The sequence below is a fragment of the Psychrobacter sp. Rd 27.2 genome, from assembly GCF_001921755.1.
In the GTDB taxonomy this organism is placed as follows: Bacteria; Pseudomonadota; Gammaproteobacteria; order Pseudomonadales; family Moraxellaceae; genus Psychrobacter; species Psychrobacter celer.
The window spans coordinates 1-57,671 of record NZ_MRYB01000015.1; the positions used below are offsets into that span (position 1 = coordinate 1).

Below are 57,671 nucleotides of genomic sequence, written 5' to 3' on the forward strand. Positions count from 1 at the left end.
TGAAACATCGTTGCGCCAATGGTAGTGTGGCTCCGGCCATGTGAGAGTAGGTCATCGTCAGCTCCCTATTCCTAAAAGCCCCCGACACTTATGTGTTGGGGGCTTTTTTTATGGGTATATTTCTGGAAAATATTAGTATATCCTTTCTTAGTTTGATAACTGAGGAACAATAGTGAAGGCTAAATTAGCAGGTATTCAATACATAGGCGACAGTGGTATTACGCAAGAATGTAAAAAAGCAGTTATAAACCTAATCCATGCTGGCGAAAAAATACATGAAGTAAAAGTACTCACCTTTGAAGAGCCTTATTCAAAAGCTCATGCCTTATTGCTAACCCTTGAGTATGATATTCAGACAGTCATTAAAGGTGGTTTTGCTTCAGGTTACAACGGAGAAGGGCCAAAAGGATATGCATTCGTGTTAAATTTACTGCGGAACTATACAGATAATATTAATGAATACATTATTTCAAAATCAATTTTTGAACGTATATGTAATTCAAGTTTAAGTGTAAAAGATTTGGAATATATCAATAGTATAAAGCCAGTGCGTCCTGCTAGATGGCATGATTCTGCTTACCTTTACAAGGAACGTGAACTTAATATTTTTAGTGAGTTCCCTCTTACTATTCCTATGGCTTTACTTGATAAACGTCTTATTAAGCTAGCACTGGAGTTTGAAACAAATCCAGATAACGCAATAATGAGCGGATACCGGAAAATTGAAGATATCGTCAGAGAGCGTACTGGTTTAAGTAACGAAAGTAGCACTAAGCTGTTTGCAAAAGCCTTTCAAGGTGATAATTCGGTTTTGTATTGGGAGAACTTAGAGTCAGGCGAATCTAAAGGAAGAGCTTCTCTATTTGCCAATGTTTTCATGGCTTATCGCAATAATCGTGCACATCAAGAACCTAAACATAATCTAAGCGACGAAATTCGAGAATTCATGCTAATAAACCAGTTATTCATTTTAGAAAGTAAAGCGGTTGTAAGAAAATCTTAAATTTAAAAGGAAGTATTTAATTGAAGAATAAAATTCAGACAATGACATCTAGTAAACTGATTAGCGTATTATTTAAAATTTTTATATCAGCTATAGTTGTAATGGCTGCTGTCTTCATACTGTACTTTTCAAATTTTAATGGAAAATTCACATCGCAACCTGAGTATTGGGGAACATTCGGTGATTTTGTTGGCGGAACTTTGAACCCAATATTAAGTTTTTTTGCTTTAATGGCACTTCTCATTACAATTATTCTTCAAAATCGTGAATTAGAAGCTACTAGAGATGAAATAGCTCAATCTAGATTAGCTGCACAAGAACAAGTTGTGCATTTTAAGAATGAAAGTAAAAAAGCTGATGTATATAAAACGATTCAAGTTTTAGAAATTAGATTAGAAAGACTTTACAAAGAACCATTATATTTTATTTCTGATGGAAAGCTTCGAAAAAGAGAACTCTATTTCTTACTGACTTTTGCTACAGATGATGCGTTAACACAAATTATTAAACCAGAAGAGCGTCCACCTGAAGATTATGAAACTGAACTAGTAAACACTAAATCGACGCTCATGGATTTGCACTTAACGATAGTGAAGCTATCTATGCAGCTAACAATGCTTACAGAGTATCGAAATAATAATGCAATTTTATTTTTCTATGAACCAACAATTAATCATTTAGCTTCTAAATTAGACAAAATTGGTTACCTACCTCCAGATGATAAAAAGTCACTTAAGATTAATGCAGATATAAGAAGTAGGAATTTGAATGCTCAAAATCAAACCCTAAATGCTGACGTTCAACTATGAGTTTTAGACTATGCTTATCAATGCCCATACTTAACTATACCCGTCATTCGGTAAGACTCGGCAAACAGCTAAAGCAGCAACTTTCCCAAAAAAAAGCCCATATTAGCGAACTAATACGGGCTTTAACGTGTAATAAAATATTCAACAAATTAGGCTATCAACTAAGCACCTTCACCAAATTTACCACTTTGGAAGTCAGTGACTGCTTGCATGATCTCTTGCTGACTGTTCATGACAAACGGACCGTATTGCACAATCGGCTCACGTAGTGGGCGTCCAGTGATTAAGATCACTTTGGTGTCTTCATTACTATCAGCGGTAATGGTAACACCATCCGTATTGTCATCATTTTTTAAGATAGCCATAGTCTTAGTCGGCACGGTTTCGCCTTCAATATCTACCGTGCCGCGATATACAAAAGCAAAGGCATTGTGATCAGCCGGAATGGCTTGGCTAAAGCTCGTGCCTGCTGGCATATGGATATCTAAATACGTCGGCTCAGTGATGTCGCGGGTGACTGCACCTTCTACGCCGTGTGATGTACCTGCAATTACCGTGACGTCTACGCCATCTTCTGTGGTGTATTTAGGCAAGTCCTCACTTTGGAAGTCTTTATACCAAGGATCATTCATTTTATCTTTGGCAGGTAGATTGAGCCACAGCTGAAAACCTTCCATCGCACCGTCTTCTTGTTCCGGTAGTTCCGAATGGATCACGCCGCTAGCTGCCGTCATCCACTGCACGCCGCCATTTTGTAATAACCCTTCGTTGCCGGCGCTATCACGATGGCGCATACGACCCGTGATCATATAAGTAATAGTCTCAAAACCGCGATGCGGATGGTTTGGGAACCCAGCGACATAATCATCTGGATTGTCACTTTTAAAGTTATCAAGCATCAGATAAGGGTCGAGGCGCTGTTGCAGCTGCTGCGTCAGTACGCGAGTCAATTTAACGCCAGCACCGTCTTGAGTATCGACCCCAGCGTGTAGCTGCTCGATTTGACGTGAGTGGGTGACGGTGTCTTTTACGCTATTTATTAGGCTGTTATCCATTGTACTCTCCTACATTTTTAATGACTACTCGCATATATTTGAGGATATGGATATAAAATTCAATAGCTACTATGTAGTTCATCTATAATAGTTTGAGTCGTTATTAAACGCATATTAACTATTTTTCATTGATTAAAACAGCTCTCCTGTCTCAGCCACTTCGTTAAAATCAAAGCCTAGCTGCTCGTTTTTGCGCTGGCGCATCTGCTCGATACGCTGTCTGCGCCCATTGACCAGTCGTAGTACTTCACGGCGCTGTTCTGTTGTCATATCATGCCATAGCTGACGCTCTGTACGACTACGCAGACAGCCAAAGCAATAGCCTTTTTTATTGCTTTGACAGACACCAATACAGGGATTGGCAATCTCGAACAGTTCAAACTGCTGATTCATGGCAGCTCCATTGCTATTGTCATTAGTCCTTTTACTTATATCGTCGTATAGTCAGATACTGTTATTATGGTGCAAATACTGAATAATAGTGTGCCGTTTTAGTGTTATTGTTTTGCTCGCGGTAGTGCTATGCTGGATTTTTATTATCGAGATACAACCATCTTAACAAAACCAATAAGTGAGATGATACGTGAATATTATTTATATCCATGGCTTAGACAGTGATGCCAATTCTATAAAAGGCTCGCTATTAGAGGAGTATTGTCGCCAGTATGATCCTGATATCAAGGTGTTATGCCCCGATCTAAATAAGACGCCAGATCAAGTGTTTGACCAGATGCTGTCGTTAATCGATAGTGTGGCGAGCAAAAACCCTCATGATCAAGATACGGTCTTGGTCGGTAGCTCATTAGGCGGGTATTTTGCTACGTTGCTCAGTAACCATACCGGCTGTCCGGCGCTTTTATTAAACCCTAGTATACAGCCGCATCAGACACTGCAGCGATTTAAGTATAACGCTGAGACTAAGGACGACGGTGCGAAGGACGAGGATGCGAAGGACGAGGCGTCCGAGGTGCTATACACCACTTTGGGTGGTTGGCGCATCACGAATGCTGATTTAGAGTGGTTTGCGTGCCATCAGCTATCGAGCCTTAACTATCCTAAAAAAGTAGTCGCGCTAATCAAAGAGGGTGATGAGTTGCTCAATAGCAGTCTTTCTGCCAACTTCTATAGGGAGCAAGGAGCGACGGTCAATATGCAAAAAGGCGGCGATCATCGCTTTAGTGATTTTAAAACACAATTGCCCAAAGTCATCGAGGTCATACAGCAATTGGTCAAAGGTCGCTTGGTTTAAAGAGACGACATTATCTGACGTGAGCGACTGAGTATTGACCTTAATGGCGTTATTTTTCGTTATAATGGTTGTATAGAATTCATCGTATATAAACAGTTAAGGATGCATTTGTGAGTCAATATAATGCGCAATCGTTAGAAGTTTTAGAAGGGCTGGAGCCGGTACGCCGTCGCCCCGGGATGTATACTGACACCACCCGTCCCAACCATTTGGCCCAAGAAGTCATCGATAACTCCGTCGATGAAGCGCTGGCAGGGTATGCCAAAACCATCAAAGTACAGCTGCATAGCGACGGCTCGCTATCGGTCGAAGATGATGGCCGCGGTATGCCAACCGATATCCATCCTGAGTTTGGTCAGTCAGGTATTGAGCTGATTTTGACGCGTCTACACGCAGGCGGTAAGTTTTCGACCTCCAATTATGAGGTATCGGGCGGGTTGCACGGTGTCGGTATCTCTGTGGTCAATGCGCTATCAACACGCGTTGAGGTCACAGTATGGCGCGATAGTACGCAGTTTGCGATGGCGTTTGAAAATGGCGCAGCGGTGACGCCGTTGACTAAATCTGTCAGCTCCAATAAACGCAAACGCGGTACTCGGGTGCAGTTTTGGGCCGATGGCAGTTTTTTTGATACGTCAAAATTCAATGTCAAACAGCTCAAGCATAACCTAAAAGCCAAGGCGGTATTGGCCGCTGGTCTGACGATTGAGTTTGTCGATGATATCAATGACGAAAAAGTCGTTTGGCAGTTTACCGATGGGGTGGTTGAGTACCTCAGTGAGCAGCTAGATGGACTTGAGACCCTGCCATCTGAGCCATTTTATTATAATCATGAGGCAAAAGACGGTGAGCGCGCGGGTATTACCTTTGCTTTATCGTGGCTGCCTGAGGGTGGTACGCCGATTCAAGAAAGCTATGTCAACTTGATTCCAACTGCGCAAGGCGGCACGCATGTCAATGGCCTACGTACTGGTATCTTAGAGGCACTGCGTGAGTTTTGCGATATTCATAATCTATTGCCTCGCAATGTGAAGCTGACGGCAGAAGATGTGTGGGATGGGGTCAACTATATCCTATCGCTCAAGTTTTCTGAGCCGCAGTTTTCTGGTCAAACCAAAGAGCGTCTCTCGAGCCGTGAAGCTGCCGGTGCGGTGCAGACCCTCGCAAAAGATGCCTTTAGCCTATGGCTCAATCAGCATGCCGATATGGGTACTCAAATCGCCGAGCTGGCTATTAATAAAGCTGGTCGACGGCTCAAGTCTGCCAAAAAGGTCGCCCGTAAAAAAATCTCCCAAGGGCCTGCATTACCGGGTAAGCTTGCCGATTGTCGCGGCGATCTGCGTGATGGGGCTGAGCTGTTTTTGGTTGAAGGCGACTCTGCGGGCGGCAGTGCCAAGCAAGCACGCGATCGACATTATCAAGCGATATTACCGCTGCGTGGTAAGATTCTGAACACGTGGGAAGTCTCATCAGATACGGTGCTGTCGAGCCAAGAGATTCATGACATCGCCATCGCTATCGGTGTCGATCCTGCCTCAGATGATCTCTCTGAGCTGCGTTATGACAAGATATGTATCCTCGCCGATGCCGACTCTGATGGCCTACATATTGCCACGCTTATCTGTGCGCTGTTTGTCAAACATTTCCCAGCACTGGTGGATGCCGGCCATTTATTTGTCGCGATGCCGCCGCTGTATCGTGTCGATGTCGGTCGCGAGGTGCATTATGCGTTAGATGAGTCTGAGCTTGAGCATATTTTAGCGGGCGTACCTGGGAATAAAAAAGCGCAAATCACTCGCTTTAAGGGACTCGGTGAGATGAGCGCTGAGCAGCTACGTGAGACCACCATGAACCGCGATACACGGCGTCTGGTGCAGCTGGATATGGATGACATGATACTGACCAATGGCGTGATGGATATGCTGCTGGCCAAAAAACGCGCCGCCGATCGCAAGTCGTGGTTAGAGAGTAAAGGTAATTTAGCAGACATACCGTGATGTTTGTCATTGATCGCTCGCCCATGGGCAAGTGTCTGCCGAGCGCCTATGCAATAAAAGTATAAAAGATAATCTCGCCCGATAAGCTTAATGTTATGATATGGCTATCTTTAATTATATGGTGCCGTCATGACATCAACGTTATTTAATCGTGCTAAATCGGGCCGCTCTGAGTCTGCACGAGTCAAAGCATTACCAAAACTTAGCAAAAAACATCTGGGTGATTTGGTACCAAGACGGGGCAATAAGTTTGCGCCTGTCCTTGCTTCAGCCTTACTCAAAGCAGCTGGCTGGCGTACAGTCGGTGAGGTGCCCAATATCCCGCAAGCGGTGGTGTTGGCATTGCCGCATACTTCAAATGTCGATGGTATTTATGCCATTCCAAGCCTATTTGCGCTGGATCTTAAGATCAGCATTTTGGGCAAACATACTTTGTTTAAAGTACCTGTCTTTGCCCAGTTGTTAAATTGGATAGGTGTGATTCCGATTGATCGGGGCAACAAAGGCTCGGTACTACAAGCGAGTATCGATAAGTTTAAAACTGGTCAGCCACTGTTTTTGGGTTTGGCACCAGAGGGCACGCGCCAGTACACCAAAGGCTGGAAGTCGGGATTTTATTACTTGGCAATGGGTGCGGGCGTGCCTATATTGCCAGTGGCGATGGATTATAAAACCAAAGAGATACGTTTTATGTCGCCCATTTATCCGAGTGGCGATATCGACGCTGATTTGCCAAAAATCTATGCGCAGTATAAAGGGGTGGTGCCCAGACATCCTGAGCGCTTGTCGCAGCCTCTGCAAGACATCAATCGCGCGACAGATTAAGCGCTATGGGTTTTATGCGCCGCGCAGGCTTTGAGGTTTTATATATAACCAGCCCTTGACATCTGATGATATCAAGGGCTGTTTTTTATGACAAAGGCAAGAAGCGCTGGTTATTAGTGAGCGAGGTAACGGTAATTATGAGGTCTGATGGTGTTTGATTGATGGCTGGATCAAAACTGCGGCTGGCCGTTTGAGGCACTGACGCCGCCATCGACGGGTAAGTTGACCCCCGTGATCATCGCCGCGTCGTGACTGGCTAAAAAAGTAATGGCGGCAGCAATATCGTTTGGTGTCGCTAAGCGGCCGAGTGGACAGCGCGCCAAAAACTTATCGGTTTTATTGTCGTTGTTTTGAATGGCGCTGCTCATGTCAGTTTTGGTAACGCTGGGATTGACCGCATTGACTCGCACGCCATCTGGCCCATGGTCTAAGGCTAGCGTGCGGGTGAGGTTGGTCACTCCGGCTTTAGCAGCGTTATAAGCGGCCATGTTCCAGTCGCCGCCGACCCCTGAGAGCGAGGAGACATTGACGATGTTGCCCTTGGTCGCAATCAGATGCGGCATGGCGGCTTGCGAGACATAAAACGTACCATTTAGATTGACATCGATGGCAGCTCGCCAGTCTTCGGCTGACAAGTCAGTGATTTTCCCTTGCATGGCTTTGCCAGCGTTATTGACCAAAATATCAATCTGTTCAAACTTATCGACGGCGCGTTTGATCATCTCTTGTACTTGGCTTTGTATGCTGATATCACAAGTGATGGTCAGATAGTTATCGGTATGAATCCACGTACGGTCTTGTGGAAACTCTTTTGCAGTCTCTTCTAAGGTTTCAGCGGTACGACCGACCAAGACGACATTGGCACCTTCTTGGGCAAAACGTATAGCAGTCGCCCGGCCAATACCTGAGCCTGCGCCTGTGACGATGACGGTTTTTTCTTTAAAGCGTTTCATGGTATTCAATCCTCGTTATTATATGACAATCATGGGCGGTGTGAGCCGAGTATCCTTGAGGTGTCAGATGTGACAGATGCTGAGGGGATAAAAGACCATCAGCTGTATCGAGTCGCGTCTGGCTCGTCTCGTCAAATCCCTAAACTATATAAAGACGCACGTAAGCGCTGCTGTGCTGATATCATCATAACAACTCATTGCGCTGAAAGCGACTGTGTCTCATGACGCTTATGTCGTTTAATTTTTCATAATATTTGGGGTGTGTTGAACACGCCATAATCATAAAAGGTTGAAACGGTGGCTGATTTGACTGACCTAACCGAGGATCTGGCTTGCTACCTGCAGGGCACAGCGGCAGGCGTAAGCGTTGGCGATATGCAGGCAGTGACGCGTCAATACAACGCCTACTATGACGCTCGGCAATCCTGCTATCAGTTGCCGCTTGGGCGGTTGCAATGGTTGGATCTGACACTGTATCTACCAAGGCATAGTAGCGCGAAGACTATTAAGTCGGCGCGAACGGCGACGCTAAAGGCGGTGCTGGCATGGTATAAGACTTCTTGCGTCGCGGATAGCAAGGACAATCAACATAAGCATGATCGAAGCGATAACGGTCAAAGCGATAATCAAAGCGATAATCAAAATCATGACAAGAAAAGCCGCCGCGATGTATTGGTCTTTGATATCGTCTTTTTCGATGAGACAGAGATGAGCGCTGATATACCGACACTCTCACCGCAACAGCGCTTAGCAAATCGCCTGACGCATCATTTTGATACTGCTTATTTTATGGAAGATTTGGTCATCGATATGAGTGGTGAACCGCGGCCGCTACAAATCTTCAGTCATGTTGACTGGCAGAAGCTGTCGTCAACGCTACAGACGCCTTGTGAGCTATGGCGGTTTTTGCGCTATTATTTACAGCAGCTCCAGCAGTCACTTAGCGATCAGCACGCACATTTTGAAAGGGTGGCAGATTTGGTCACTCAGTTTTTGTACAGCCCGTCTGTATTTACTCATGCCATCACCATTGATAATGCTCTTATAAAAGCGGGCGTGCAAGATGCGCCCAATGCGGCGTTGATCGCCATGACGCTGGCGCACAAAAATCAAAGTGCGACAGCGCAGATGTATCAGCAGCACATGGCACAAGCTGCCACACTATGGTCACAGCTAAGCGGCCAGATGATAGCGATGTGCCGTGATGAGCGACTGAGCAATAGCGCCCAAATGTCCTCAGAGGTTGATTTTTTATATTGGCAGCAGCAGCTACTCGACGAGTCATTGTTTTCTCGTCATGAGCTGGTACGCACTCTATACCGACATCCAAAGCAACCAGACAGCCTAAAAAGCGCCGGTTACGTGGTACATCAGCACTCGTATGAGAGTCTGGGTCGGCATTATGTGCTGATATTTTATGGTCAAAATCAGGAAGGGCAGCATAGCAAACAAGCCATTCAGCCAAACTTGGCAAAAATTGCTCAAGATGTGGCCACGCGCTTACCGATAGCAGCGCTGCATCATGTCATTATTTTGGGGGTGGAATTCATCAATGGAAGGCAAGAAACCTTTATCGATATTGATTTATGGATCCAACCCGTTGCGACCATGACCCAGCGTGAGCGCCAACTCACCAAGCAGATACAACAGCTGCAACAGCAAAAAATGCCAGTGGCAGGCACTTCTGCGGATAACGACCATCCAGCAGAAGCCCTGCCGCAAGTTCGTTTGAATCTCACCATTCCGGCGCGTAAAAGTAATAAATAGCACTATTGATAGCGACTGATAGGTATAAAACACACATTTATGCCCACAAAAAAAGACAGCCTAAGCTGTCTTTTTTGGTTTAAGCGAGCATAAAACTGATGAATTTATCTCAAGAACACATACTTCGAGAGCAAATTACTTATTATTGATATCGTCGTTTAGACCGCTACCTGGTAGCAAGTTGTTATTGTCGATATCTGCATCAGTGATACTACCATCGGTAACATCGTTATCGATATCAGCGGTGTCGATAGCATCGGTATCGACGCGAGTGGTATCGACGACATCAGTGTGAGTATCAGTAGTCTTCGTTGCCGCTGATGGGGTATTTTCGCGGACAGCATCAGCAAACTTCTCACGAGTCGATGCACTCGGCTGTAGCATAGACTTGGCTTTGGCTTCATCTTGCTCTTCATCCATTTTGTCTTGCATCTTACGTAAGAAGCGGGCGGCTGCTTCTTGACCACCAAGACCGAACGAGAGAGCAAAGGCCACGGCAACTGCGCCTAGTGTCAGACCAAAGGCTAGGTTGACGATAGAGTCAGCAATGCCCATCGCTTTTAGACCCATAGCAAGTACAAGACCCATGATTAAGACGCGCACGATGTTTGCTAAGAACTGTGAGCCTTGCTCAGAGCGCTCCACCACACCAGCGATGATGTTGGCAAGCCAAAAGCCGATGAACAGAATAATCGCGCCCAAGATAATGTTGGCACCAAAGGCGATAAACATCGCGATGATGGCTGAGATTGGCTCAAAGCCTAATAAATCAGCGGCAGCGATAGCGGCAAATAACATGGCAAAAAAGACAATGGCATAACCGACAAGATCAGAGACTTTCTTATCACCCATGGTTTCTTGTAGGCCAACCTTGGCAGGTATCTGATTGATCTCTGTGTTTTCAATCAAACCTTTGATGATATTGGCAACCATACGCACCACATAAAACGTCACCACTAAGATAGCCGCTGCCATAAAGATGTTTGGCAACGCTTCCATGATTTTGTTTAGCATATTGGTCGCTGGGCGCGAAATTACTTCGATTTTTAAAGCGTTTAATGCCGCGATAATCGTCGGGATAATCACCACTAAAAATGCCAAAGACCCTGCAATATTCGGCAGGCTGTTTTTTTCGCTCAAGCCTGCTTTTGAGGCCAGCTCTTGTATATTAAAGGTAGACACAAGATTGGTGACGATACCGCGCACCACTTTTGCAATGATGTAGCCGACGACAAACACCACGCCAGCAATGATGATGTTAGGGATAAAGCTAAAGATTTTATCAACCATGTTAGTCAATGGCGCAAACAAACCATCAAGCTCTAATTGACCGAGTACCATGGTCAATACCACCAATAAGATGAACCAATAAACCATATCGGCTATCGTGCTGCTCATGGGTTTTACGCCTGCTTGTGCACTTAGGCGTTCATCCATCGAAGTTTTAGCAAGGGCGGCGTTGATAGCAGTACGCGCCACAGTGGCGACGACCCAACCGATCACCCCAACGGCGATAGCGCCGATCAAGTTAGGGATAAAGGCCAGTACTTGATTGACCATATTGGCAAACGGTGTCGAAATGGAGTTCAGATTCAATTGGTTCAACGCTCCAGAAATGGCGATGATAAAGATAAACCAAAATACGATTTTAGAGATGATGCCTTCTAAATCGTAGGTTTTGCCGGTTGAAGAATTCATGCGTTGGTTGAGATTCACTTTAGACAGTACATTGCGAACCAAAGCCGCGATACCCAGTGCGACAAGCCAGCCAATAATAAATATCAAAATGGCCCCAATGATGGAACCAATAGGCCCACCCAGATAACCGTTAAAAGACGCAAACATTGGATTCATCTTATCCTCCTTTAATCATCATATAAAAGCCGCCGAATGATAGGCTAGGTACTGCTATCAGCGAGCGAAACCAACATAGATGGTTATGATAAATAGCTTTTTTAAGTCGGTTGTGCGGTGATATTATAATTTTTAAGTGTAAAAATTCATCGAAAAAACATCGGCTTATCTTGTGCTAATTGCTATACCACCAATGTCATATCATCCATGATAAAGAGTTACACTCGGTTACTTATCACCTGAACTCATTCAGCTTAGCTGATGTATTAGGGGATTTAAAGATAGAAAGCTTAACGTGTTACTGTATTTGTGTGATAACTTGTTATCGTGACAGGAAATATTAACACAGACTGTACATTCGCCCGATAATTTTTTGCCAAACATGGCTCCTAAAACCAAGATTTGCTATCATAGGAACATGTGACATCTTGCCACTATTCTTACAATTTGAGAGTACTTTATGAAAAAAATCACTACCTTAAGCGTTGGTGCACTTGCTAGCGCTATGTTGTTAGTTACAGGCTGTAGCACCAATAACGGCAATCAAGAAACCGCGGCGCAAAGCATCTCAATTACTGAGCAAAGCTCGGCGAACGAAAAAGTAGGCTATAGCTTGGGTTATATGATGGCCGAAGGTAACAAAGAAGCGGTCGGTGATCTAAATCTTGATACTTTTGAGCAAGGCTTTCGCGATGGCTATGAAGGCAACGACTCAGCACTGACCCAAGAGCAGATGCAACAAGTCTTGATGGATTATCAAAAAGAGCAAGAAGAAAAATTTGTTAAAGACATGGAAGCCAAAGCCACAGAAAACAAAGCGGCAGGCGAAGCCTTTTTAGCAGAAAACGCTAAGAAGGAAGGCGTAAAAGAAACCTCTTCTGGTCTGCAGTACAAGGTCATCGAAGCAGGTACAGGCAAATCACCAAAAGCCACCGATGTGGTCGAAGTCAATTACGAAGGTAAGCTGATCGACGGTACAGTATTTGATAGCTCATACGAGCGCGGCGAGCCAATTGAGTTCCCACTCAATCAAGTCATCGCGGGCTGGACAGAAGGTCTACAACTGATGAAAGAGGGCGGCAAATACGAGTTTTATATCCCATCTGACATCGCGTATGGTGAAGCGGGTAACGCGGGTATCGAGCCAAACAGTACGCTTATCTTTACGGTTGAGCTATTAAACGTAAAATAATGCATTAGGGCACTCATCGCTTTTAGTGTTATATCTGGCATTGACAGACTGATATCTGTGCGCGACTGCCTCTATCAGGTGTCGTTTATAAGGCATCACTTATAAAGTGCCATTTACAGAGTGACATTGATAAAGTATCAGTGACCAACTAAAAAGTTACCCTACCAATTTTTAGCGTTGATAAAAAAGCCCTCATTTATAAATGAGGGCTTTTTTGGTTTGGCGCGGCGGTTGACCAAAGCCTGCCTAGATTATAAGGTTTTTTGAAAGACCTTAGAGTTACGACCGTTGTTGTACTTTTCGCGGCGCGCAGCGGGCAGAGCGCTGGCATCGACTTCGGCAAAACCGTGCTCGACAAACCAATGGGCGGTGCGAGTCGTTAAGACAAAGAGCTTGTGTAGGCCATGGCTACGTGCTTGCTGCTCGATAAATGCCAGCAAATCATTGCCGCGGCTGCCGTTACGGTATTCGGCATGGACGGCGACGCAAGCGACCTCTGCTGAGTCGTCATCGAGTGGGTATAAAGCGGCGCAGCCTAAAATCATGCCATCACGCTCGATGACGCTGTAGTTGTCGATTTCTTGCTCGAGGCGCTCACGCGAGCGAGCCACCAAGATGCCTTGCTCTTCAAGTGGCGTCAAAAGCTCGAGCAGGCCGACCACGTCATCGATGTTGGCGTGGCGGATTTCTTCATAAGGGTCGTGGCTGATTAGGGTGCCAGAGCCATCACGGGTGAATAGCTCTTCGAGGAGCGCGCCGTTTTTGGCGTATGAGATGATGTGCGTGCGATGGACACCTTGGCGGCAAGCCACACTGGCACAGTGTAAGAAATAATTGATCTCACAGTTTAGGTCGCGGTCGCGTAAGAAGCGATCGACTTCGTTTGGAATCATCTCTCGTAGCAAGCGATCATTGTCATTGATGCCGGCTTCTTCGCCTAAGAAAATAAGCTTATCGGCACCCAAGCTCACTGCGGTGCTAAGCGCCACGTCTTCGGCGAGCAAATTAAACACTTCGCCTGTCGCTGAGTAGCCCATCGAGCCCAATATCACGATATGGTCGTGGAGCAGATTGTTTTTGATGGCTTCAACATCGATCGAGCGTACTTCGCCTGTCATTTGGTAGTCGACGCCATCACGAACGCCATAAGGCCGCGCTGTGACAAAGTTGCCAGAAATCGCATCGATACGAGAGCCGTACATGGGCGAGTTGGCCAAGCCCATCGATAGCTGCGCTTCGATCTGTAGGCGGATGGCACCGACCGCCTGTAAGATGGCCGGCATCGCTTCTCGCGGCGTGACACGAATATCTTGATGCAGGGGCGAGGTGATGGCGGCGTCTTTTAAGTTTTTTTCGATTTGTGGCCTAGATCCATGCACCAGCACCAGCTTGATACCTAAGCTATGGAGTAAGGCAAAGTCATGGATTAGGGTGCTAAAATTTGGATGGTTGACCGCTTCACCACCAAACATAATCACGAACGTTTTGCCGCGATGCGTATTGATGTAAGGGGCTGAGTTGCGAAACCAATGAACGTATTCAGGATTGATCTGTGGCATGGCGCTAGTAGTCATAATAGGGGCAGTTGTGGTTAGAATAAAAAAGGCGCGGCAAACAAGCCGATCGCTAAAGAATTACCATAGCAAAAAACGCCGTTATGAGCTATCTTTTATTTCAGTGGTGTTTATCATTTTCAGAGCCGATGCACTATATACACAACCGCAACACGGGGCTTATGTACAGCTATAGGGTTTTTGCTATGCTAAACGCTATTGCTTTACAGACCGCGAACGAAGATAATCAAGAAAAATAAATGCCGTCTTTGGCATGCAACTATAGTAGATTCAATTTAAAAATGTTATAGCGCTACTGGTATAAATTTTCCTTGTGTGCTGTATACACAGAGGCTGCGAAAAATTCATCCCAGTAGCGCTTTGGAACTTATGACAGTTTTGTTTTGAACTGACTATATACTGCCCAATGCCGGAGAGCCACGCGCGCATCAATAGATGAGCGAGCGTCATACCGATAGTGAAGCGGTATCGCGGCGTTTTATCGATATATCAACGAGGGATAATGAACACCATGAAAAAAACCAACCACTTTGCCAGTCCATTTAGCGCATGGAGCGGACATCGCTTATTTCACGTTGTTGCCGGTACGCTTATCGGCGCAATGGTCGTCACGCAAGCCTCTGCCATGTTGCCAACGCCAGAGCAGACGGTAGACGCTTCAGCTGCGGTACAAACGAGTACTAGCAACGCCGGTAACTCAAGCGCTCAAGCAGTCACTAGTAAAATCACCGCCTCTTTGGTCAGTGTCGATGCCAATGGCGAAGAAGTGCTGGTACCAGTCAACGCCAACACCCGGCTGCAGTCAGGCAATGTGCTGGAGTATCAAGGGTACTTTACCAATACTAACGCTGACCGCGTGCGTAAGATGACCGTGACCATGACTATACCTGAGCAGGTCGAGCTGCTGCGTACAGTAGCGCCTGATTTTCCATACGGCAGTGTCGATGGTAACACCTTTGCTCGCATGCCGCTGCGTACTCGCGTAGACAATCAACTGGTCGATGTCGATCTCAAGCACTACAAAGCCGTACGCTGGGATTTGCAGGGCGTCGGGCTCAATGACACCGTGGCAGTAAAATACCGTGCACGCGTCAAGTAGCCTCGTAGCCGGCGATGATGATATGACTGCTCGTTAAGTCATGGCATCACATTATTTATATAGTCATTTTTATAGTGTATTAACGATATATAAATGAATAAAAAGCACTGCAATGTATCAATTGTGGTGCTTTTATCGTATTAGGCATCTTTGCAGCACGTGCGCACGACACGCCCTAGTCAGTTCAAAATAAAGTGGTTATCTGTGTAAGCACGCGACTGAATCGAAGGCACGCAGTACGCAAGTAAAGTTTAGACCAGTAGCACTATGTCATTGTTAGAGGGGGTCGACTGCTAAATACCGTGTTATCAAATCGCTTGGCATAATCGATGGTGTTGTCAGTTATAATAAAATCAGCCAGTGATTTATAGTGTGATGATAATACTTGCTTTTGTCGATGGAAATAAAAAATTGCTAGGATCTTCGATGACCACATCCGCCAATCAGTCCCTCAGTCACTTTACCGCACCTGCACGGCCAGCAGGCGCAGTCTCGCCATTAGATATGCCAGTGACAGCGCTGGCGGGTGTTGGGACAAAGGTCGCTGCACAGTTGGCGCAGTTGAATATCAAGCGGATATTTGATCTGCTGCTCCATCTGCCGCGTGATTATGAAGATCGTAGTCGCTTGGTGGCCATCGCTGACGTGGAGCACGGGCAAGCGGCGTTGATTACGGGGCGTGTGGTGCATGTCGATACCAAACGAAATGGCATGACCGTCATTGTCGATGATGATACGGGCACGATTTCTCTGCGATTTTTTAAGGTCTATCGTGGTCTTGCTCAGACCATGAGTGTAGGTACGCGGCTGCAACTGTTTGGTGAGGTCAAAGTCAGTCGCTATGGCAAGCAGATGCACCATCCTGAATATCAGGTGCTAACTGATAGTACTGCCATCACCAATACCGGCCTGCAACCCATTTATCCTACTGTCAAAGGCTTGCATCAAAACAAATTGCGCACTTTGATTAAGCTGGCTCTCCAGACGGTGCGCAGCCAAGGTCTGCCGATGACGCTATTTACGCCAGCGGATTTTGCGGTGGTGGCAGATTTGCCATTGGTGCCTTTTGCGCCAAAACCGGCAGTGACCGCAGAGATCGACTATCCAGACGATATATTTTCAACGCTTGCGCGGCGTGTGCCAGATCATACTCTAGCTCATGGTGCCGATGAGTCCAGCAGCGCTGCTAGTACGGCCAATAATAATGTCTATAACTTGACGATATTTGAAGCATTGGTCCTGCTACATACCCCGCCCACTTATACCGATGCCAGACAGCAATATCAGCTGCTGACTCAGCTCAGCGCTCGTAGCCACGCGGCTTGTCAGCGCCTTATCATTGAGGAGTTGACCGCCCATCAGTTAAGTTTGCTATATCGTCGCCAGCAGTTGCATCAGTACAAAGCGCCCAAGTGTGCCGCTCACAGCCCTTTGGCTGACAAGCTGTTTGCCGCGTTGCCGTTTGATTTGACCGGTGCGCAGCGGCGCGTGCTCACAGACATTACCACAGATATGGCAACGTCGATCCCCATGCTCAGACTGGTACAGGGCGATGTGGGCGCTGGCAAGACATTGGTTGCCGCAGGCGCGGCGGGCTATGCGCTCGATAGTGGCTGGCAGGTGGCAGTCATGGCACCGACCGAGATTTTAGCAGAGCAGCATCTGTTAAACTTTAAGCAGTGGTTTGAGCCATTAGGCATCGGTGTGGGCTGGCTGGCGGGCAAGCAAACCGCCAAGCAGCGCCGCGAAGCGCTAGCGGCGGTAAGTGAAAACACCGTGCAAGTGGTGGTCGGTACTCATGCGCTGTTTCAGGAGCAAGTGCAATTTGCCAAACTGGGCTTGGTCATTATCGATGAGCAGCATCGTTTCGGCGTTGAGCAGCGTATGGCGCTCACTAATAAAGGCGTGGCAGGCAGTACGCCGCATCAGCTGATCATGACCGCGACTCCTATTCCGCGTACGCTGGCGATGAGTGTCTATGGTGATATGGATACCTCTATTATCGATGAGCTGCCACCGGGACGTACGCCCATCACCACCGTGACGATTGACCGTAATCGCCGTGATGAAGTGATTGAGCGTATTGCGGTGAACTGTGCTGCAGGTAGGCAGGCGTATTGGGTATGCTCGTTGGTAGAGGAGTCGAGCGTGCTTGATGCGCAAGCGGCAGAAGCGACGTTTGAGGATTTAAGTGCACGCTTAGATATTCGTATCGGGCTGGTGCATGGCAAAATGAAACCTGCTGATAAGCAAGCCATCATGCAGGAGTTTAAAGCAGGCAATCTTGATTTATTGATTGCCACCACTGTCATCGAAGTCGGCGTCGATGTGCCCAATGCCTCGCTGATGGTCATCGAAAATGCTGAACGTCTGGGTCTATCACAGCTGCATCAGTTGCGCGGCCGCGTTGGACGTGGCTCTACCAAGAGCTTTTGCGTCCTACTGTATCAAAAGCCTTTATCAGAGACGGGCACTGAGCGGCTAAATGTGCTGCGAGATAGCACTGATGGTTTTGTCATTGCCCAAAAAGACTTGGAGCTGCGCGGACCAGGCGAGCTGCTGGGCAAACGACAAACAGGCAATGTCGGCTATTATTTGGCTGATTTGATTCGCGATGAGCAGTTATTTGCCATTGCGCAGCGCTTGGCCAAGCATCTGATTGCAGATCCTGCGCGCAAAGCCGATGTCAGTCAGCTGATACATCGCTGGATGCCGGAGGCCAGCCGTTATACCAATGCTTGAGCTGGTTGAGTTGCCTGAAGTGTTTTAAACTGAGGACTTTACAGCTGAAGGCTTTAAGACAGCGAGCAATAAGAGAATAACAAAATTATGTTATTCTTAATGGTTTTATAAATTACTATACTAAAAAACAGTAGGTTATGAGTAAGTAGCGCAATCATCATTGCTCGCCCTGTTTTATCTTATGATGGCTTGTATTGATAGAGACTACCCATGAATGATTCTGACAAGACGCACCCAAAACCCGTAAACGAGACAGAGCTACCGCCGTACCGTCAGCCCAGTACGCCCGCAACCGTTTCAGCAAAGCTGCCTTTATGGCTGTGGCCGGTACTGGTGGTGGTACTGGTATTAGGTGTCTTGTTGGGGAGATATTGGGGCGCTGATAAGACGGCGACGGATACTCCCACTGCGCCTAACGCGTCAAGTAATGAGGTAGGTGACAAGGCGGCCAGTGACGCGCAGGCAGTGCTATCAGTTGAGACAGTAATGCCCAGCCAAGATACGATTGGCAATACCTTGAGCGCCGACGGTACGATTAGTGCCAAAGACACGGCCAATGTCAGTGCCAAAGTCAATGGCGTGGCTGTCGAGCGCGTCTTGGTGGAGGAGGGCGATCGCGTCAAAGCAGGCCAAGTGCTGGCGGTGTTTGATACCGATGCGATGGAGCAGCAGGTGTTGCAAGCCGAAGCCGACGTGGCCGAAGCCGAAGCCACCCTTGCCAATGCCAGTGCCGATGCCGCACGGGTCTTACCCTTGATAGACATCGATGCCATTAGTAGGCAAGAAGCCGATCGCTATCGCACCTCTGAGGTGCGTGCTAGAGCGTCTTTGCAGGCGGCAAAAGCGCGGCTCAACAGTCAGCGTTTGACCTTGGATAACGCTAAGGTCGTCGCGCCAGTCAGCGGCGTCATCAGTGACAAGATGGTGGAGGTCGGCATGGTCGCAGGCGGTGAACCGCTATTTACCATCATAAAAGGCGGGGAATTAGAATGGCGCGCAGATATCGATCCAAAGCTTGTTGGGGAAGTCACTGTTGGCACGCCTGTGCGTGTCAGCCTACCAGATGGCGACTCTGTGATGGGGCAAGTCAGTCGCATCGCGCCGACAGCGGACAACAATCGCCAAATCACCATCTATGCTAGCCTAGCGGCCAACGCAAAAGTACGCGCTGGCATGTATCAAACGGGCGAGTTTTTATTGGGTAGCAGCAACACCCAAACCATTCCTAACAGTGCGGTGGTCAGCAATGATGGCTATGACTATGTGATGATGGTCACACAAATTCGCACCGACCACGCAGCGCAAAAAACGGGCCGTATCAAGCAGCAGCGTGTGAGTTTGGGTGAGCGTCTCGGCGATAGTGTGGCGGTCACAGAGCCATTGCCGAGCGACAGTCAAATCGTCAAGCAAGGCGGTAGTTTTTTAAATGATGGCGACTTGGTGCGCATCGTCGATGGTCTGAATCAATCCAATAATAACGCTGATACAGCTTCGCAGGCGCGCTCATGAGCCTAAATGTATCTGCTTACTCGATTAAAAATCCGTTGGTCGCTATTTTGCTGTTTGTACTGCTGACGTTGGGCGGTATTTATGGCTTTATGCAAATGAAGGTGCAGCAGTTCCCTGACATTGATTTGCCTGCCGTGGTGGTAACCGTCACTCTGCCTGGCGCGGCACCTACCCAGCTCGAAAACGACATTGCCAAAAAAGTCGAAAATAAACTGACCAGTATCGAAGGTGTCAAGCATATTCGCACCACCTTGCAAACCGGCGCTGCCACCATGGTCACTGAGTTTGTCCTAGAAAAAGACATCCAAGAAGCGGTCGATGATGTGCGCTCAGCCGTCGGTGAGGTGCGAGGGGATCTGCCAGCCGCGGCCAATGATCCGATTATCACTAAGGTCTCAACCGCAGGGTTTCCGGTGGTGACTTATTCTGTCGCCGCAGAAAACATGAATGTAGCAGATCTGTCTTGGTTCGTTGATGATACGGTCACCAAGCGGTTATCTGATATCCCTGGTGTCAGTACCGTTAGCCGTATCGGTGGCCTGCAGCGTGAGATTACCGTGGCAGCGGACCCGATTGCGCTCAGTGGTTTAAAGTTTCCTATTTCTCAGCTATCGCAGCAAATCGCTGGGATTCAGCAGGACAGCTCAGGCGGTGAAGCCGAGGTCGGTAAAACCACGCAAACCATTCGCGTGCTTGGGGCGGTCGAGCGCGCAAGCGACTTAAACGACCTACAAGTGGCCGTGCCGACAGGTGGCACGCAAGCGCTTAGACGTATGGCGCAAATCACCGATGGTGCTGCTGACCCAAGTTCGATTGCTAAGCTTGATGGGCAGACGGTGGTGGCGTTTAACATCACCCGCTCGCGCGGTGCCAGTGAGGTCGAGGTCATGGAGCGTGTCGATGCCGAGCTTGCCAAACTGGCGGCCGATACGGGTAATATCAGTATCGAAAAAGTCTATGATCGAGCCACCCCTATCGCCGAGGATTATCAAGCATCACTGCGTATGCTGATAGAAGGCGGGTTATTGGCCGTCGTGGTGGTGTTTTTATTTTTGCGCAATATCCGTGCGACCATTGTCGCAGCTGTGGCGTTGCCATTGTCCGTTATTCCTACCTTTTTGGGTATGTATCTGTTTGGCTTTAGTCTCAATATTATTTCTTTATTGGCATTGTCATTGGTGATTGGGGTGTTGGTCGATGATGCCATCGTAGAGGTCGAAAACATCATTCGTCATCTGCGTATGGGCAAGACGCCTTATGAGGCGGCGATGGAAGCGGCTGATGAGATTGGTCTGGCAGTCGTTGCTACTACCTTTACCTTGATTGCTGTGTTTTTGCCGACGGCCTTTATGGGCGGTATTGTTGGGCAGTTCTTCCGTCAGTTTGGCTGGACAGCGGCTTTGTCGATATTTGCGTCCTTGATGGTAGCGCGACTGATCACGCCGATGATGGCAGCTTACGTACTGCGGCCAGAAAAAAATCGCGTGGAAAAACAAAGCGCGCTGATGGATTGGTATCTTAAAGTGGTTGCATGGACACTGCGCCATCGTTGGATAACGATGGGAGCGACTTTAGTATTGTTTGTGGCGTCGTTGGCTTTAGTGAAGTTGCTACCGACCTCCTTTATTCCTGACAATGATATCGATCAGACGCGTGTTGAGATAGAGCTGACGCCAGATGTGGCGCTCGAAGATACCGAGCGCGTGGCAGCGATGGCCAGTGAGCGTATCTTGGCCATGCCTGAAGTGACCAATATCTTTACCTCGGTAGGGGAGGCGCAAGCTGCTATGGAGCCCAGCTCTGGCGGCAAAGCCGAAAATATCGCAGGGCTAGATGTCGTCCTTGCGCCGCGCGCAGAGCGTATCTCTAAGCAAGAGATTGAGCGCAAAATCAGTCATCTGCTCGCGGAGGTACCTGGCGCACGCTTTACCGTTGGTCTATCGAGCGGCGGCGAGACAGGCTACAACTTTTCTTTAACCAGTACCAATCCAGAGGTGCTAGAGCAGACCGCCCAGCAGATTATGACTGAAATCCGAGCGCTGCCCAGCGCCGGCGCAGTGACCAGTGACCGTAGCCTGCCGAGGCAAGAGCTTACGGTCATGCCTGACAGACTGGCGATGGCAGATAAAGGCGTCACCACGCAAGATATCGCCACCACGCTACGAGTGGCAACGGTCGGCGACTATGAGCAGCGCTTATCTAAGCTTAATCTCGATACCCGGCAGATTCCTATTGTGGTGCGACTGCCTGATGTCGCCAAACAAAACGTCAGCCAATTAGAAGGCCTATACGTGCCAAGTGCACTGCCTGCAGGACAAGGGGTACGCGTGGGCGAAGTGGCCGATCTAAACTTTGGGACAGGCCCGGCCCAGATCAACCGGCTTGACCGCGAGCGCGCCATTAGTATTACTGTGCAGCCTTCTGATGGCGAGCTTGGCGACTTGGTGCAGGCGGTCAAGTCGGTACCAGCGATGCAGACGCTGCCGCCATCGATTACCATCATTGACCAAGGTCAGGCAGAAAACATGGCAGAGCTGTTTAGTGGTTTTGTCATTGCCATGTCGGTCGGTGTGGTCTGTATTTTAGGCGTGCTGATCTTATTATTCGGCCGTATATTGCAGCCCTTTACCATCCTGATGGCGTTGCCGCTTTCGATTGGTGGTGCGTTTGTCGGCTTGGTCATTACCAATAGTAGCCTGTCGATGCCCTCGATGATTGGCTTTATTATGCTCATGGGTATCGCCACCAAAAACTCTATCTTATTGGTGGATTATGCCTTGATCGCTCAGCGCCGCGGCTTGGCTCGTTTTGATGCCATCATTGATGCTTGTCGCAAGCGTGCGCGCCCAATTATCATGACGACCATCGCCATGGGCGCAGGGATGCTGCCTTTGGTATTTGGGTGGGGCGATGCCGATCCGACGTTCCGTCGCCCAATGGCCGCAGCCGTATTGGGCGGCCTTGTCACCTCGACACTACTGAGCTTAGTAGTGATTCCGGTGGTATATACATTGATGGATGATCTATCGGGATGGTTTGCCAAATGGTTGACGCCAAGTGGCAAACCGCAGTCGAGCACTGATAATCACACTTAAATAAGGATTTTGTCGGGCTTACTTGGCTAATTTTAGTCGTTCTAAGTGTCTATTTTACCAATAAAGCGGCAAAAAAGAGTCCTGCTCCCCACTCGAGCATCGTTCTCGCCTTGTGAACGGGCAAAGCAGTGCTTTGCTCGATCTACTCTCAAGGCTGATGCTAAAACTGCCCCATATACTGCGTTACAAATCTAGTTAAGGCATCTCATTATCATCGCTTTGCGACTTGTCTGGAGCCATTTTAGCGATTAGCAGTGCCTTTTTTGAAGGTTTCACACACCCTAGAGATGAGTAAGACAATTGAGCTGAGGGTACCAGTGATCGATTTCTCCTATCCACTTACTGAATCAGCACAGATGAATTAAATTCATCTTATATTTAAATAACATCGTTTTTATTCATGTAATAGATTGGGTATGATTTATCTCATACAGACCTTGGATTCATATCAAAAAATAAAGGTAGCCAATTATCATGACTAAACCATTTACCTACTCCATCTCAAGTATTCGTTTTGATGAAAACTATCAGCCAGCTGATAGCACGCGTTTGACGACCAACTTTGCCAACTTGGCGCGCGGTGCCAGCCGTCAAGAAAACTTACGCAAAACACTCACCATGATAAACAATCGTTTTAATGCCTTGGCGCATTGGGACAACCCTCATGCCGACCGTTACTCAGTAGAAGTCGACATCATCTCGGCAGACTTGGACGTGGAAGGCAATGGCAACACTTTCCCTGTCATCGAGACATTGCAAACCACCATCATCGATCACAAAGAAAACACCCGTATCGATGGCATGATTGGCAACAGCTTTTCTTCTTATGTCCGCGATTATGATTTTAGTGTTGTCTTGCCAGCGCATTTCGCTCAAAACCCTGAGTGCCCGCCGCCGGAGGATTTTGGCGACTTGCACGGCAAGCTGTTTCAGCATCTGTTGAACTCAGACGCTTACCACGCAAGATTTAACAAACAGCCTGTCATTTGTCTGAGTGTGTCGACCAGCAAGACTTATTATCGTACGGGCAACCAGCATCCTGTCTTGGGGACTGAGTACAGACAAGACGGTGGCTCATTGAACAAAGGGTCATTGACCGATGAGTACTTTTTTAAAATGGGCTTGAGCGTTCGCTACTTTATGCCTGAAGGTAGCGCGGCGCCTTTAGCGTTTTATTTTGCCGGTGATTTGCTCAGTGACTATACCGACCTTGAGCTGATCAGTGCCATTAGCACTATGGAGACGTTTCAAAAGATCTATCGCCCAGAGATTTATAATACCAACGCCGCTGCCGCTCAGGTGTACCAGCCAAGCCTAAACTATCAAGACTATTCACTCACGCAAATAGTCTATGACCGTGAGGAGCGTAGCCAGTTGGCGGTGACACAAGGCAGGTTTACCCAAGAGGCCTTTATCCAGCCGTATCAAGCCATATTAGAGGAATGGGCGACAAACTACCCAGTGCAAACGCCAGCGCTAAAACAAACAGCGGCAAAAAGACAAGCAGCATGATGGTATCGGTGACCTATCAGGCAGTTATCTGTCGTTTATTAGACAACCAAACATAGTAAAAACTATCACAGTAAAAAGAGACAAGCCATGGACATATTATTACCAACTTCTACTGCTGGCAGCTTGCCAAAACCTGTATGGCTGGCTGAGCCTGAGAAGCTGTGGTCACCTTGGAAGCTAGCAGGCGATGAGCTGCTAGAGGCCAAGCAAGACGCGCTACGGGTGTCACTGCAGGAGCAAGTACAAGCAGGCATTGATATCGTGAGTGATGGCGAGCAGACTCGTCAGCATTTTGTCACCACCTTTATCGAGCATCTTGAGGGTGTGGATTTTACCAATCGTGAAACGGTCAAAATTCGTAATCGCTATGAGGCCAGCGTGCCGTCGGTAGTGGGCAATGTCAGTCGCTCAAAGCCTGTGTTTGTAGATGATGCAAAATTTTTACGCAGTCAAACTGACCAGCCGATCAAATGGGCATTGCCCGGGCCGATGACCATGATTGATACTTTATATGATGGTCATTATAAAAGCCGTGAAAAACTGGCGTGGGAGTTTGCTAAAATCTTAAATCAAGAAGCCCGAGAGCTAGAAGCAGCTGGTGTGGATATCATTCAATTCGACGAGCCTGCATTTAACGTGTTTTTTGATGACGTCAATGATTGGGGCATCGCTACGTTGGAGCGTGCTATCGAAGGCCTAAAGTGTGAAACAGCGGTGCATATTTGTTATGGTTATGGCATCAAAGCCAATAACGACTGGAAAAAGACACTGGGATCAGAGTGGCGTCAGTATGAGCAGGCCTTTCCAAAGCTGCAACAATCGAGCATCGATATTGTCTCGCTTGAGTGTCAAAACTCGCACGTCCCGATGGATCTGATTGAACTAATCCGCGGTAAAAAAGTAATGGTCGGTGCCATCGATGTGGCGAGCGATAGTATCGAGACGCCTGAAGCGGTGGCAGAGATACTACGCAAAGCCTTGCAGTTTGTCGATGCAGACAAGCTGTATCCGTCCACCAACTGCGGCATGGCACCACTATCTCGCGGCGTTGCACGCGGGAAACTAAATGCGTTGAGCGCGGGCGCGGCAATCGTGCGTAAAGAGCTGGGCGCTTAACGTCTGTCTGACACGGGTCACATGCTAACTGAGGATAAAAGCGATGATTGAAGCAAGCGGTTTTAGAGAGGCCATGTCTTTGTTGACGACAGCAGTCAACGTGGTCACTACAAACGGAGACACAGGCCGACATGGTTTTACTGCCTCTGCGGTATGTAGTGTCACAGACACGCCGCCAACACTGCTCGTCTGTATGAACCAAGCCTCGCGCTCACACAGTCATTTTATCGACAATAAAACGCTGAGCGTCAATGTGTTGGGCACTCAGCACCAACAGTTATCTAACGTGTTTGCCTCAAGGCTCAGCCCAGCAGAGCGATTTGCCCATGGTGCTTGGACGGAGCTGAGCACTGGCGCGCCTGTGCTAGAAGATGCGCTGGTGAGTTTTGATTGTGAGATTGAACAGGTGCAAGAAGTGGGCACGCATAGTGTGTTTATGTGCCGCGTGGTCGCCATCAAACAGTCTGGCTCAGCAGGTATCAACGATGAGAGTTTGGTATATTTTAATCGAGCCTACGCGCGCGTGGGTCAGACAGACTTGGCATAAATGCAGGGCACGCGTGTATCAATACAATCATCCTTTCACTAAAATCAAATAAGAAGTAGCTATCCTGTGGAATTAATCATTTTTTTAGTAATAGGCGCGCTCGCAGGGTTTGCGGCAGGGCTGTTTGGGGTAGGCGGTGGTACCATCATCGTACCGCTATTGTTTATCGTCTTTACCCAAATGGGTTATGATGCCGACGCGATCATGCATCTGGCGTTAGGGACATCGCTTGCCACCATCATCGTCACCTCGATCAGCTCTTTGATGGCGCATAATAAAAAGGGCGGCGTCATCTGGCCGGTCTTTAAAAATCTGGCACCTGGTATGGCGCTTGGGTGTTTTCTAGGTGCAGGGATTGCTGGGCAAATCTCTGGGCTGTATCTGCAGATTGTTGTTGGGGTGTTTTTGCTGTGGGTCGCTTATAAGATGTTTTTTGCTGGTAAAAAACAAGCCATGAATAATGCCAATAGCGCCAGTAGTGGTGCCAACTATCGCAATACAACACTACCATCAAAACCCAAGCAGCTCGCAGTAGGCGGCGTCATCGGTATTGCCTCAGCTATCTTTGGGATTGGCGGTGGCAGCTTAACGGTGCCATATCTGACGCGTTATAATGTGGTGATGCAAAAAGCGGTGGGCACCTCAGCGGCGTGCGGTCTACCGATTGCGGTTGCAGGCGCTCTAGGGTTTATGCTCTTTGGGATGCAAAAGCAAGTAGATGTGCCCAATACCATCGGCTTTGTGCATATTTATGCCTTTTTAGGTATTAGTATCATGAGCTTTTTTACCGCAAAATTGGGCGCAAAAGTCGCTCATATATTATCACCGCAATTATTAAAGAAATGTTTTGCGGTGTTATTGACCGTCGTTGGGTTTTATTTTCTGTATAAAGGGCTGGTTTAGAGAGTGATATTTGTATAATAGGGCGTGTTCTCTTTAGAGAGAGAACACGCCCTAATCATATTATTTCCGTTAACAACGTTCACTAAACCCTTTGCTATCTAGTAATGCTAGACAGCAAAGGGTTTAGTGTTATACAATGGTTTAATTTATAAAAAACCATTTAAAATCAATGATTTATATTATTCGACCGTCACTGATTTTGCGAGGTTACGAGGCTGGTCGACATCTGTACCGCGCATCACGGCCACATGGTATGACAGCAGCTGCACAGGTATGCTATAGACGATGGGAGCCAGTGTCTCGCAAACTTCAGGCACATAGACCACGTGCATTCTATCTTCTGCAACCATCTTGCTCTCTTCACTGGCGAAGACAAACAGCTCGCCATGGCGCGCATGCACCTCTTGCATGTTGGCTTTGAGTTTATCAAACATACTGTCTTTTGGCGCGAGCACCACGATTGGCATGTCTTTATCCACCAAGGCTAATGGGCCGTGTTTTAGCTCGCCGGCGGCATAGCCTTCAGCGTGGATATAAGAGATCTCTTTTAGCTTCAATGCGCCTTCTAGTGCAATAGGAAATTGTAAACCGCGACCTAAAAACAAGCAGCTTTTCTTATATTCAAAATGCTCGCTCATGACTTTGATCGGCGCATCGAGGTGTAAGCTGGCATGCAGTTGGCCGCGCAGCGCTTGTAGTTTCTCTAGCAGCGTGCTCAGTTTCTCGCCTGTCATGCGCGCTTGGACGGCGCCTACCTTTAGCACCAGTAGCATCAAGGCGGCCAGCTGAGTGGTAAAAGCCTTGGTGGAAGCGACACCAATCTCAGGGCCTGCAAGCGTTGGCAAAAAGATATCGGTCTCACGTACCAAAGACGACGTCGGTACGTTGCACAGTGCCAAGCTCACAAGACCGGCTGGGGTGTGTTTTTGAATATCGCGTAGCGCCGATAAGGTATCGGCTGTCTCACCAGACTGCGAGATGCAAATGACCAGTGTGTTATCGACGACGACCGGATTGCGGTAGCGAAACTCACTAGCCACCTCGACTGAGCACGGCACACGAACGAGACTTTCAAACCAATACTTTGCCACCAAACCTGCGTGATAACTGGTGCCACAAGCGATGACTTGGACCTGTTTAATGCCTTTTAACAGTGCTTCATGACGCTGTAAAAAATCATCGCGCAGCTTAGACGGCGCATCGCTATCTACTGCCATCTCAATGGTACGAGCAACTGCATCTGGCTGCTCATAGATTTCTTTGAGCATATAATGTCTGAACTCGCCTTTATCGGCATTATGCTGGGCGGCGTCAATCTCATGTATTTGACGTTTTACTTTTACACCGTCTGCATATACGTCAATGCTGTCGCGTGTCAGCTTGGCGATATCGCCTTCTTCTAGATACATAAAGCGATTGGTCACGGGCAGAAGTGCTAGCTGATCGGACGCGATAAAATTCTCGCCAATCCCCACACCGATGACCAATGGCGAACCTAGGCGCACGGTAATCAGCTCGTCTGGGCAATCGATATGCACAATGCCAAGGGCAAAAGCGCCGTGCAACATGGGAATGACCGCACGCACCGCTTCTAATAAATCAGGTGTGTTTTTATAGATATCATTGATTAAGTGCGCAACGACTTCGGTATCGGTCTGTGAGGTAAACTCGTAACCTTTTGCTATCAGCGTTTCTTTAAGTTCGGCATAGTTTTCCACAATGCCGTTATGCACCACCGCGATCTTACCAGAGATATGCGGATGGGCGTTGCGCTGGGCAGGCTCGCCATGTGTCGCCCAGCGGGTATGGGCAATACCGATATGACCATCAAAAAACTCAGGGTTGACGGCGACGGCATCGACTAAGGCTTGTACCTTGCCCACTTGGCGTTCGCGATGCAGCTCGCCATCACGAATGACCGTTAGGCCAGCGGAGTCGTAGCCGCGGTATTCTAAACGTTTTAGTCCTTCAAGTAAGATATTGGCGATATGACGCTCAGCAACTGCTCCAACGATTCCGCACATAATTATTCCTTAAATTTTATGTTCTCATACCATGTTATTTTAAAAGATGCCAATACATGGATAATCATTAATCTGTCAATATAAATAAGCAGCACCACAAATTATTGTCGTACTGCCTTAGTGGTCTTACTATCGTTTTTATCGAGTTGACGATCACCGCCGTCTTTATTTTTTAGTTGGACGCTGAAAGTTCTCTTTTTGCGTTTGCCGAGCGCGGCCAAACGCCAAGGCACTGGCATCGACATCCTTGGTAATCACCGAGCCTGCCGCTACAGTCGCTGTATCACCGATGGTAACCGGTGCCACCAAGCTGGCATTGGAGCCGATAAAGGCGTTGTCCTCAATGATGGTTTGAGACTTATTGACGCCATCATAATTACAGGTAATGACACCTGCACCGATATTGACGCCTGTCCCGACGGTCGAGTCGCCCACGTAGCTTAAGTGATTGACTTTGCTGCCTTGACCGATGGTGGATTTTTTGATTTCGACAAAATTACCGACTTTGCTCTGGTCTGCTAGTACGCTTTCAGGACGCAAATGCGCAAAAGGCCCGACATCGACACCAGTGCCAATCTTGGCATGATCAATGACGCAGTAGGGTTTGATATGACAAGCATTGCCGATATGAGCGTTTTTGATGACGCATCCTGGCTCGATATAGACATTGTCGCCTAAGGTACAATCACCCTCAAACACCACGCCAACATCGACAAACACATCTTGACCGGCGCTTAGGGTCCCTCGAATATCGACACGACTAGGATCGGCAAACTGCACGCCGGCTTCTTGTAAGTCGGCGACTAACTTTCCTTGCCACGTCCGCTCTAAGCTGGCAAGCTGCTGACGGTTATTGACGCCTTCAATCTCAAAGGTATGCTCAGGCTCGATCGCAGCGATGGCGATGCCATCGGCCACGGCCATCTTGACGATATCTGTCAGATAGTATTCTTGTTGGGCGTTGTCGTTTGAAAGTTTCGGCAAGTATTTATGAAGCAGAGCATTATCGACGCAGTAAATACCGCTATTGATCTCTTTGATGGCCTGCTCATCAGCGCTGGCGTCTTTTTGCTCAACGATGGCTTCGATATTACCGTTGTTGTCACGTTTGATACGGCCTAGCCCAAATGGGTTATCTACCGTTAGCGTCAGCATCGACATGCCATTGGTGTTGGCCGACTTTAATGCGGTTAACGTCTGGCAACTGACCAATGGTACATCACCATAAAGAATCAGGCTTTGCCCGTCTTTTGGCAAATCAGACAGCGTGACCTTGACCGCATGCCCGGTCCCTAGCTGCTCAGTTTGTGCCACCCAAGTAAGGGCTGACTGGGCATACTGGGTGGTGATTTCAGCTTTGACTTGCTCACCGCCAAAACCATACACGATGATGGTCTCATCGACCGTCAGCTGGTGGCAGGTGTCTAAAACGTGAGCGAGTAAAGACTTGCCAGCTAGTGTCTGCAGGACTTTGGGTTTGGCCGACTGCATACGCGTGCCTTTACCCGCTGCTAGGATAATTACCGAAAGAGGAGAAGTCATAATGGCCTACAAATGTAACAAGATATGATTTGAATTATAACGTAAATGCGTAACCAACCAAACTGCTAAGTCGTGACATCTTTGTAACGTCTCATTTGCAGCGTCACTAAATGTGCTAACGACTCATAGCAGCATCAGTTAGCAAGTGATAATACGCTACTATAAAGAATACTCCAAACAATTGCCGCCATGATACCTGCGATAATGTCATCGAGCATGATACCTAAGCCACCGGCGACTTTTTTATCTGCCCAGCCGATCGGTGGTGGCTTGATGATGTCAAAAAAACGAAACAGGATAAAGGCGATAAGAAGCGCGATGAGAGAAGAGGTTTGGCTGATATTTTGCCAAAAACTGCTATCGGCAACGCCCATATAAGACATCGGCAGCAAGGTGAGCCACATACCCGCCCATTCATCCCAGACGATATGCGGGTTATCGTGACCGCCCATCAGGGTGGAGGTTCTGCCGCATATTGAGTTACCAACGACACAAGACAATATAGTGATTATCAAAAACGGCAAAAAGCCGAAACTCATAAGCGGTATCGCGACGAGTAGCCCGCCTACTGTTCCCCATGTGCCAGGGGCACGGCGCGGCAGGCCACTACCGAGACCAATACCAAGCCAATAAACCACACGATCGAGCGTGCTGGCCGTGGCAGGTAGAGGCGGGCAGTCATTGGCTTGCCGGATATCGGGCTTAGATAGATCATGATCGGTCATGGATTAACCTGCAAAGTGTTGGTAACCCGTCAGCGTGGGCCATGTGGCAAAAGGGGCAGGGTGCGTCGGTGTGACTCGCTGTCCTTGATAATACAGATCAGCATGCCTATTTGTTGCCGTGTCTGCCTTGGCCAATGCTATCACCTCGCCAATACAGGTCACTGGCGTGTCACTGATATCGTTGACGGGTGGCTCGATATCAGCAGGTAAAGTAAAAGCCAGCTCATAGTCGTCGCCGCCTGCCAGCTGGCATAGTAAGCGCTCAGATAGATCCACGCTCGCTAACGCTTGGCTGGTTGGCAGCTGCTCTAAATCAAGGCGTATGCCAACGCCGCTTTGCGTGCAAATATGTCCAAGGTCTTGATACAGACCATCAGAGATATCGATCATCGCTGTGGCGCCGACTTTGGCTAGCGTGGTCCCTAAGGTGATGCGCGGCGTGGGCATATGCAAGCGATGTGCCAGCGCTATGCCTTGGCTACTATCAGGATGCTGCAACGCATATGCGGCATCACCAAGCGTGCCTGATACATAGATTTTATCACCAACTTGCGCGCCTGAGCGATAGACGGCTGGTGTATCAGCGGCTAAAAATCCTTGCGCGCTAACGCTTAGCACTAAGTTATCGCTGCGCGTGGTATCACCGCCTATCAGGGTCACACCAAAGAGCTGGCAGGCATGAAACAAACCCTTGGCAAATTCAGTGAGCCAAGTCTCAGTCGCCAAGCGCTCAGGCAATGCCAGCGCCAGCAAAATACTGTGCGCCGCCGCGCCCATTGCGGCGATATCTGAGACATTGACCGCGACCGCTTTATAGCCAATTTGAAAGGCTAATTGATGTACCTTATCCCAATCGGCGCTAAAATGCCGCCCTTGAACGAGAGTATCAATGCAGCTGACCAAGCGCGCGCTAGCAGGCACGCTCATCACCGCCGCGTCATCACCGATGCCTTTTTCGACGTCCGTTGCCGTGCGTGCTGGCGATATTTGCATCTGTGCAAAGATGCGCTCGATCAGCTCAAATTCATTCATGGTTAGTCTTTACTTTTTTCGTCTGAATTGACAAGGTTTGAGTCCTGTAGCCCAACATCGGCGGCAGTGCTCTCAGGGGTAGGCGCGGCTGCTGCCTCATTATGTCCTTGCGCACTGGCTTTTTTGCTGGCTCTATAATCACTGATATTTGCTTGAGCCTTGTTAGCACGTGGCCGTTTAATGGCTTTATTGGCACTGATACGAGGTTTGCCAGTTGTGGTCGGCGTCTCACTGGTGTCGTCAGCGTTAGTGACAGCCTTGGTTTCATCAGCAGTTTTCGGCTGCGGCTGTGCGGCGGGCGCAGCGGCTTTTTGTGAGCTGCGGCGGTTGGCCTTGATGTCGGCCTGTACTTCGAGGTCGCGCAGATCTATGGCCATTTTATCGAGCACCGCGTTGATTAACTTGTGCGCGTCAGTGGCGCCAAAGTGATTGTTGAGCTTCATTGCTTCATCTAGTACCACTTTATAAGGAATCTCTAAGCGGTTTTGCAGCTCGTAGGCACCAATCAATAAAATAGCATGCTCAACGGTGTCTAATTTATCGATATCGCGATCGAGATGCTGGCTGATAAGTGTATCTAGCGCTTCGATTTGTTCGGGAATATCGCGCATCATTTCGTGATAGTAGCCGATATGTACCGTATGCATGGCGTTGGTCGCACGGGTGCGCGCGGCGATATCGTGCGGCGCATTGTCTTTCCAGCCAAGCTTACCGTCTTTATCAAAACGGCGGTCGGTGACCAGCCATTCATATAAGCCTTGCATGGCAAAGCGTCTGGCTTTGCGCACAGCGGTGTGACTGGTCTTATAAGAAGACTCACTCATATCAAATTTTTGCTCACCTGCACTGCTGCTTGCGATACGAGTCGCTTCAGCTTGTTGGTCGTTGGTTTGTGCGGTTTTTGCAGCGTTGATGGCGCGCTTGAGTTGGTCAGTCATAGGGGGTAAATACCTGAATGTTAAGTGGCTATTTTGAGTAACTGCTTTTATTAACTATTTTTTGATTGACTGTATTCATCAATTATTTAACGACTATTTAATATAGATATATTGATACCAATAGCGTCAGGGTACAATCAGCTTGATTGTAAAAAATAGCCTGTGATAAGAAAAGCATAGACGTTTGAACTAAAAATGTTAAATAGTAATCGACTGGCAGATGATGACAATCGAGTGTTAAAGCAAAATTGCAGCGCTTTGTCGGCAGTGCCGCGAGCTTTAAGACACTGACGCTACGAGTTTTTAACCCATCAGCGCCAATCAAAAACAGTAAAACAATAAATAATAAATCTATAAAACGACTGCGATGTAGTAGATTCAATTTAAAAATGTTATAGCGCTACTGGTATAAACTTTCCTTGCGTGCTGTATACACAGAGGCTGCGCAAGATTCATCCCAGTCGCGCTTTGGAACTTATGCCAGTTTGGTTTTCAACTGACTATATTACGCGTCATTATCATTGTCGTAATCGTCATCAACATCTAATTGTGATAAAACCGCTAGCATCTCAAGCACCACCATCGCTGCTTCCGAGCCTTTGTTGCCAGCTTTGGTGCCCGAGCGCTCAATCGCCTGCTCAATACTATCGGTGGTGATGACGCCGTTGGCGACAGGAATATTATAATCAATCGCAACGCTGCTAAGACCTTTGGCAGACTCGCTAGCGACAAAGTCAAAATGTGGCGTGCTACCACGGATGATCGCGCCTAGCGCAATGATGGCATCAAAACGATCAGACTCAGCGGCACGCTGGGCGACAAGGGGTAGCTCAAAGGCACCTGGTACACGAATCACAGTGATGTTGCTACCCAATACGCCATGACGTAGTAGGGCATCGATAGCACCGTCGACTAATGACTCAACGACAAACCCATTAAAACGGCCAACGACGATACCGATACGGGCCTCTTCGTTTTGATGCAAGTTACCATCGATATGGGTAATATCGTTGCGCTGCTGCTGTAAATTTGACATAAAAAATCCTTTGAATAAGTAGCATTATAAGCAAAATTTTTGTACAAAATCTCGATTGTTTTCAATAGTTAACTGACAAAAATAAATAAGTAGCGCTATGATAACATTTTTTGTCAAGGCAGTTGTATTTTACCAAGCTTATAGGCGCATGGGTATGCCTTGTGCTGCCATATAGGCTTTGGCCTCCGATACGGTATATTCGCTAAAGTGAAAGATACTGGCCGCCAGCACCGCATCGACGCCGCCTTCTAAGACGCCTTCGGCCAAATGTTGCAGGTTGCCCACGCCGCCAGAGGCAATAACAGGGACATTGACGCGGCGGGTAATTTCACGCATCAGTGCCAAATCATAGCCTTTTTTGGTGCCGTCACCGTCCATTGATGTGACCAATAATTCACCTGCGCCAAGATCGGCCATTTTGCTTGCCCAAGCGACGGCATCAATGCCAGTCGGCTTACGTCCGCCATGGGTAAAAATCTCCCAGCGCGGTGTAATGATGCCATCAACCTCTATATCAGCGACACGTTTGGCATCGATGGCGACGACGATACATTGATTACCAAATTTTTGCGCCGCCTCTCCGACGAACTCAGGCGTAAACACCGCAGCCGAGTTAATCGCCACTTTGTCCGCGCCTGCATTGAGCAGGTTACGAATATCAGCGATTTTACGCACGCCGCCGCCCACAGTTAAGGGGACAAACACCGTCTCCGCCATACGCTCGACGGTATGATAAGTGGTATCACGCTCATCGCTGGTGGCAGTAATATCCAAAAAAGTAATCTCATCAGCGCCTTGTTCGTTGTAGCGCTGCGCCACTTCGACAGGGTCGCCAGCGTCTTTAATATCGACAAACTGTACGCCTTTGACCACGCGGCCATTGTCCACGTCCAAACAAGGAATGATACGCTTTGCTAACATAGGGTCTTTCACCTTATAATCAATTCAACCATAAGCGCTAGTCTAGCAAAATCACTGCCATATCAGGCAGGTTTTCACAAGATTATTATGCTTTTTATGATGGTTTGCTGATGCGCGGGACGATTATTGTCATTAGCGTCCAGATTTATTCTATTTATCTTCTTATCCAATTGCCAAAGTGAGATGTCATGTCCGTCTATACCCAGTTAACTGATGATCAATTTGCCGCCTTTTGCCAGCGTTTTGGCGTGTCATTTGCCCGCGCCATTCCGATTACCCAAGGCATCAAAAACTCTAACTGGTTTATTCAAACGACGGACGATGTCGATGGCGCGCACGCTTATGTGTTTACTTTGTTTGAAGAGCGCCCGCCAGAGGATATCGAAAAAATGGCAGTGATATTAAATCAACTAGATGGCAAGCTGCCGGTCGCTGCCCCGTTGGCACTGGTAGCATTAGGTGCTGATGATAACGCTGATACGAAAAAACGCTATGTCATTCATTATGAAAACAAAGCAATCACCTTGGTGCCGTGCTTGGCAGGCGCGCATCCGCAAGAGACCACGCCTGCGATGTGTCATGAGATCGGCGCGGCGTTAGCGATGCTGCATGAGACCTTGCAAGCGCTACAACCGGCACAAGACTACGGCGTGCCCCTCTACCCGTGGAGCGAGGTGCGCGACCGTGAAATGCAGTTTATGCCCGGCGATGAAGCCAAGCTCATGCGTGATATTTGGCAAGCTTACTCAAATCTACCTCTGACTGACTTACCAAAAGGCTTGTGTCATCTCGATATGTTCGCTGACAATACGCTATGGGACTTGACTAAAGGGCAGGAAAAGTTAACAGGTCTATTGGATTTTACTGAGGTCAGTGTCGAGCATTATGTGATGGATATCGCCATTACCATCAATGATTTTTGTACCACGTGGGGCGATGCCGAGCAAGGCGAGCTGGTACATTTTGATCGTCGTAAGATGGCAGCGTTTTTAGAAGGATATGAGTCAAAACGCACGCTAAACCGCGATGAAAAACGTGCGTTACCTGTTATGCTTGCCAAAGCGGCAGTGATTTTTTGGCTTTTGCGTCTTAATGTCATTCATTACAACCGTACCGAAGGTCGGACGGGCGACAATATCATGGTGAAAAATCCTGACCTTATGAAGCGTCTGGCCGCTTATCACTGGGCGCATGTCGAAAAAGCGCAAAAGACGGTATTTGTATTATCAAATGATAAGCGCGACAATCAACTCATAGGTATATTTAGTGATATCACCCACGCTGAGCAAGCGCGTGCTACTTTAAGTAATCGTCGCGACACCAGCATCAAAGAATATACACTCGATCAATTGGCGTAAGTTTTTTTGCTCAATACCATTTTTTGCATCCAAACCACAGAGGCGACCCTATGACCGATCAAGTTGATAACTGGCACAAACTGGCACGCTATGACACCAATATGCAAGGTGAGCTGCATGCCAATCTACTGCGTAATAATGGCATCACGGTGTCCTTGCAGCCGCTAAGCGCGATGCCAGGGATGAACTCAGGTATCGTACTGTGGATACAAGATACCGAGCTGGCGCATGCCAAACGGATCTTGGACAGTATCGATACCGAAGGCGCGACGCCCTATGAGATGTTTGATGAAGGGGCAGAAAATGGCGCAAGCGCGACTGTACATCCTACAAAAAACGACGACCATAACGACAATCATGATGGTGATCTATAAATGTGTCAACTCTTAGGAATGAACTGTAATACCCCAACCGATATTGGGTTTAGCTTTGCAGGGTTTCGTCGTCGCGGCGGTATGACTGATAGCCATGAGGATGGTTTTGGTATTGCTTTTTTTGAACGTAGCGACTGCACCAATAATGGCGAGACGGCAAACGACTCAACGGGACTACGCTTGTTTCATGACAATCGCCCAAGCCATCTGTCGCCAGTGGCCGACTTGGTCAATAACTACCCGATTAAGGCCATGAATGTCATCGCCCACATTCGTAAAGCCACGCAGGGACAAAACTGTCTGGCAAATACCCATCCTTTCGTCCGCGAAGTCTGGGGCGAGCAGTGGGTATTTGCCCACAACGGGCAGATGAATAGTGAATTTATCAAGCGCTGTCAGCGTCTGCAAGACAATGGCAACGCCTCACACTGTCAGCCTGTCGGCAGCACCGACTCAGAAGTGGCGTTTTGTTATCTGGTCAATCGCTTAAAAAGCACTTTTAAAACCCGTCCTGACGACCAGACGCTGTTTAACTTTTTGACCACTCAGTGCCGTTATTTATCGGCCAATGGCCTGTTTAATTGCCTAATCTCCAACGGCCGCTGGCAATTGGCGTATGCCGGTAGCTTGTTGTTTTATCTCACCCGCCAAGCACCATTTGGTGAAGCGAAACTGGCGGACGATGACTTAGCGATTAACTTTAGCGATGTCACCACCGATACCGATAAGGTGACGATTTTGGTGACCGTACCATTGACTGAAAATGAAAAATGGCAACAGTTGGCGGTCAATGAATGTCTGATATTCTCTGAGGGTGAGATTATTTATAAAGACAGCCCAAGCCAGCGTAAGTTTTTGACCATTGATGAAGGGATTGCAGTGGCACGGGCGGTTGGGGCCAGTGTATAGCGCCGGCAGGCACCGTATCGGTTTTAAAGTGAATTAACTGTATAATCCACAACAGCGCTTAAACTTCTCACCCGAGCCGCAAATACACGGCTGCTTTTGGGCGACAGACATAGGAACGGTCGGGTCGAGAAAATACCAACGCGTATCATGATTGGCTTTATTTACTACCTTTACAAAGGCAGACAACTCATGATGCGCTTGCAAGCCATTAGGCGTTTTAAAATAAGCTTTAAATTCAACCTGCGCGTGTCGTTTGCCAAGCTTTGCTCTGTGTTTTACAACCTCTAATCCTGCCCAATCGGTCTCGGTGGCCCAAGACTCAATCGCTATGACATCGAGCAAGCTTTGCTGCGCGGGTAGTGTGGTTTTGACGATGTATTCTGGCTTGATAAGCACAAAAGCGCTATAACGCGTGCGCATCAGACGCTCCGCTGTTTCTGCCTGTACGCCGTCAGTTTTATCCGCTTCTTTATTCACTTCTTTATTCATTTCTTTATTTAAAACGCTGTCATGATAAGGTTGACAGCAGTCTTTATAAAGTAGGGGCGCGGTGGCGGTCTCTGACGCGGGGTTGATTTGGCAAGGGCAGGTTTGGAGGGCGGCAGAAGTCGACATAGTGTACTCTCATTATTTATCATTTTTTGCTGGTAGAGGCGGCCTTAACTCAGCCAGCCTTTTATCAATTCTGGCCATAGACCGAGCTTAAGCTTTGCCCAAGCTGCGGGATCACTGACCTGCTGCCAAAAGGTGTCAAACGGCGGCGCTATATATAACAATAACACCAAAATAACGTATAGCAGCAAATACCACCATTTGTCTTTATGCTGATAAAACTTCATCGCCGTACCCGACGATCGCTTCATTTTCATATTGGACAAGTTGACGCTATATAATTCGTCTAGAGCCAAATGCACCATCGCGCCGCCAAATAAAAACAAACCATAAAACCAGCTCACCGTTAAGGGCAGGTGCAAAATATCATGGCTTAAATACGTCAGAGCCAAGCCCAATATCGCCATATAAGGCACAGAATGGATAACGCCGCGATGCACCGTCATCGTGGTAAAAACATAAAACACCACATAACGCATAAACCCATAGCCTGCCAGCCATAACACCATCAATGCCAATAGGCTCAGCTCACCGCGCCAATGCATCACCAGTCCAAAAGCGAAGACAAAAGAGATGAGGTTAAAACCAAGCTTAATCGGTGTTGAGTTGTCTGAGTCCAAGTCTGGCAAAAGGCCGCCGATAGTACCGAGCGCCGCACACATCAAAAACCCAGAGTCATCAACCAGCCCCGCTTTATAGACCGTTAAGCTCAGTGTACCGCTGACCATAAATGCAACATTTAAGTGGGTGTTAAAATTTGCCATAAAAACTCATCAATAAATAGCGCGCGAACACAACGTTTCGAGCTGCCCGTCTAGCCGTAAAAAAGCGCACCATGATACCATAAGCCGCCCATCGCTCATGAGAGATAGTTTGATATGACTGCCAGTAATCTGCCTCCTTTGCATCGCTCAGATGCGCGTTTTGATAAGCCTTTGCCGAACGATTCGCCTGTACAGGCGTCAGCCTTAGCGGCAAGCAGACTTGATGACAGCTTTGCCCAGATTGACTGGCGTGCGCCGTGGCTTGGTCATGTGCAGCAGTTAGATGCCATTAGCCAAGCCATCACTCAGCTTAGTGCGACAAAAAGCTTGAGCATGGAGCGCGCTGATACTCAAAGTTCTGCTCCTGAAAATCAAGCCCTTGATATCAGCCGTACCCAAAACACACCAGACATCATCGCGAAAGTATTAAATACCGCATTGCATCAGCAGGCAGCTGACGTGCAGCAGCAACTGCCGCACACCAAGCCTGCATATAACCATAAGGCGCAGGCTTTACAGTTTGTCTCACAAGAGGCGTTGCCAGAGGGCGAGGCTTACGAGAGCTTCATCGGCAGTACGGGCAATATCCCGACGCGTGACAACTTACACGACTTATTTAACGGTAGTATTTGGCTGACGTTCCCTAAGACCAAAGCCCTGCTAAACCACTACCATATGCTTGAAATTGAGCAGCAAGGGGTCGGTGCCAGTCGGGGCCGCGTCCGCGATACCATCACTGTGTTTGATGAAAACGGCGCGGTTTTGGTCACTGCCAATCCTAGTATTGGTGAGGCGTTGATTGGCTTTGACTGGCAGGGCAGTTTGGTACAGCCGCGCATGCAGTGGGATGACCCTACAAGTCCTAGTCCAAACGCGCAAGCGGTGGTTTATATTTTTGGTCATGCCCTCCTTGAGCAATTGATAGCGCCGCGTAAGCCCTTGTGCGCGCATAGTGTGGTCATCAACGTCGGCCAAGATTTCTTTGCCTTGTCAACGCAGCAGCGCATCGCCTTTTTGGATGATAAATTGGCTGATTATATGAATGAATTATTATCAAAGGACACAGTCACACCGCGTTATTTATCGCCATTGCCCATTTTAGGTGTGCCGCATTTCTGGGCCGAGAATGAAGATTCTAATTTTTATGATGATGCATTTGTGTTTCGTAGTGGTCGCCGTAAAAAGTAATAAAAATGGATTTGGCTAGCCTCTCATTATTAACTCGCTAACACATTGTTACAGTTACGATTGTGCCACGATTTGACTACGTCCAGACGTTAACAAAGCGCTATATATTTGTTATGGTAAAAACAAGCTGATGTCAGGTCTTACAAGCACCTTTAGAGCTTGGGTTAATGAAAACATATGTCTTAGGATTTTGTCTTACATGGTTTTGTAATAATGAATGTCTTTAGTGCCTACTTTGACACAGTATTTCTTTAATAAACCACCATTTATTGAGCCACCAATATCAACATAAATGCTAACTTGTAATTGGCCATTTATGTTTAGGATTTATAACAACGATAAGGAAGCTACCATGAGTGATATCTTTAATGTAAAAGACACCATTTCGGTCGATGGCAAGGAGCATGCCTATTATAGCTTGCCCAAACTTGCCGAAACTTACGACAATATCAATACGCTACCGTACTGTATGAAGGTCGTACTAGAGAACCTATTGCGTAACGAAGATGATGGTCAGTCTGTCGGCAAAAACCACATCGAAGCAGTGGCCAACTGGGACGCTGGCGCTGAGGCGTCCAAAGAGATTGCCTTCATGCCAGCACGCGTGGTGCTGCAAGATTTCACCGGCGTGCCATCAGTCGTCGATCTGGCAGCGATGCGTGATGCAGTAGTAGAGCTGGGTGGTCGTGCTGAGCAAATTAATCCCTTTATCCCCAGTGAGTTGGTCGTTGACCACTCGGTACAAGTGGATGCTTATGGCCGCGAAGATGCGCTGGATCTCAACGAGAAGATTGAGTTTAAGCGTAACAATGAGCGCTATGAGTTTCTCCATTGGGGCCGAAATGCCTTTGAGAACTTTGTCGTTGTCCCGCCAGCGACGGGTATCGTGCACCAAGTCAACCTTGAGTATCTTGCGCGCGTGGTCATGGCAGCAGATGTCGATGGCGAGCTGACCGCCTATCCTGACACAGTGTTTGGTACCGACAGTCATACGACGATGATTAATGGTATCGGCGTGCTTGGTTGGGGTGTTGGCGGTATCGAAGCTGAAGCGGCGATGCTCGGTCAGCCATCCTCAATGCTGATTCCGCAAGTGGTTGGCTTTGAGCTGACAGGCAAACTGAGAGAAGGCGTCACCGCGACGGATTTGGTATTGCGCGTGGTCGAGATGCTACGGGCACATGGCGTGGTTGGTAAGTTTGTCGAATTCTACGGTGAAGGCTTGCATCAAATGCCATTAGCAGATCGGGCGACGATTGCCAATATGTCGCCAGAATATGGCGCGACTTGTGGTATCTTCCCGATTGACCAAATGGCGATTGATTATCTGCGTCTATCAGGCCGTGACGAAGCGCAAATTGAGCTGGTCGAAAAATATGCCAAGGCACAGGGCTTATGGCATGATGCCGATACGCCAGCGGCAACTTACTCAAGTAAGCTAGAGCTTGATCTGTCCTCTGTCCAGCCAGCACTGGCAGGCCCTAACTTACCGCAGCAGCGTATCAACTTATCTGATATGCACGAAAAATTCGGCGAAACGCTTGAGAAGATGACCAAGGACCGTAAAAAAGAAGTTGAAGCTAAGGTGCGTTTCGATGAAGAAGGCGGTAAGCAAGAGCAAGCCAAAAACCTAGCAGCTAAGCCGAAAAACTGTGATGAAGACGGTAACTTCTGTAGTATCGTTGACATTAATGATGAGAAGTATAAATTACGTGACGGCGCGGTGGTGATTGCCGCGATTACCTCTTGTACCAACACCTCAAACCCAGCCGTCATGCTCGGTGCTGGACTGGTCGCCAAAAAGGCCGCTGCCAAAGGCCTCAAAGCCAAACCTTGGGTTAAGACCTCATTGGCACCTGGCTCAAAAGTAGTGACGGATTACTTAGAAAAAACCAAACTGATGGATGAGCTAGAAAAAACAGGCTTTTATCTCGTCGGTTATGGTTGTACCACTTGTATCGGTAACTCAGGACCACTGCTTGAAAGTATCGAGCAAGGTATCGAAGAAAATGATTTAGTGGCGGCAGCGGTACTCTCTGGTAACCGCAACTTTGAAGGTCGTATTCACTCACACGTCAAGGCAAGCTATTTGGCGTCGCCACCATTAGTCGTCGCTTATGCGCTGGCAGGTACGGTGGATATCGACTTGACCACCCAGCCGCTTGGTCAAGACCAAGACGGCAATGATGTCTATCTAAAAGACATTTGGCCAACGTCAGATGAGATCAACGAGCTGATTGCCAATAACATTGATGCTGATATGTTCCGTAAAAACTATGGTGAAGTGTTCGATGGTAGTAAAGAATGGAACGCGATTAGCTCAGCCGATAGTCAGCTATATCCATGGGATGAAGGCTCAACGTACATCAAAAATCCACCGTTCTTTGATGGTATGACCATGGAGCCAGAAGGTATCCCTGATATCGAAGACGCGCGTATCTTAGGTCTATTTGGTGACTCAATCACCACCGACCATATCTCGCCAGCTGGTAACATTGATCCAAACTCACCAGCAGGTAAGTATCTGCAAGAGCGCGGCGTCATGGAAGCGGACTTCAACAGTTATGGCTCACGCCGTGGTAATGATGCAGTCATGACCCGTGGTACCTTTGCCAATATCCGTATCAAAAACCAAATGATGGGCGGCAAAGAGGGCGGCTATACCTATTACTTCAAAGACGATAAGTCAACGCTACAAGATGGCGAAGAAATGGCTATCTATGATGCAGCGATGAAGTATAAAGAAGATAAGCGCCCGCTCGTCGTCCTCGGCGGGGCGGAGTATGGCTCAGGCTCTAGCCGTGACTGGGCAGCGAAGGGTACGATTTTGCTTGGTGTAAAAGCGGTATTGACCACCTCGTTCGAGCGTATTCACCGTTCAAACCTCGTCGGTATGGGCGTGCTGCCATTGACTTTCAAAGATGGCGAAGATGCACAAACCTACAAGCTCGATGGCTCTGAAGTGCTGAGCATCACTGGCCTGAACAATGGCGAGAGCAAAACCGCTCAAGTCACTGCCACCCGCGCCGATGGCTCGACTGAAACCTTTGAGGTCAATGTCGGCCTGCAGACACCAAAAGAGCGCGAATACGTGCGTCATGGCGGCGTATTGCACTATGTGCTGCGTCAGCTAGCTGCTGATAATAAAGAAGCTGCATAGTGATTAATTAGAGTTAGAAAAATATAAAGCCCAGTCCCCTATATTAAGGAGACTGGGCTTTTTTATGGGTAGTTAGATTTTATAAAAATCAGCTTATTTGATCATTATTTGCAGTTTGTTTATCCCTTCTCTGTAAGCAACTTAACTCCCAAACCAATAAACACCACGCCGCTTATTTTATTTAAAATCACTTCGATAGCTGGGTTTTTTCTTAAGTTGGCACTAAATTTTGAGGCCAATAAAGCAAGGCACGAACACCATACAAAGCCCGTCAGCGCAAAACTCAATCCCAAAATCAGAAATGACAAGGCGCTATGAGTATAGCTAGGATCGATAAACTGCGGAAAAAATGCAAGGAAGAATAGCGCGACTTTTGGGTTAAAGACATTGGTTAATACGCCTTGTTTGTATATTTGCCAGTGCGCTATAGAGTTGGCAGGTGCCGATGGGCGACTTTTTGGTAAATGATTTGCCAGTAAAGAAGGCTGCTTGCTCATCAGCATTTTTATACCCAGATAGCATAAGTAGCTGGCACCGATATATTTTACAATCGTAAAGGCCAGAGGCGAGTTGATCAAAATGATCGATAGACCCAATGCGGCGAATACCGTGTGCACCAAGATGCCTGAGATGATACCGAGGACAGAATAAAACCCTGCTGCGCTGCCATGTGAGACGCTACGGGTGATGATATACATCGTATCGGTGCCTGGAGTGAGGTTTAGCAAAATCGCCGCCAAGACAAAGCCCAGATAGTTTTCGATACCGAACATGGCTCATACTTCCTTGTGATAGCAATAATAGGGGAGTGTTTTATTTATCGTTTCTTTCGTAGTTTACCTGGTATCGGTCGTCATGAGCAGCTCATATCGATGGTTTTTATAAACGACAAACGAAAAAAATCCCAGTCACCGGATGATGACTGGGATTTTTTAGTGTTCGCTTATTAGTCTAACCTGATGCTAAGCAAAAGTGCTAATAAGTGACGCCGAATAGTGGCGTCCCCAGGGGGATTCGAACCCCCGTTACCGCCGTGAAAGGGCGGTGTCCTAGGCCTCTAGACGATGGGGACGCATAGAGTGTCATAACCTATGGTTATAACGGTACTTCACAATATCAGAGCGCTTATTTATTAATAAGCCTTGCCTAGGTGCTGACATTGTTCTCAAAGCAATATTTATCTGTTGAGCGATAAATAGTATGGTGGAGCTAAACGGAGTCGAACCGTTGACCCCTTGCATGCCATGCAAGTGCTCTACCAACTGAGCTATAGCCCCTCGCTAAGAGTGTGCGTATTTTAGGTAAGACCAGCAGTCTTGTCAACCGCTATTTTTAAAAAAATGCAAAATAATGCAAAAAAAGTCATTAAAAGTATTTAAATGGCTAATTATGGACGTTTGAGTATGGGTGTTACATAAAAAAGAGCCAGTATCGAGCTGACTCTTTGTTATTATTTATCTATCCTACTCTTCATCGGCAAGTACAAGGATACCCTGCTGCCAAACTATGCATCAGCCAAAAAATTAGGCAGATCCGCCGCTTTTTTCTCAAGCTTTTTCAGTTTCTTTTTACCGAGGCCGCCTAAGACATCAACCGCATGACGCAAGCGCGTCAAGGTCATATCCGCACCGATAATCGCCATCGAGTTCATAACGGGCGTCGATGAGGTGCTACCCGCAATCGCGATAAAGAATGGCGCCATAAAGTCGCGCATCTTGATATCGAGGTGGGCGGCGAGGCCTTTTAGCGTGGTATAGATGTTTTCCTCCGACCACGTCGGCAGGGTCTCAAGCTGCCAAAGCGCCAGTTGTAGCAGCTCGATGATTTGCTCAGGCTCAAGCGATTTATGCGTAAAGCTCTCAGCGGTGATGTCTGGCAGGTTTTGGAAATAAAAGCCGCCCCAGTTGACCGCGTCAGACAACAGCTCGATGCGTGGCTGAATCGCAGCGGCGATCGCGGTGAGTTTATCGCTGTCACTGGCCCACTCAAGGATTTTGTTTTTAAGCTCTTCAGGTGTAAGCGCGCGTAGCCATTCGCTGTTTAGCCAATTGAGTTTTTCGGTATCGAAGATAGGGCCGCCAAGAGACACGCGCTGGATATCAAAGCTGGCAATCATTTCATCCAAGGTGAATTTTTCGGTATCGTCAGGCATTGAGTAGCCCATACGGCCTAGGTAGTTGAGCAGCGCCTCAGGTAGTACGCCGGCATCACGGTAGTAAGTAATTGAGGTTGGGTTTTTACGTTTCGACAGCTTTGATTTGTCGGGGTTACGCAGTAGCGGCATATGGCAGAGTGTTGGCATCTCCCAACCAAAGTAATCATAAAGCAGCTGATGCTTGGGGGCGGAGTTGAGCCACTCTTCGCCGCGCATAACGTGAGTGATCTCCATCAAGTGATCGTCAACGACGTTGGCAAGATGGTAAGTTGGCATACCGTCGGTTTTTAGCAATACTTGCATATCGACTTGCGCCCAAGGAATCTCGACGGTGCCGCGCAGCATGTCATGTACTTGGCAAACGCCGTCGGTGGGTACACGCATACGGATCACATGCGGGGTGCCCTCGCTTACCAATTGCGCAGTTTTTTCTGGAGGTAGGTGGGCACAGCGGCCGTCATAGCGTGGGGTCTCGCCATTGGCCATTTGCTCAGCGCGCATGGCATCTAGCTCTTCTGTAGTACAAAAACAGCGAAACGCATGGTCGCTTGCTATCAGCTGCTCGGCGTGTTTTTTATAAATATCGCTACGCTCGCTCTGACGATAAGGTGCGTGCGGGCCACCAACGTCTGGTCCCTCACTCCAGTCAAGTCCGACCCAGCGTAGCGCGTCCAAAATCATCTGCTCGGATTGGGCCGTCGAACGCGTTTGATCGGTGTCCTCAATACGCAAAATAAACTCACCGCCGTGGGCTTTGGCAAAGGCTAAATTAAAGAGCGCAATATAAGCGGTACCGACATGCGGAAAACCAGTCGGCGAGGGCGCAATACGCGTGCGAATAGGGCGGGCGTTGCTCGTGTCGGAGGGAGCATGGGTCGATGTTTGCATAATAAAAATCTCAAAATGTCGTGGGCGATAAGTAGCAACAATAGCCACAAAATAACTAAAGGAAAAATATGACTAAAATAGCAATGAAAGAGTGGCCGTCAATAGCAAAAAATAGCGTAAAATATAGCGCTAGTATAACAGACAGCTGCGATATTTTTAATGAAAAGCCTGTCTAGTGCTTGACTCACCGTGTATCCTTGCGATAATAAGGTCAAGCAAGACATAACTTGTTTATTTTCATCTGATTTTTTACTATTACCGGCCGATATGGCCGTCATCTACTGAGTCGTTTGTGTCCACATTGAATGATAAGCCAAATAATAAGCAAAACAGTACGTCCACTTGCAAACAAAGCCCTTCTTTGGCCACTGACCCTGCCAAGTCGGCGGCTGATTTATCTGCTGTAACCTCTGATACCGCGCAGCCCACCCGTGAAGGAGGGTCTGCATGCGCGGCGTCCAGCGAGCAGCGCTTTGTCCATGATGCCGTACTATTGCAAGAGACGGTGGCGGCGGTACTGGGGGTCAAATCTCTTCCCAAACGCACAGATGACGCCCCACAACCCAGCTTGCAAATGAGCGGCATCTACGTCGATGCTACCTTTGGCCGTGGCGGTCATAGCCGTCTATTATTGAGTCATCTGAGTGACGACGCGACGCTGGTGGTGTTTGATAAAGACCCGACAGCAATTGCTGTGGCGCAAGAGCTGGCCGCTAGTGACAGCCGTGTCAAAGTGGTGCATGATAGTTTTGCGACCTTAACGGATAGCTTAGCGGCGCTGGGTATCGATCAGGTGGATGGCTTGATGGCAGATTTGGGCATTTCATCGCCGCAGATTGATGATGGTAGCCGCGGTTTTAGTTTTATGCGTGATGGCGCGGTCGATATGCGTATGGATACCAGTCGTGGCCAGTCGGTGGCCGAATGGCTCGAGCAGGTCGATGACGAAACCTTGGCCAATGTGCTTTACGAGTTCGGCGAAGAGCGCCACAGTCGCCGTATCGCGCGCGCCATCAAGCAGATGGACAGCTATGAGTCCACGCTTGAGCTGGCAGAGGTGATCAAAACGGCGCACCCCAACTGGCAGCGCGGCAAGCATCCAGCGACCCAAAGCTTTCAGGCCATGCGTATTTTTATCAATAACGAGCTTGGCGATGTCGATGACTTTTTGGCGCAAAGCATTCCGATTTTAAAAGCAGGTGGTCAGCTGGCAGTGATTAGCTTTCACTCCTTAGAGGACCGCCGAATCAAGCAGTTTTTGCAGCGCCATAGCAAAGGGCAATATCCAGAGGATGATAATCTGCCGATGCCACCCAAACGTCCGCGCTATTTTGGTAAGCCAAAACGGGTGGGGCCTAGCAAGAGCGAGATCAGCGGCAACCCGCGCGCGCGCAGTGCTTGGTTGCGACTGGCCACGCGCAGCGATGTTGAGTATCAACAGGCGGCAAGCCAAGATTAGCTACATTGTCAGTGAAGCGGTTTAAGAGTAGTCATATCGCTTTGCTGTTGTTTGTCTAAATAAGATAAAAATGTGCGAATGGCTACGCTAGTGTTAAAAAGCTGTAAATATTACCTGCTAGGCTCAGCAGTTGGTTTTTTGTTTGTAGCGCGCATGACAGTGATATTTGGTTTTATGTCACCGATGCGGCCTGAGTGTCTGATAGAGACATTTGCGCATAAAAACCATTTAAAACCGTCGCCGATTTTATATTTGAAGTCCACTTTTTGAGAGCGTCATGGCAATATCTGACAAACCTACTCGCCGCGCCGGCACCCCTCCTAATGTCGATATCGGCGAGCTGTTTGTGCGCCGGTTTAATGTGGTCAGCATTTATGTGGCGATTTTATTATTGCTGGCGGCGGCAATCATCTGGAGCGGTATCAAGACCGCTGAAGGCGTCCAGCAATACCATCAGGACTATAAAACCTTGCAAGACATGAAAAAACAACAGCGCAAGCTACAAGTAGAGCATCAGCGGTTGCTTATCGAGCAGCAAACCTTTAGCGCCACGCCGCAAATTGCCAGCCGCGCTGTGGCCGAGCTTGGCATGTATTCTCCAACCCTCAAAGACAAGTTGATTATTCAGCCAGGCGCTCCTACGGCACTGGCGCCAGCCGCCTCTAGCGAGGCAGATATCACCGCCAATGACAGTGATGTCATACAAGAGGTTGTCAGTACCGATTTGTCGATTGACGCGCCGCCTAGAGCTACATCAATTAATACCAATGCGGCGGAGGCTGGGCGATGAGTGAAAAAAAATCCAAAGCCAAGACCGGTAAGTCAACAGCAAAAAACAACAGCAAAAAACCCACCAGTGGCAAAGTCACCAAGCCGCTGCGCCGTGTCAGTGCGGCCAATTCAGGACAAAAAAATAAAAAAACTGATAGTAGTGCGGCAGATAGCCGTAAGGCCAAGCTGTTTGGGCGACTAAAAAAGAATGACAATCAAGGTGCTTATACCAGTGTCAAAAACCGTAAAACCGCGTTTTTAAATAAAGCATCAGGGGCGTCCTCACGGGGCGGTTTTGAGCAAGACAAAGCGCGATTTTGGACGGTTTGGGGATTGGCGCTTGCCATATTGGTCGCACTGATAGGCCGTGCTTACTACATTCAAGTCGCCAATGCCCAGTTTTATCAAGATAAGGGCAATGAGCTGATCACCAGCGTACGCACACAAACATCTTATCGCGGTATGATCACGGATCGCAACAAACTGCCACTGGCAGTGAGTGCGCCGCTGGCGACAGTGTCCTTTAGTCCGCATGACTATGCGCGTGAATACTATGAGCTAAAACGCATCATTTTGACCAACCCTGACAGTCCGCAGCTACGAGCGCGCATGCAAAAACGCTTGGATGCTATGGATTTGACGACCTTGGCCGCTGCCGCCAATATCTCAGTCAGTGAGCTAAAACGAGTCACCGCGATCGATGACAGCATCGATGTCACCGACGAGGAAGCAGTAAAAGCAGCGTTGCCATCAGGCGCAGGCTCGCACTACTTACCGCTTCTTAATAAAGTCACGCCAGAGATTGCCCAAAGTGTCAGCTCTTTAGATTTCCCTGGGGTGTATGAAAAAAACTTCTTTCAGCGTTATTACCCGCAGCCTCAGCCCAACTCGCAATTGCTCGGCTTTATGGGACAAAACGCCAATGATCCTGAGGGCGGCTATGAAGGGCGTGCGGGTATCGAACGTCAGTACGAAAAGGAGCTGGCGGGTAAAGATGGCAAGGTACTGGTACTAAAAGATGCCAAACAAAACAGCCTAAAAGAAATCAAGCAAGTCGAGCCTGAGATACCGGGCAAAGATGTGGCGCTGACGATTGACTCGCGTCTGCAGTATCTGCTTTATAAAGAGTTAGAAAAAGCAGGACGCCTACAGCGGGCGCGCTGGTCGACAGGTATGGTCGTCGATGTACAGACAGGCGAGGTGCTCGCCCTCTCGACCTGGCCGTCATTTAATTCCAATAACCTCAATGAGATGACCGGTGAAAACCAGCGAAACCGTGCGCTGTTAGACGTCTTTGAGCCAGGCTCAGTGATGAAGCCATTTACTGTGGCTGCGGCGTTAGACTCGGGTAAATATACCGCGACATCATTGATTGATACCAATCCAGGCTCTATCCGTGTCCGTGGTTATACCATTCGCGATCACCGTAATCTCGGCATGATCAACATGGGCACGCTACTACAAAAATCGAGTAACGTCGCCTCGACCAAGATTGCATTGTCCCTGCCGCCTGATGCCATTACCAATATGCAAAAGCAGTTTGGCTTTGGTAAAAAAACCCCATTACAGTTCCCTGGTGAGGGTAGTGGTCTGGTGGTCACGCCAAAAGAAAAAGAAACCTCGCGCCGCGCCACCGTCAGTTATGGTTATGGTCTGCAGGTGACACTTGCGCAGGTCGCACAGGCCTATTCGGCGCTGGCCGCAGGTGGTGTCATGCATCCGCTGACATTGATCAAAGACGACAAACCGCAGCCAAGCAAACGCATTATGGCGCACGAGCAGGCGATGTCTATCGTGCAGATGATGGAGAGCGTCACCGAGCCGGGTGGTACCGCGAAAGGCGCGGCCATTGATGGCTACCGTGTGGCGGGTAAAACAGGAACGTCGCGCCGTATCAACCCCAAAGGTGGCTACTATACTGACCAGTATCGCAACGTCTTTGCGGGTATGGCACCAGCATCAAACCCAAGGCTGGTGGGCGTGATGCTCATCGAAGACCCGCGCGCGCAGATTTATGCGGGTCTGACTGTCGCTCCTGTCTTTCATAATGTCATGAAAGAGGCGCTGCGTTTGTATAATGTGCCTTTAGATAAACCGCTAAAGACCGAAGAGCCATAAGTATCTTGCCACACAAACACGACGACTGATGTCGGCCAGTATCCAGCGCCAGCCGCTGATTTGTGTTTACCGTTTAGGATTTGCCCATGACCACGCTTACCTCATCGCCCAGCACCCACGCGGTTACCTTGCAGCAGCTTTTAGAGAGCGGCGATCGTCAGCATTCTTTGCTACAGTCATCGCTCACCGCGCTGCTCGCTGCTGCGGACAATACCAGTGAGGGCATCTCGGTCGCGCATATACCATTTGCACAGTTTCGGTTGGATAGCCGCCACGTTGCGGCACACGATGTGTTTGTCCTGCTAAAAAGCCAGACAGGCCACTGTCAAAAAAGCCGCGACTATCTGCTACAAGCCGCATCACAGGCGGCTTTTATTCTCTCGGAGATTGACCCAAGCGACTTGTTTGATGATGGACAGTTGCCAGCGGATGTGTTGTCTTGTCCTTTGATATACACGCCGCATATTCGTGATTTTTTGGGCAGTCTCATTCAGGCGCGTTTGCAGTACCAGCAGCCAAGCCGATTACCCACGGTGGCGGCAGTGACGGGCACCAATGGCAAAACCACCGTCAGCCAGCTGGTAGCGCAGTTGACGCAGCTGACTGGCATGAGCAGCGCTGTGATGGGGACCGCGGGTAACGGTCGACTGGGCGCTTTGGTACAGGCTAGCCATACCACGGGCGACGCTCTTGCCGTGCAGCAGTTTGTGTATCAAATGGCGCTTGAGAAGGCAGAAGTATTGGCGTTAGAAGCCAGCTCGCACGGCCTTGATCAGCAGCGTCTACAAGGCGTGCCGATATCTGTTGCGATTTATACCAACTTAAGCCGCGATCATTTAGATTATCATGCCGATATGGCAGCGTATGCCGCGGCAAAAGCTAGGCTCTTTGACAAAACGCATTTTCCTTCCTTGACCCACGCTATCATTAATATCGATGATGAGTACGCGCAGGTCATGCTAGATATGGCGCATGCCAGTGGTTTGACGGTATGGACGTATAGTCTAGATGCCTCAAAGCCTGCGACTTTTGTTGCCACCGATATTACCCCAAGCTTAGAAGGGGTGGAAATTACACTGCAGACAGACATCGCCGGTGGAGATACCGCTGATAAAGGAACTGGTGATACAGACACTGGCCATAAAGAGAGCTGTCGCATAAATATCGTTAGTCCTTTGCTCGGGCGTTTTAATGTCGCCAATTTGCTGGCTGCCATTGCCGCTGCTACTGCATTGGGCATGAGTCTTGAGCGTATCGCCGAGCTCGTCCCGCAGCTACAAGGCGCGGTAGGACGTATGCAGCGCGTCGCATCGAGTGATGGCTGCTTTATCGTTGATTATGCCCATACCCCTGATGCGCTCAGTCAGGTGCTGGCCAGTTTGCGCACCCACTGTGAGGGGCAGCTGTGGGCGGTGTTTGGCTGCGGCGGAGACCGTGACGCGGGCAAGCGTCCGCTGATGGCGCAGGCAGGACTGGCGGGCGCGGATAGGGTTATATTGACCGCGGATAATCCGCGAACCGAAGACCCAGAGGCCATCTTGCAAGATATGCAAGCGGGCATGAGCACCGCGCAGTATCAGCGCACCCATATTGAGCCTGCACGGCAAGCGGCGATTGAGTATGCTGTCATGCAAGCAGCACCCAATGATATCGTCGTCATCGCTGGCAAAGGTCATGAGACCTATCAAGAGATCAATCATGTCCGTTATGATTTTGATGACAGTGTGGTCTTGCAACAAGCCTTACAAAAGGCTGGGCGCAGATAGGCAATGGGTTTACAGCGTCATGATTTTGAGGGTTGCGCCATCATTTGAGAGCGCTCATCAAATCATGTTGAGCGTAACAAACAGTATTTATAAAAATTAAGTAGTCATCATACAAGGTAATCATTATGACAGCCGACAACGACAATACCATTCAGTCGCAAGGTCTCTATGTCTGGCAGGTAGATAATCTGCTCGCTGCGACAGCCTCGCTGGATGGGCATTGGCAGCTAGCAGCAGAGCAAAGCAATGCAGGACAAACTGAGCTTGCCAACAACGCGGTCACCAGCAACCGTATCGCCACCGATACCCGCACGATAAAGAGCGGCGATATCTTTTTGGCGCTAAGCGGTGCCAATTTTGATGGTCATGACTATATCAATCAAGCCGCTGCCCAAGGTGCTGTCGCTGCTATCGTCTCACGTCCCATCTCGACGAGCATCCCGCAGTTGGTCGTGAGTGATACGCGTCTGGCTTTGGGGCAGCTGGCCGCTTATCGTCGTCAGCAGCATCAAGACTTGACTGTGATTGCTATCACCGGCTCAAGCGGTAAAACCACCTGCAAAGAGATGCTTGGTAGTATCTTTGGTCGTTTAGCACCAACCCTGATCACCCGTGGCAACCTAAACAACGATTTGGGCGTACCGATGATGCTGCTCGAGTTGTCCGATCATCATCGCTATGCCATCTTGGAGCTGGGCGCCAACCATATCGGCGAGATTGCTTACACGGCAGAAATCGTCCAACCGGATGTGGCTTGTATCCTCAATATTGGTACCGCGCATTTGGGTGAATTCGGTAGCCGTGAAGGTATCTGTCAAACCAAGTCGGAGATTTACCATACATTAACCGATACTCAGTTTGCTATTGTCCCTGACAAAGACGACTTTACCAATCAACTGCGCCGTATCGCCGAAAAACATACCTCACATGTGATTGGTTTTGGCAATACCGATGTCAGTGCCAGTCACTTGGATGTCGAGCCTGAGCGTAGTGAGTTCAAGCTGCATATTGGCAATCAAGTCCATGACATCAACCTACCATTGGCGGGTGAGCATAATGTCAATAACGCCTTGGCGGCGGCCGCTTGTGCGCATGCGTTAAACATCGATGTCAGTGATATCGTGATTGGTTTAGAAAACGCCCGCCCCGCCAAAGGTCGTCTCAATAGTCAGATACTGGGGATGCATCGCCTGATCGATGATACGTATAATGCCAATCCGCATTCCGTGCGTGCAGCGGCCAAGGTGCTGGCGGCGCAAACAGGCACGCAAGTGATGGTGTTGGGCGATATCGCTGAGCTGGGTGACGCGGCAGTGAGCGAGCATCAAAGCTTGGGTCGTACCATTGCCACCACTGGTATCAACGTGCTGCTGTGCGTCGGTGAGTATGCGCCGTATACCGTAGCAGGTGCGCAAGAAATCTCTGATATCAGTGCGCATGCGTTTGCGGATAAAGACAGTCTTTTGGCGTATTTACAGCCGTATTTGCAAGCGCAGCAGGCTAAGCCTTGTACCGTGCTGTTCAAAGGCTCACGTGCCATGCAAATGGAAACCCTTATCAATGCGCTAGTCGAGGAGTAGGCGGTGTTAGTTTGGTTGTTTGGCTGGCTTGGCCAGTATTATACACCGTTTTCTGCGGTTTCTTCGTTGACGCTACGCGCGTTATTAGCGGTCATTACCGCTTTAGTCTTTAGCATGATGTTTGGTGGCCGCGTCATTCGCCACTTGCGTGCGCTCAAATATGGGCAGGCCATCCGTAATGATGGACCGCAGTCGCATTTGGCCAAGACGGGCACACCGACCATGGGCGGCGTCTTGATACTCAGTGCTATCGGGGTGTCGACCTTGCTATGGGCGCGCTTAGACAATCCTTATGTGTGGATTTTGCTGGTGGTGATGGTGGTGTTTGGTGCGGTTGGCTGGGCTGATGACTGGCTAAAGATTAAGTATAAAGACCCCAAAGGCCTAATCGCTCGCAAAAAGTACTTTTGGCTGTCGATGGGCGCGTTATTTGTTGGGGTGTCGCTGTACTATATCGCCACGCTGCAGCCAGATATGGCGACCACCCGCGAGATGCAGGATTTACTACTGCCTGTCTTTAAAAACTGGATCGTTCCTTTCTCTGCGCTACCTTTTGGTATTGGGTTTATTATCTTTACCTATTTTGTGATTAATGGCGCTTCTAATGCCGTCAACTTAACCGATGGTTTGGATGGTTTGGCTATCTTGCCAGTGGTACTGGTGGCGGCAGGTTTGGGCGCGATGGCTTATGTCTCAGGTGATGTGCGTTTTGCTGACTACTTGCATGTGCCTTATATCGCTTATAACTCTGAGGTCATCATTGTCTGTGGTTCGATGATTGGGGCAGGCTTGGGCTTTTTGTGGTTTAACGCCCATCCAGCCCAAGTATTTATGGGTGATGTCGGAGCACTGGCACTGGGCGCGATGCTCGGTACCATCGCGGTCATGACTCGTCAAGAGATTGCCTTTGCCATTATGGGTGGTTTGTTTGTCGCAGAAGCGCTGTCGGTGATGCTACAGGTTGGCTCATATAAGCTGCGCAAAAAACGCGTCTTTCGTATGGCGCCGCTGCATCATCATTTTGAAGAGATTGGCTGGAAAGAAACACAAGTGGTGGCACGCTTTTGGATTATTGCCATTATCCTTGTAATCTTAGGGCTAATGACGCTAAAACTGCGCTAACTACTTTTTAACAAGCTGGTTTTTTAATAAATTGGTGCTTTAACAAGCTGGTGTTTTAGCAAACTGAGTCTTTTGGTTCAGCGCTCTGCAAAAGCCATCTCATCGTGTTTGAGGTGGCTTTTTTGGTTCTGTCTCTTATTATTAAGTGAGGGGTTTTATGCCGCAGCTGAAGCAAACTTTGCTAAAATGACGGCCATATTTGACTGATTTTGAGAAACCTGTGTCGTTATTTATTTGTCCCCTTTGCCAGTCACCCATGCAGCCTGCCGCCGATACGTGGCGCTGTGATGGCAGCTTGCATCCAAAGCAGACCAAGCACCCTTTCGATGTGGCGCGTCAAGGCTATGTCAATTTGTTACCAGTACAACAAAAAAAATCCAAAGCGCCAGGAGACAGCCAAGCCTCTATCGAAGCGCGGCAGCGGTTTTTGGCCGCAGGACATTACCAGCCATTACAGGCTTTGCTTGAGCAGCAAATGAGGCCGCTGCTCGGGCAAAGTGATACTGCCGCAAATTGGCTGGATGTCGGTTGCGGTGAGGGCTATTATACCCAAGCAATGGCGCAGATAGACGGTATAGCATCGCTGATAGCGGCTGACATCAGCAAGCCTGCCGTCTCTACTTTCGCCAAAGCAAGTAAAGCGGCAGGGCAGCTGTGGTATCAGCAGCCCAAAGAGGGCGCGACTCAGACGGCGGTATATCCACTAGTGACCAGCGCCGCCCATCTGCCGCTACGCGCCCGTAGTGTGACGGGTATCAGTAGCATCTTTAGTCCTATCTTGCCTGAGGCTTTTGCCAAAGTGTTGTGTGACACAGGCTATCTCATCATTGCCAAACCCGATAGTCAGCATCTTGCCTCGATGCGTGAGGCGTTGTTTGATAGTGTGCGCGAGCATGATTCTGATAAGTTTTTGCACGAATTAGCCCCGCACTTTACCCTGCTTGCGACGCATCACGTCAGTACCGAGCTGTCATTAGCGGCAAATGATTTGGCAGATTTGATGACCATGACCCCGTATGCTTATCGCGCCCGCGCAGAAAAACGCCAAGCATTACTGGAGCTTAGTGAGCATGCGCCATTTAATACAGAAGCCAAGTTTGTGGTGTATGTTTTGCAAAAGCATATGGGTAAATAGCGCAGTCTGTAGATGAAATGAGTCTGCCTGCATCCTTATTAGCAAAGTCAGTATTAGGGCGTATCTTCAATTCAATCTAGAGCCATTTAGCCATCTAACTGGCCATTTATAAAATAGGCCCCATGCTCGCGACGATATTGTTCCAAATTCTATAAGGCAGTGGCCAGTTTTTCACCTGCGCGCAGGTCACCTCATCTGAGTCTGCGATATACTGGTGTTGGCGTGCGACGATATCAGCGGTGAGCGCTCTATCACTAAAAACGATGTTGTTTTCATAATTTAAATCAAAACTACGTAAGTCCAAATTGGTTGAGCCAATCAGGCTGATTTCGCCATCGACGGTTAGGGTTTTGGCGTGTAGTAGGCCGGGTTTGTACTCATATATCTTTACCCCAGATTCGAGCAATTGCCAGTAGTAGCTGTGGCTGGTGGCTGCCACCACGATAGAGTCGTTGTGCTTTGGGAAAATCATCGTCACGTCTACACCACGGTAGGCGGTGGCACACAACACATTGACCAACGAGTAGTCCGGTACAAAGTAGGGCGTCGAGATAATAAGAGTGTGCTGGGCTTGGCTGATTAACGCGCCCAAAAACTGCGGCGTGGTGCCGTGACGTTGGGTCGGCCCATCGGAGAAGACTTGCGCGGCAAAGGTGTTGGTTGCTTGTATCTCAGACGTTGTCTCAGCACCGTCATCCAAGGCGGTCGCAGGCTGGGTAAAAAAAGGAAAGCTCTCAAGCGGGGTATAAGGGTTTTCGCTGAGCCAGTCACTGGCAAATAGCATCTGGTTTTGTGCCACAACTGGCCCCTCAACACGCATCATGATATCTACCCACGGCGCAAACTTGGGCTTTACCCGAAACTCAGGGTCGGCGCAGTTGCGACTGCCAGAGTAGCCAATCTTGCCATCAATCACCGTGATTTTGCGGTGATTGCGCAAGTCGATCCGACTAAACATCATTACCTTTAAGAAGTTGTTAATCGGTAATGCCACGCTAACTTGTACGCCAGCGTCTTTCATTTCTTGCCATATCTTTGAGCGCACCATCTTACGTGAGCCCATGCCATCGACCATCGCGCGGCATGTCACCCCGCGCTTTGCCGCCCGTATCAATGCTTGGGCAGTGTCGATACCCATGCCATCAATCAGCCAAATATAATACAGCACATGAATATGATCGGTCGCCGCATCAAAATCAGCAATCATGCGTCTACGCGTCTCGTTGGCATCGGCCATTAGCTCGGCGCGGTTGCCCACCGTCGTACGAAAGCCTGTGGCATTGGCAGAGTAGG

44 protein-coding genes and 2 tRNA genes (1 of these 46 running past the window's edge) are annotated in these 57,671 nt (G+C 48.5%); 27 read left to right on the forward strand and 19 right to left on the reverse strand.

Annotated elements, in window-relative coordinates; translation table 11 throughout:
- Positions 1-172: 172 nt before the first annotated feature.
- Positions 173-1,003, forward strand: a complete 831-nt coding sequence (locus BTV99_RS11205; protein ID WP_083608634.1) for a TIGR02391 family protein — start codon at positions 173-175, stop codon at positions 1,001-1,003.
- A gap of 20 nt (positions 1,004-1,023) precedes the next feature.
- Entirely contained in the window at positions 1,024-1,812 is a 789-nt protein-coding gene (locus tag BTV99_RS11210; protein WP_075102453.1) for a hypothetical protein, read from the forward strand.
- A 161-nt stretch (positions 1,813-1,973) separates the two neighbouring features.
- Here the strand turns inward: BTV99_RS11210 and BTV99_RS11215 are convergent, their stop codons facing one another.
- Positions 1,974-2,867: a pirin family protein gene (locus tag BTV99_RS11215; RefSeq protein WP_075102454.1), complete on the reverse strand. Its 894-nt coding sequence runs from the start codon at positions 2,865-2,867 to the stop codon at positions 1,974-1,976.
- A 132-nt stretch (positions 2,868-2,999) separates the two neighbouring features.
- Positions 3,000-3,260 carry a DUF1289 domain-containing protein gene (locus BTV99_RS11220; RefSeq protein WP_075102455.1) on the reverse strand — a complete coding sequence of 87 codons (261 nt, stop codon included), beginning with the start codon at positions 3,258-3,260 and terminating at the stop codon, positions 3,000-3,002.
- 190 nt (positions 3,261-3,450) lie between these two features.
- Here BTV99_RS11220 and BTV99_RS11225 point away from each other — a divergent pair, with 190 nt between their 5' ends.
- The 3 genes from BTV99_RS11225 (at position 3,451) to BTV99_RS11235 (ending at position 6,938) form a co-directional block, all read left to right on the forward strand.
- Complete coding sequence (locus BTV99_RS11225; RefSeq protein WP_075102456.1) at positions 3,451-4,116, forward strand: YqiA/YcfP family alpha/beta fold hydrolase; 666 nt, start codon at positions 3,451-3,453, stop codon at positions 4,114-4,116.
- Positions 4,117-4,226: 110 nt separating this feature from the next.
- The gene (gene parE / locus BTV99_RS11230) at positions 4,227-6,113 is read left to right on the forward strand and encodes a DNA topoisomerase IV subunit B (RefSeq protein ID WP_075102457.1); all 1,887 of its coding nucleotides are present in this window, start codon (positions 4,227-4,229) and stop codon (positions 6,111-6,113) included.
- A 129-nt stretch (positions 6,114-6,242) separates the two neighbouring features.
- Entirely contained in the window at positions 6,243-6,938 is a 696-nt protein-coding gene (locus BTV99_RS11235) for a lysophospholipid acyltransferase family protein (RefSeq protein ID WP_075102458.1), read from the forward strand.
- A 170-nt stretch (positions 6,939-7,108) separates the two neighbouring features.
- On the opposite strand, the gene BTV99_RS11240 is transcribed toward BTV99_RS11235, so the two are convergent.
- The gene (locus tag BTV99_RS11240) at positions 7,109-7,891 is read right to left on the reverse strand and encodes an SDR family NAD(P)-dependent oxidoreductase (RefSeq protein WP_075102459.1); all 783 of its coding nucleotides are present in this window, start codon (positions 7,889-7,891) and stop codon (positions 7,109-7,111) included.
- Between the two features lie 297 nt (positions 7,892-8,188).
- Here BTV99_RS11240 and BTV99_RS11245 point away from each other — a divergent pair, with 297 nt between their 5' ends.
- Positions 8,189-9,658, forward strand: coding sequence for a hypothetical protein (locus BTV99_RS11245; RefSeq protein WP_075102460.1), 1,470 nt, complete (start codon positions 8,189-8,191; stop codon positions 9,656-9,658).
- A gap of 135 nt (positions 9,659-9,793) precedes the next feature.
- Here the strand turns inward: BTV99_RS11245 and BTV99_RS11250 are convergent, their stop codons facing one another.
- Positions 9,794-11,512: a mechanosensitive ion channel gene (locus BTV99_RS11250; protein ID WP_075102461.1), complete on the reverse strand. Its 1,719-nt coding sequence runs from the start codon at positions 11,510-11,512 to the stop codon at positions 9,794-9,796.
- Between the two features lie 460 nt (positions 11,513-11,972).
- On the opposite strand from BTV99_RS11250, the gene BTV99_RS11255 reads away from it, so the two are divergent.
- Positions 11,973-12,704, forward strand: coding sequence for an FKBP-type peptidyl-prolyl cis-trans isomerase (locus tag BTV99_RS11255; RefSeq protein ID WP_075102462.1), 732 nt, complete (start codon positions 11,973-11,975; stop codon positions 12,702-12,704).
- Between the two features lie 251 nt (positions 12,705-12,955).
- On the opposite strand, the gene argA is transcribed toward BTV99_RS11255, so the two are convergent.
- Positions 12,956-14,278 (reverse strand): amino-acid N-acetyltransferase, encoded by a 1,323-nt coding sequence (gene argA, locus BTV99_RS11260; protein WP_075102463.1) that lies wholly within the window; start codon positions 14,276-14,278, stop codon positions 12,956-12,958.
- 502 nt (positions 14,279-14,780) lie between these two features.
- On the opposite strand from argA, the gene BTV99_RS11265 reads away from it, so the two are divergent.
- The 8 genes from BTV99_RS11265 (at position 14,781) to BTV99_RS11300 (ending at position 26,801) form a co-directional block, all read left to right on the forward strand.
- Positions 14,781-15,377: a hypothetical protein gene (locus tag BTV99_RS11265; RefSeq protein WP_226941241.1), complete on the forward strand. Its 597-nt coding sequence runs from the start codon at positions 14,781-14,783 to the stop codon at positions 15,375-15,377.
- Positions 15,378-15,803: 426 nt separating this feature from the next.
- Positions 15,804-18,119, forward strand: coding sequence for an ATP-dependent DNA helicase RecG (gene recG / locus BTV99_RS11270; RefSeq protein ID WP_075102464.1), 2,316 nt, complete (start codon positions 15,804-15,806; stop codon positions 18,117-18,119).
- Between the two features lie 210 nt (positions 18,120-18,329).
- A complete protein-coding gene (locus BTV99_RS11275) occupies positions 18,330-19,628 on the forward strand; it encodes an efflux RND transporter periplasmic adaptor subunit (RefSeq protein ID WP_075102465.1) in 1,299 nt (432 codons plus the stop codon).
- Positions 19,625-22,723 (forward strand): efflux RND transporter permease subunit, encoded by a 3,099-nt coding sequence (locus tag BTV99_RS11280; protein WP_075102466.1) that lies wholly within the window; start codon positions 19,625-19,627, stop codon positions 22,721-22,723. Before BTV99_RS11275 ends, BTV99_RS11280 begins: the two co-directional genes overlap by 4 nt.
- Positions 22,724-23,197: 474 nt before the next feature.
- Complete coding sequence (locus BTV99_RS11285; RefSeq protein WP_075102467.1) at positions 23,198-24,235, forward strand: DUF1852 domain-containing protein; 1,038 nt, start codon at positions 23,198-23,200, stop codon at positions 24,233-24,235.
- Between the two features lie 87 nt (positions 24,236-24,322).
- Positions 24,323-25,351 (forward strand): methionine synthase, encoded by a 1,029-nt coding sequence (locus BTV99_RS11290; protein ID WP_075102468.1) that lies wholly within the window; start codon positions 24,323-24,325, stop codon positions 25,349-25,351.
- A 43-nt stretch (positions 25,352-25,394) separates the two neighbouring features.
- A complete protein-coding gene (locus BTV99_RS11295; RefSeq protein ID WP_075102469.1) occupies positions 25,395-25,898 on the forward strand; it encodes a flavin reductase in 504 nt (167 codons plus the stop codon).
- Between the two features lie 66 nt (positions 25,899-25,964).
- Positions 25,965-26,801, forward strand: a complete 837-nt coding sequence (locus tag BTV99_RS11300; RefSeq protein ID WP_075102470.1) for a sulfite exporter TauE/SafE family protein — start codon at positions 25,965-25,967, stop codon at positions 26,799-26,801.
- Positions 26,802-26,980: 179 nt separating this feature from the next.
- On the opposite strand, the gene glmS is transcribed toward BTV99_RS11300, so the two are convergent.
- The 7 genes from glmS to hisF all read right to left on the reverse strand — a co-directional run bounded on the left by glmS (position 26,981) and on the right by hisF (position 35,019).
- Entirely contained in the window at positions 26,981-28,825 is a 1,845-nt protein-coding gene (gene glmS, locus BTV99_RS11305; protein ID WP_075102471.1) for a glutamine--fructose-6-phosphate transaminase (isomerizing), read from the reverse strand.
- A gap of 165 nt (positions 28,826-28,990) precedes the next feature.
- Complete coding sequence (gene glmU / locus BTV99_RS11310; protein WP_075102472.1) at positions 28,991-30,367, reverse strand: bifunctional UDP-N-acetylglucosamine diphosphorylase/glucosamine-1-phosphate N-acetyltransferase GlmU; 1,377 nt, start codon at positions 30,365-30,367, stop codon at positions 28,991-28,993.
- A 134-nt stretch (positions 30,368-30,501) separates the two neighbouring features.
- Positions 30,502-31,092: a phosphatidylglycerophosphatase A gene (locus BTV99_RS11315; RefSeq protein WP_075102473.1), complete on the reverse strand. Its 591-nt coding sequence runs from the start codon at positions 31,090-31,092 to the stop codon at positions 30,502-30,504.
- A gap of 3 nt (positions 31,093-31,095) precedes the next feature.
- On the reverse strand, positions 31,096-32,124 hold the full coding sequence (thiL, locus tag BTV99_RS11320) for a thiamine-phosphate kinase (RefSeq protein ID WP_075102474.1): 1,029 nt from the start codon (positions 32,122-32,124) through the stop codon (positions 31,096-31,098).
- A gap of 2 nt (positions 32,125-32,126) precedes the next feature.
- On the reverse strand, positions 32,127-33,062 hold the full coding sequence (gene nusB, locus BTV99_RS13230) for a transcription antitermination factor NusB (RefSeq protein ID WP_083608635.1): 936 nt from the start codon (positions 33,060-33,062) through the stop codon (positions 32,127-32,129).
- A gap of 505 nt (positions 33,063-33,567) precedes the next feature.
- A complete protein-coding gene (gene ribE / locus BTV99_RS11335) occupies positions 33,568-34,098 on the reverse strand; it encodes a 6,7-dimethyl-8-ribityllumazine synthase (RefSeq protein ID WP_075102476.1) in 531 nt (176 codons plus the stop codon).
- A gap of 138 nt (positions 34,099-34,236) precedes the next feature.
- Positions 34,237-35,019 (reverse strand): imidazole glycerol phosphate synthase subunit HisF, encoded by a 783-nt coding sequence (gene hisF / locus BTV99_RS11340; RefSeq protein ID WP_075102477.1) that lies wholly within the window; start codon positions 35,017-35,019, stop codon positions 34,237-34,239.
- 188 nt (positions 35,020-35,207) lie between these two features.
- Here hisF and BTV99_RS11345 point away from each other — a divergent pair, with 188 nt between their 5' ends.
- From BTV99_RS11345 to BTV99_RS11355, 3 genes are read left to right on the forward strand one after another with little or no spacing between them, the layout of a single operon-like run.
- Positions 35,208-36,377 (forward strand): homoserine kinase, encoded by a 1,170-nt coding sequence (locus BTV99_RS11345; protein WP_075102478.1) that lies wholly within the window; start codon positions 35,208-35,210, stop codon positions 36,375-36,377.
- Positions 36,378-36,427: 50 nt separating this feature from the next.
- A complete protein-coding gene (locus BTV99_RS11350) occupies positions 36,428-36,751 on the forward strand; it encodes a hypothetical protein (RefSeq protein ID WP_227526354.1) in 324 nt (107 codons plus the stop codon).
- On the forward strand, positions 36,752-37,660 hold the full coding sequence (locus BTV99_RS11355; RefSeq protein ID WP_075102479.1) for a class II glutamine amidotransferase: 909 nt from the start codon (positions 36,752-36,754) through the stop codon (positions 37,658-37,660).
- A 33-nt stretch (positions 37,661-37,693) separates the two neighbouring features.
- Here the strand turns inward: BTV99_RS11355 and BTV99_RS11360 are convergent, their stop codons facing one another.
- Positions 37,694-38,275, reverse strand: a complete 582-nt coding sequence (locus BTV99_RS11360; RefSeq protein WP_075102480.1) for a YchJ family protein — start codon at positions 38,273-38,275, stop codon at positions 37,694-37,696.
- Between the two features lie 44 nt (positions 38,276-38,319).
- Complete coding sequence (locus tag BTV99_RS11365) at positions 38,320-39,036, reverse strand: metal-dependent hydrolase (protein ID WP_075102481.1); 717 nt, start codon at positions 39,034-39,036, stop codon at positions 38,320-38,322.
- 114 nt (positions 39,037-39,150) lie between these two features.
- Here BTV99_RS11365 and BTV99_RS11370 point away from each other — a divergent pair, with 114 nt between their 5' ends.
- Entirely contained in the window at positions 39,151-40,224 is a 1,074-nt protein-coding gene (locus BTV99_RS11370; RefSeq protein WP_075102482.1) for a DUF3025 domain-containing protein, read from the forward strand.
- 352 nt (positions 40,225-40,576) lie between these two features.
- Positions 40,577-43,384, forward strand: a complete 2,808-nt coding sequence (acnA, locus tag BTV99_RS11375; protein ID WP_075102483.1) for an aconitate hydratase AcnA — start codon at positions 40,577-40,579, stop codon at positions 43,382-43,384.
- Between the two features lie 119 nt (positions 43,385-43,503).
- Here the strand turns inward: acnA and BTV99_RS11380 are convergent, their stop codons facing one another.
- The 4 genes from BTV99_RS11380 to gltX form a co-directional block, all read right to left on the reverse strand.
- Complete coding sequence (locus BTV99_RS11380; RefSeq protein ID WP_075102484.1) at positions 43,504-44,157, reverse strand: LysE family translocator; 654 nt, start codon at positions 44,155-44,157, stop codon at positions 43,504-43,506.
- Between the two features lie 223 nt (positions 44,158-44,380).
- Positions 44,381-44,456, reverse strand: a tRNA-Glu gene (locus tag BTV99_RS11385).
- 129 nt (positions 44,457-44,585) lie between these two features.
- A tRNA-Ala gene (locus tag BTV99_RS11390) sits at positions 44,586-44,661 on the reverse strand.
- Between the two features lie 227 nt (positions 44,662-44,888).
- Complete coding sequence (gene gltX, locus BTV99_RS11395) at positions 44,889-46,427, reverse strand: glutamate--tRNA ligase (RefSeq protein WP_075102485.1); 1,539 nt, start codon at positions 46,425-46,427, stop codon at positions 44,889-44,891.
- A 292-nt stretch (positions 46,428-46,719) separates the two neighbouring features.
- Here gltX and rsmH point away from each other — a divergent pair, with 292 nt between their 5' ends.
- The 7 genes from rsmH to BTV99_RS11440 all read left to right on the forward strand — a co-directional run bounded on the left by rsmH (position 46,720) and on the right by BTV99_RS11440 (position 56,378).
- The gene (gene rsmH, locus BTV99_RS11405) at positions 46,720-47,886 is read left to right on the forward strand and encodes a 16S rRNA (cytosine(1402)-N(4))-methyltransferase RsmH (protein ID WP_075102487.1); all 1,167 of its coding nucleotides are present in this window, start codon (positions 46,720-46,722) and stop codon (positions 47,884-47,886) included.
- A gap of 277 nt (positions 47,887-48,163) precedes the next feature.
- Entirely contained in the window at positions 48,164-48,676 is a 513-nt protein-coding gene (locus tag BTV99_RS11415) for a cell division protein FtsL (RefSeq protein WP_075102489.1), read from the forward strand.
- Positions 48,673-50,775 (forward strand): penicillin-binding protein 2, encoded by a 2,103-nt coding sequence (locus BTV99_RS11420; RefSeq protein WP_075102490.1) that lies wholly within the window; start codon positions 48,673-48,675, stop codon positions 50,773-50,775. Before BTV99_RS11415 ends, BTV99_RS11420 begins: the two co-directional genes overlap by 4 nt.
- A gap of 86 nt (positions 50,776-50,861) precedes the next feature.
- On the forward strand, positions 50,862-52,541 hold the full coding sequence (locus tag BTV99_RS11425) for a UDP-N-acetylmuramoyl-L-alanyl-D-glutamate--2,6-diaminopimelate ligase (RefSeq protein WP_075102491.1): 1,680 nt from the start codon (positions 50,862-50,864) through the stop codon (positions 52,539-52,541).
- Positions 52,542-52,666: 125 nt separating this feature from the next.
- Positions 52,667-54,121, forward strand: a complete 1,455-nt coding sequence (gene murF, locus BTV99_RS11430; RefSeq protein WP_075102492.1) for a UDP-N-acetylmuramoyl-tripeptide--D-alanyl-D-alanine ligase — start codon at positions 52,667-52,669, stop codon at positions 54,119-54,121.
- 3 nt (positions 54,122-54,124) lie between these two features.
- Positions 54,125-55,243, forward strand: coding sequence for a phospho-N-acetylmuramoyl-pentapeptide-transferase (gene mraY, locus BTV99_RS11435; protein WP_075102493.1), 1,119 nt, complete (start codon positions 54,125-54,127; stop codon positions 55,241-55,243).
- Between the two features lie 199 nt (positions 55,244-55,442).
- Complete coding sequence (locus BTV99_RS11440; RefSeq protein WP_305956345.1) at positions 55,443-56,378, forward strand: putative RNA methyltransferase; 936 nt, start codon at positions 55,443-55,445, stop codon at positions 56,376-56,378.
- Between the two features lie 106 nt (positions 56,379-56,484).
- On the opposite strand, the gene cls is transcribed toward BTV99_RS11440, so the two are convergent.
- Positions 56,485-57,671: the 3' portion of a cardiolipin synthase gene (gene cls, locus BTV99_RS11445; RefSeq protein ID WP_075102494.1), read on the reverse strand. It continues 298 nt past the right edge of the window; 1,187 of the gene's 1,485 nt are visible here — the last part of the coding sequence; the start codon falls outside the window, past its right edge — the gene reads right to left on this strand; it ends in the stop codon at positions 56,485-56,487.

What these genes read in the sequence shown, in the direction of transcription:
- BTV99_RS11215 (WP_075102454.1), bottom strand. Translation starts at nt 2,867, where the DNA reads ATGGATAACAGCCTAATAAATAGCGTAAAAGACACCGTCACCCACTCA.
- BTV99_RS11220 (WP_075102455.1), bottom strand. Translation starts at nt 3,260, where the DNA reads ATGAATCAGCAGTTTGAACTGTTCGAGATTGCCAATCCCTGTATTGGT.
- BTV99_RS11235 (WP_075102458.1), top strand. Translation starts at nt 6,243, where the DNA reads ATGACATCAACGTTATTTAATCGTGCTAAATCGGGCCGCTCTGAGTCT.
- BTV99_RS11240 (WP_075102459.1), bottom strand. Translation starts at nt 7,891, where the DNA reads ATGAAACGCTTTAAAGAAAAAACCGTCATCGTCACAGGCGCAGGCTCA.
- BTV99_RS11250 (WP_075102461.1), bottom strand. Translation starts at nt 11,512, where the DNA reads ATGAATCCAATGTTTGCGTCTTTTAACGGTTATCTGGGTGGGCCTATT.
- BTV99_RS11255 (WP_075102462.1), top strand. Translation starts at nt 11,973, where the DNA reads ATGAAAAAAATCACTACCTTAAGCGTTGGTGCACTTGCTAGCGCTATG.
- argA (WP_075102463.1), bottom strand. Translation starts at nt 14,278, where the DNA reads ATGACTACTAGCGCCATGCCACAGATCAATCCTGAATACGTTCATTGG.
- BTV99_RS11265 (WP_226941241.1), top strand. Translation starts at nt 14,781, where the DNA reads ATGAACACCATGAAAAAAACCAACCACTTTGCCAGTCCATTTAGCGCA.
- recG (WP_075102464.1), top strand. Translation starts at nt 15,804, where the DNA reads ATGACCACATCCGCCAATCAGTCCCTCAGTCACTTTACCGCACCTGCA.
- BTV99_RS11275 (WP_075102465.1), top strand. Translation starts at nt 18,330, where the DNA reads ATGAATGATTCTGACAAGACGCACCCAAAACCCGTAAACGAGACAGAG.
- BTV99_RS11280 (WP_075102466.1), top strand. Translation starts at nt 19,625, where the DNA reads ATGAGCCTAAATGTATCTGCTTACTCGATTAAAAATCCGTTGGTCGCT.
- BTV99_RS11285 (WP_075102467.1), top strand. Translation starts at nt 23,198, where the DNA reads ATGACTAAACCATTTACCTACTCCATCTCAAGTATTCGTTTTGATGAA.
- BTV99_RS11290 (WP_075102468.1), top strand. Translation starts at nt 24,323, where the DNA reads ATGGACATATTATTACCAACTTCTACTGCTGGCAGCTTGCCAAAACCT.
- BTV99_RS11295 (WP_075102469.1), top strand. Translation starts at nt 25,395, where the DNA reads ATGATTGAAGCAAGCGGTTTTAGAGAGGCCATGTCTTTGTTGACGACA.
- glmS (WP_075102471.1), bottom strand. Translation starts at nt 28,825, where the DNA reads ATGTGCGGAATCGTTGGAGCAGTTGCTGAGCGTCATATCGCCAATATC.
- glmU (WP_075102472.1), bottom strand. Translation starts at nt 30,367, where the DNA reads ATGACTTCTCCTCTTTCGGTAATTATCCTAGCAGCGGGTAAAGGCACG.
- BTV99_RS11315 (WP_075102473.1), bottom strand. Translation starts at nt 31,092, where the DNA reads ATGACCGATCATGATCTATCTAAGCCCGATATCCGGCAAGCCAATGAC.
- thiL (WP_075102474.1), bottom strand. Translation starts at nt 32,124, where the DNA reads ATGAATGAATTTGAGCTGATCGAGCGCATCTTTGCACAGATGCAAATA.
- nusB (WP_083608635.1), bottom strand. Translation starts at nt 33,062, where the DNA reads ATGACTGACCAACTCAAGCGCGCCATCAACGCTGCAAAAACCGCACAA.
- ribE (WP_075102476.1), bottom strand. Translation starts at nt 34,098, where the DNA reads ATGTCAAATTTACAGCAGCAGCGCAACGATATTACCCATATCGATGGT.
- hisF (WP_075102477.1), bottom strand. Translation starts at nt 35,019, where the DNA reads ATGTTAGCAAAGCGTATCATTCCTTGTTTGGACGTGGACAATGGCCGC.
- BTV99_RS11345 (WP_075102478.1), top strand. Translation starts at nt 35,208, where the DNA reads ATGTCCGTCTATACCCAGTTAACTGATGATCAATTTGCCGCCTTTTGC.
- BTV99_RS11350 (WP_227526354.1), top strand. Translation starts at nt 36,428, where the DNA reads ATGACCGATCAAGTTGATAACTGGCACAAACTGGCACGCTATGACACC.
- BTV99_RS11355 (WP_075102479.1), top strand. Translation starts at nt 36,752, where the DNA reads ATGTGTCAACTCTTAGGAATGAACTGTAATACCCCAACCGATATTGGG.
- BTV99_RS11360 (WP_075102480.1), bottom strand. Translation starts at nt 38,275, where the DNA reads ATGTCGACTTCTGCCGCCCTCCAAACCTGCCCTTGCCAAATCAACCCC.
- BTV99_RS11365 (WP_075102481.1), bottom strand. Translation starts at nt 39,036, where the DNA reads ATGGCAAATTTTAACACCCACTTAAATGTTGCATTTATGGTCAGCGGT.
- BTV99_RS11370 (WP_075102482.1), top strand. Translation starts at nt 39,151, where the DNA reads ATGACTGCCAGTAATCTGCCTCCTTTGCATCGCTCAGATGCGCGTTTT.
- acnA (WP_075102483.1), top strand. Translation starts at nt 40,577, where the DNA reads ATGAGTGATATCTTTAATGTAAAAGACACCATTTCGGTCGATGGCAAG.
- BTV99_RS11380 (WP_075102484.1), bottom strand. Translation starts at nt 44,157, where the DNA reads ATGTTCGGTATCGAAAACTATCTGGGCTTTGTCTTGGCGGCGATTTTG.
- gltX (WP_075102485.1), bottom strand. Translation starts at nt 46,427, where the DNA reads ATGCAAACATCGACCCATGCTCCCTCCGACACGAGCAACGCCCGCCCT.
- BTV99_RS11415 (WP_075102489.1), top strand. Translation starts at nt 48,164, where the DNA reads ATGGCAATATCTGACAAACCTACTCGCCGCGCCGGCACCCCTCCTAAT.
- BTV99_RS11420 (WP_075102490.1), top strand. Translation starts at nt 48,673, where the DNA reads ATGAGTGAAAAAAAATCCAAAGCCAAGACCGGTAAGTCAACAGCAAAA.
- BTV99_RS11425 (WP_075102491.1), top strand. Translation starts at nt 50,862, where the DNA reads ATGACCACGCTTACCTCATCGCCCAGCACCCACGCGGTTACCTTGCAG.
- murF (WP_075102492.1), top strand. Translation starts at nt 52,667, where the DNA reads ATGACAGCCGACAACGACAATACCATTCAGTCGCAAGGTCTCTATGTC.